Consider the following 57238-nt stretch of genomic DNA (forward strand, 5'->3'; position numbering starts at 1 on the left):
CAGGCTGAGGCTGGTCTTTGACCAGCTCGCCGGCAGCGGCAGCCGCTCCATGATGGCTTCTGCGGTCGATACGAGGAAGACCGGCTTCCTTGCCTTGGCAAGGCGCCGCAACACCGAGCTCCGCCTGCCTGCGATCTCGCGCGACGGCTCCAGACCATCGAATGGCAGATTGTTCAGTCGCGGGAACACCAGCACCTCGACCGAAGGGTCGAGCGCGTGGATCACGCCGCCCAGCCGCTCCGCCCTGTTCTCATTGTCGCAGAGGAAGACGAGGCCGTCGCGGCCAGACTTCTCCCATTGCTCGCGCAGATGCAGCGCCAGCATGCCGAGAGGCGATGAGGACGAGACCGTAGAACGCGACGAGCTATTGCCTTTCGAGCCTTTGCTCTCTGTGCTCTTCGAACCCTTGCTCTTTGAACCCTTGCTCTTCGAGCTCTTGGTCTTCGGGCTCTCGCCTTTCGAGCTTTTGGCCTTGGTCTTTTTCGCGCCGGTCGCGGCCCGGGCTTTTTTGGTGGACGCCAATGTGTATCCAACTTTGTTTCAGAAATAGAGTCGCGCGCCGACGAGCCCTGCCGTAGAGCTCGGTCGACAACGCGGACTGGGCCCAAGCGCCCAAGCACGTCATTACAATTTCACGATTGCGTTGGAAAGCACGGATGCAAGCCCGGACGACCGGCCTGCACGCCAAAATAAGGCCTATTGCAGGACCTTCGGCAGCACCACGACCACGTCGACGCTCTGCCCGAGGATTTGCGTCGCGACCACGGCGAGGTGATGCGAGAACTCGTCCTCGATCTCGCTCGCGCAGTCTTCGTCCCTGGCAATGGCGAACAGCAGATTGCCGTCGATCTCGTCGAATCGGATACCGGCAAAAAGACGATCAAACGTCTCGGCGCCCGCGATGCCCGCGATTCGCGCCTGGATGGCTTGGTCTTCGATGAGGGACAGTTTCATCATAATCGGGAACATGGGGGCGCACCTCCCAAATGCAAGAGCAGAAGCGTGCTGGCGCGACCCGCCGGGCGAACTATATTAATCGTGTTGTCCCGCCTGCCCCCGTCTGCCCTTGAGGAAACTCTTGATTCTCTTCCTGCTGCTGGTCTCCGTGCCGATAGGACTGTCGGCCGGACGCTATTATCTGTTCGGCGATGGCCGGGGCAATTGGCAGACGGCGGATCGCTCGAGCGCCGGCCTGTTGCCGCCGGCATCGGCCAATCCGGACGCGCTGATCCGGGTCTTTGCCGCGCGCACGGTGCGGTGGCGCAGCATTTTCGCCGTCCACAGCTGGATCGTCGTCAAGGAGAAAGGTGCCAGCACCTACAGCCGATACGACTACACGGCGTGGGGCGACCCGATCCGGAGCAACGGATTTGCACCCGACGGCCGCTGGTTCGGCGCCATGCCCGAAACCGTCGTGGCGGTCGACGGCGCGCGGGCCGAAGCGCTGATCCCCAAGATCCGCCACGTCGTCGAGACCTACAAGTTCCGCGCCTACGGCGATTACAGCGCCTGGCCCGGACCGAATTCCAACACCTTCGTGCAGGCGGCGCTGGACGCCGTTCCCGAGCTTCGTGCCGTCCTTCCACCCACCGCGGTCGGCAAGGACTATCCGTACAGCGGACGCTGGGCCGGCATCACCCCTTCCCGCACCGGCGCCTACGCCTCGCTGTCGGGTTACCTCGGCATGACGGTCGGCTGGGTCGAAGGGTTCGAGATCAATTTCTTCGGCGCGGTGCTGGGCATCGACATCCGGCGGCCGGCGCTCAAGCTCCCCGGCATCGGCCGCCTGGGCGTCGCCGCCGGCCTGTAGAGCGCCTGCCGACGCCTCGCCAAACAAAAAACTGAAAAACAACCCCATGCACAGTAGAACCGCCCCTGGCCGGTTGGTCGCGGTGGCGCGGCTTAAGTCGAGATGAGGCTTGGTGAATTGCCTTGCGCGCGCAGAACGAGAGGCCTCTCTCCTGCAACGCACGTTGAGGTGCTCGACGAGCCCGATGTCTTCAGACGCCGGTCATTTGACTCGTCGGGCAAAACACCGGCAAAATTGCATCGTGCCAATCAGGCCATGGATGCGCTCGACCAGGCCGACCATGGGTCCAGCAAGCCGCCTCCCTGGATCCTAGCCCCCAAGCGCCGGAATATTTTCGCGAAAGATGATCTCGCTGCGCGGCGCCTCGATGCCGTGCATGGCGCTGCGGCCGGCGCGCAAATTGTCGAAGATGCCGACACAGCTCATCATCGTGTTGAGCTGATTTTGAGTGATGACGGCATCCATCGTCCCATCGAGCAGAAAGCTACGCGTATCCGAGGTCAGACCATGGCCAATGAAGACCACGTCACGCGCCCGGTTCATTTCGTTCAGGGCGCGAGCGACACCATCGGCGGCGCCGCCGATGTTGTAGATTCCGGCAAGATCCGGATGCTGGCCCAGCAGCATGCGCGTCTGGCGATAGTTGCGGTCGGCGTCATCATGGCCTTCGCGCAGGCCCACGACCTTGATGGCCGGGAATAGTTCTTCGAAGACGTGCAGAAAGCCCATTTCGCGTTCTTCGTGCGCGCGGTAGCTGCGGCTGCCCGCGATCATCGCGACCTTGGCCGGACGCTCGCCCAGAAAGCGCGCGATCAGATAGCCGGCAGTGCGTCCGATCGAGCGATTGTCCAGTCCGATATAGGCCGCGCGGCGCGCGTTCAGGATATCCGAGATCAGCGTCACCGTCGGCACGCCGTGCTCCGCTAATCGGTCGACCGCTTCCCTCACGACGGGATGCTCGAGCGCCATGAAGGCGATGCCGTCGGCCTTGTCGCGGGCCCGCCAGAGCTGACGTGCCAGCAGGTCGGGATTGAAGCCCTTGATGGTGTCGACCTGACAATGGACGTTGAAGGGCGCGAGCCGGCCGTCGGAATGCGCGATCAGCTGCCCGAGCGTGGACAGGAAGCGGTTGGTGCCGGCCGGCAGCAGGAACAGCAGCCGCATCGGCTTGGGCCGCATCGCCGCCAGGATGTTCTCGGCCGGCATGTAGTCGAGCTCGGACGCGGCGGCGAGCACCCGCTGCTGCGTAATCGCCCGCACACCGGGCCGACGATTCAGCACGCGGTCGACCGTCGCCGTGGAGACGCCGGCCCGGCGCGCCACGTCAACGATGCGGCTCAGCGAAGGAGCCACTGGTTTATTCATTCCGGGGCCCAATCGTCGAATACCTCAAAAACCATCATCTTTATCGTTTGACATGCTAGCTCAAAGTCGCAATTTTCGCATCAATATCGTTGCAGAAACATCAAATAACATCAAATCGCTGTTGGAGGAGAAGCCCATGTCCCTGACCCGTCGGCGCGCCCTGCAAGCCCTGTCCGTCCTCCCCGCCGCGGGCCTGATCGGCGGTCTCTCGCGCCCGGCCCGGGCGGCCGAGTTCTCGCTGAAATACGGCAACAACCTGCCGCTGACGCACCCCCTCAACATCCGCGCCCAGGAAGCCGCCGACCGCGTCGCCAAGGAGAGCAATGGCCGGGTCGAGATCGCCATCTTCCCGAACAACCAGCTCGGCGGCGACACCGACATGCTCGCCCAGGTGCGCAACGGCGCGCTGAACTTCTTCACGCCCTCCGCGCTCGTGGTCGCGACCCTGGTGCCGATCGCCGCGATCAACGCGGTCGGCTTTGCCTTTGCCGATTACGATCAGGTCTGGAAAGCGATGGACGGCGGGCTCGGCGCGCATATCCGTGCCGCCATGGCCAAGGTCGGCCTCCATACCTTCGAGAAGATGTGGGACAACGGCTTCCGCCAGATCACCAGCGGCGCCAAGCCGATCGAGAGCGCCAAGGACATGGACGGCCTCAAGATCCGCGTGCCCGTGTCTCCGCTCGGCATCTCCATGTTCAAGGCGCTGTCGTCCTCGCCGACCAGCCTGCAATTCAGCGAGGTCTATTCGTCGCTGCAGACACGCATTGTCGACGCGCAGGAAAATCCGCTGCCGATCATCCAGGTAGCGAAGCTCTACGAGGTGCAGAAGTACTGCGCGATCAGCAACCACATCTGGGACGGCTTCTGGTTCATCGCCAACGCCCGCGCCTTCAACGCCCTTCCCGCCGATCTCAGGACCATCGTCAGCAACGCCATCAACGATGCCGGCTTGAAGCAGCGCGAGGACATCAAGACGTTCAATGCGACCGTGCAGGCCGATCTCCAGCGCAATGGGATGAAATTCACCACGCCTTCACCGGACTCGTTCCGCGCAAAACTGCGCGACTCCGGCTTCTACGGCGAATGGAAGGGCCGCTTCGGCGACGAAGCCTGGGCGCTGCTCGAAGGCGCCGTCGGCAAGCTGGCCTGAGCGCGATGACGATCGCAGAGCATCAGATGACGGACTATCTGGCGGCGGCCGCGCACCCTGCTTCCGCTGCGGGCACGCGCAAGCTTGCGAGCGCCTTTGGCACCGTCGACCGCTGGCTCGGTGCGGTGGTCGAGACCGCCGCGGCCGGTGTCGTGCTGGTCGAGATCGGCATCATGCTCGCCGGCGTCATCATGCGATACGCCTTCCACAGCCCGCTGATCTGGTCGGACGAACTGGCCTCGATCCTGTTTCTCTGGCTCTCGATGCTGGGCGCGGTGATCGCGCTGCGCCGGGGCGAGCACATGCGCATGACAGGGCTCGTCAGCCATGTCGGCCCGGGCGCGCGCGCCTTTCTCGACACGATCGCTGCGGTGGCGCCGCTAGCCCTGCTGGCGTTGATCCTGCATCCCGCCTTCGACTATGCGAGCGAGGAACAGGTCATCGTCACCCCGGCGCTGGAGATCAGTAACGCCTGGCGCGCAGCCGCAATTCCCGTCGGGATGACCCTGATGGCCGTCGTCGCCGCGATCCGGCTCGCGACGCATCACCGCCCCGCGTTGATCGTCGCGGCCCTCATCACCGCCGCCGTCCTGATTGCCGCATTCTGGCTTGCCGGACCGCTGCTCGCCCCGCTCGGACGCTACAATCTCATCATTTTCTTCGTCGGCGTGGTCGCAGCCAACGTGTTCGCCGGCGTACCGATCGCCTTCTCCTTTGCGCTCGCGACCTTCGGTTATCTGGCGCTGACAACCAGCGTCCCGATGATGGTGATGGTCGGCCGTCTCGATGAGGGCATGTCGCACCTGATCCTGCTCGCGGTGCCGCTCTTCATTTTCCTCGGCGCGTTGATCGAAATGACCGGCATGGCGCGGGCCATGATCCAGTTTCTGGCAAGCCTGCTCGGACATGTCAGGGGCGGACTGTCCTATGTGCTGATCGGGGCCATGTATCTGGTTTCCGGCATCTCCGGCTCGAAGATCGCCGACATGGCCGCGATTGCGCCGGTGCTGCTGCCGGAGATGCAGCGGCGCGGCGCCAAGCCCGGCGACCTCGTCGCGCTGCTGTCGGCCACCGGCGCGCAGACCGAAACCATTCCGCCGAGCATCGTGCTGATCACCATCGGCTCGGTGACCGGTGTCTCGATCGCGGCGCTGTTCACGGGCGGGCTGCTGCCGGCCCTGGTCGTGGGCACCGCGCTCTGCGTGGTGGTGTGGCGGCGCTACCGGAACGAGGATCTGAGCCATGTGCGGCGGGCCTCGAAGCGCGAGATCGCAAAACTCACAATGGTCGCTCTGCCCGCCATCCTGCTGCCCTTCGTGATCCGCACTGCCGTCGTCGAAGGTGTTGCCACTGCCACGGAGGTCTCGACCATCGGCATCGCCTACGCCGTGCTGATGGGCCTTGTGGTCTACCGCCAGTTTCCCTGGCGGCGGCTGAAATCCATGCTGGTCGAGACGGCCTCGCTGACGGGCGCAATCATCTTCATCATCGGCTGCGCCACGGCGATGGCCTGGGGACTGACGCAATCCGGCTTCTCGCAACAGCTGGCGAAGGCGATGGCGGCGATCCCCGGCGGCGCCTACGGTTTCCTCGCGATCTCGATTGTGGCCTTCGTCGTGCTCGGCAGCGTGCTCGAAGGCATTCCGGCCATCGTGCTGTTCGGCCCATTGCTGTTTCCGATTGCGAAGCAGGCCGGCGTGCACGAAGTGCACTATGCGATGGTCGTGATCCTCGCGATGGGCATCGGCCTGTTCGCGCCGCCGTTCGGCGTCGGCTATTACGGCGCCTGCGCGATCAGCAAGATATCGCCGGACGAAGGCCTCAAGCACATCTGGGGTTATGTCGCGGCGCTCTTCATCGGCCTCGCCATCGTCGCGGCCGTGCCGTGGCTGTCGATCGGCTTCCTCAAATTCTGAAGATCATGGGAATCATGCAATGAGCCGTTTTTTTGGTGAGATCCGGCAAGCCGGCTACGTCGTTGACGACATCGAGAAGGCCATGGATTATTGGAGCCGCGAGCTCGGCATCGGGCCGTGGTTCTATAATCCGCGGGTTCCAATCGTGAACTACCACTATCGCGGCAAGGCCTATGAGCCGCACAATTCGGTGGCGCTGGCCAATTCCGGTCCGCTGCAGATGGAGCTGATCCAGATCCGCAACGATGCGCCGTCGATGTATGCCGACTTCCTGAAAGCCGGACATAAGGGTCTGCAGCACGTCGCCTATTGGACCGAAGACTACGACGCCGATCTGTCCCGTCTCGAAGCCGAGGGTTTCAAGCCGGTCATGAGCGGCGAAGTCGGCGCGCGCGGTCGTTTCGTCTATTTCGACACGGAGTATCATCCGGGAACGGTGATCGAACTGTCTGAGGTCTCGGGACCCAAGGGCAAGATGTTCGATCTCATCCGCGCAGCCGCCAAAGGCTGGGACGGGCGCGACCCCGTGCGGCCGTTCCCCGATCTGACCAAGCTCTAGACCTGCGCTCCCGTGACGCAAAATCCCGTTCGCATCGAAGCCGACTATCTGATCGAAACGCCAGAAGATCCGCGTCTTGCCGCGGAAACCATGGCGGGCGAGCAGTCGAGCGGCACGTTCGTTGCGGTGCCCGGCGAAACGCCGGAGCTGAAGGCGCGTGCGGCCGCCCGCGTCGAGAGCATCGAGTTGCTTGATGCAATCTCCGCGCCGTCGCTCCCGGTCGCCCGCCCGATCAACCCAGATGGCCCCTGGAATCGCGCGCGCGTGACGTTGTCATGGCCGCTCGACAATATCGGCGCATCACTGCCCAATCTGGTCACGGCGATCGCCGGCAATCTCTGGGAGTTGCGCCAGCTGACCGGCCTGCGCCTGCTCGACCTGCGCCTGCCGCTCGCGTTTGCCGCCGCCTATCCCGGACCGAAGTTCGGCGTCGCCGGCACGCGCGAGCTGACCGGTGTCAGCGGCCGCCCGCTGATCGGCACCATCATCAAGCCGAGCATCGGACTCAGTCCGGCCGAGACGGCCTCTCTCGTCGCCACGCTGTGCGAGGCCGGCATCGACTTCATCAAGGATGACGAGCTGCAATCGGACGGCGCCTATTGTCCGTTCGACGCGCGCGTGCGCGCCGTGATGCGCGTCGTCAACGACCACGCTGATCGAACCGGCAAGAAGGTCATGATCGCCTTCAACCTGACCGGCGAGATCGACCAGATGCGCCGCCGGCACGATCTGGTGCTCAGCGAGGGTGGCACCTGCGTGATGGCGAGCATCAACTCGGTCGGGCTCGCCGGCATGGTCGAGATCGGCCGCCATACGCAGCTTCCCGTTCATGCGCATCGCAACGGCTGGGGCGCGCTGAACCGTCATCCCGCGCTCGGCTGGGATTATACGGCGTGGCACAAGATCTGGCGGCTGGCCGGCGCCGACCACATGCACGTCAACGGCATCGGCAACAAGTTCAGCGAGACCGATGACAGCGTGGTCACATCCGCAAAGGCGGCGCTGACGCCGATGTTCGCGCACAAACCATGCATCGCGATGCCCGTGTTCTCCTCGGGCCAGACGCCGGCTCAGGCCGCGCCGACCTGGCGCGCACTCGGTTCGACAGATCTGATCTTCGCAGCAGGCGGCGGCATTCTCGCCCATCCCGCTGGACCGGCCGCCGGCGTTGCCGATTTGCGCGCAGCATGGGACGCCGCGATGGCGAGCCCGCAGCCGTGAGCGGCGCATCCACCCTGCCCGACGGTCCACTCGTTGCCTTCTACGGCGACGATTACACCGGCTCGTCCGCGGCGATGGAGGCCCTCACCTTCGCAGGCTTGCCGACAATCCTGTTCCTCGAACCTCCGACGCCCGAACGTCTCGTTTCTATCGGGCAGTACCGCGGCATCGGCATCGCCGGCACGGCGCGCGCGAAGGATCCGGCCTGGATGGAGCAAAACCTGCCGCCGGCTTTCGCGGTGCTCGCAGGTATCGGCGCGCCGATCGCACACTACAAGGTGTGCTCGACCTTCGACTCCTCGCCGCAGATCGGCTCGATCGGGCGTGCGATCGATCTCGCCGTGCCGCAGCTCGGCGGCGCCTGGCATCCGCTCCTCGTGGGATCGCCGGCGATGGGGCGCTATCAGATGTTCGGCCATCTGTTCGCGGCCGTGAATGGCGTCGGCCATCGTCTCGACCGGCACCCGACCATGTCGCGTCATCCGGTGACGCCGATGGACGAGTCCGATCTCGGCCGACATCTTGCAAAACAGACGGCGCGATCGATCGGACTGATCGACTTCGTCACCATGGCCAATGGCGGCGCGGATCTGGCGCTGATGCGCGCGAGGGGCGCCGGCACCGAGATCATCTCGCTCGACGTGCTCGATCAGCCATCCCTGATCGAAGCCGGCCGCCTGATCTGGGAATATCGCGGCGAACGGCTCTTTGTCGCCGGCTCGCAAGGTGTCGAGCAGGCCCTGGTCGCCTATTGGCGGTCGGCGGGCCTGATTGCCGACAGCAAGCCTGATCTGCGCCTTGCCGGCGTCGAGCGCATCGCCTGCGTCTCAGGCTCCTGCTCGCCCGTCACCGCCGCGCAGATCGCGCATGCCGCGGACAATGGCTTCGATATCGAACGGCTCGATGCGACCCGCGCCGTCGACGCGGTTGAATGGACCAGGGAGATCGGCCGCGCTGCCGAACGTGCGCTCGCCGCACTCGCGTCGGGGCGCGATGCGCTCCTGATCACCGCAAGTGGGCCCGACGATCCCGCCATCGGTGCGCTCAACGCGGCCATCGAGGCGAGCGGCGCAACAGCGAGTGGGGTGAACGAGCGCATCGGCGCGGGGCTCGGCCAGGCACTGGACTCCATTCTGGAAACCGCGCGGCTCCCTCGCGCCGTGGTCGCCGGCGGCGACACGTCCGGACATGCGCTGCAGGCGATGGGCATCTATGCGCTGACCGCGATCGCCCCTCTCGCGGAAGGCGCGCCACTCAACCGCGCATCATCGGATCGCGCGCATGCGAACATCGAGATCGCGCTCAAGGGCGGACAGGTCGGCGGGATCGATCTGTTCTGCCGCGCCAGAGACGGCGGTTAGCCGTCACCGCTAGGCGATCGTGATCTGGCCGATACTGGCCGTGAACCGCGGCCTCAACGGGCCGGCGGGATCAGGGCGCGCAGGATGTCGGGCTTCCAGGCCTGACGGGCGCTGTCAAAGGCCGCGAAATCATGGTCGAACTGCCAATAGGCCCATGCCCAGCCACGTCTGTCGGCGCTTCGCGCCACGAACGACAGGTATCTCTGGAGACTCTCGGATGGAGCTCGTTCGTAGACCCCGAACTCGCCGAGATAAATCGGGCGCTTCTCTCGCTCCGACCACCGGCTGACCTTCTCGAAATCAGCGGCCGCCTTGGCTTCGTCGTCCGGACTGCCCCAATCCAGCGGCCCGATGCGCGCGAACGTCTCGGACCATGGCGCACCCTGATGCGTGAAGCGTATCGGCGCGTAATAATGAAAGGTGACGATGAGGTTCCTGTCGTCGGCGGGGAGAGCCAGATCGTCGATGGGAATCTCGTCCGTGTTGAGAACCGCAGCAATGACCCGCCGCTCGGGGTTGGTGCGGCGGATGATGCCGATACAGTCGTTGAGGAGCGAATTCCAGCTGGCGGACGTCATCTGTCCCCCCGGCTCGTTCAAGACCTCGAAGACGAGCCTGGGATATCTTCCGGCATAGCGCTCCGCGATCTGCCGCCAGAATGCCCTGAGCTTCTCGCCGCATTCGGATACATCACGCTGACAGACATGCGTGTCGTGCTCGTCGACGATGGGAACGAGGTTCCTGGCGAGGATTTCCTCGATGACGGCATCAAGCCTTCTCAGCACGGCCTCATCCAGCACATTCCCGCGATCCATGAACTTGAAGCCGAAGAAATTGATCCTGACGTGCGCGAATCCGGCCTTTCTGATCGCCGTCAAATTGTCCAGACGGAACGGCGCGTTCTGACCGCCCTCCCAGATTCCGTCGTAACCGAGAATGTTGATCCCGCGTCCCAACCTTGCCGCATCGCGAGGCACGACCTGCCCGGCGCCATGGGCGTCGGAGCAGAGCGATGCGAAGACGAAAGCCGCTGCGGCAAGATTGAAGCTTCTCGACCAGCGAGCGCGGTGGGCGGTCATCCTGCTTCCATTCCGTAAGGGTTAGAAATCGGTCTCCGGCACCGGCCTGCACGTTGCAAGGAGGAACGCCACGAGGAGCACCGACGTGAACATGGTCGAGCGAAGGAACGTCGTCTCGGTGAAATTGGTCTGAAAGCTGAGGGCGACAAACCCGATAATGAGGGCACAGTGCGCCCGGTGGATCGATCGTGCAGAAATCAAATAGAGAACCTTGTTCGAGAACAGAAGAACACTCGCTGCGAAAAGCACGTAGCCCAGGAACCCCGTTTCCATCAGAATCGCGATATAGCCGCTATGATAGTTGTCGAGCACCCAACCGTGGTTCTGCTCGAAATAATCGTAGATCGACGGGATCGTCCAGAAACCGTTGATTCCGAAGCCGAGCAGCGGCGCATGGTCGAAATGGCTTATCGCGTAGTGCCAGATGAAGGTCCGCTCGGTGAAATTGACGGTCGCATCGCCAATGTGGATGGCGTCGTATCCCGTCGCGTAAAAATAGACGATCAGGAGGCCGGCCATAACGCACATGACGAACGGCAGGATCGCATAGAGCCTCATGCAGCCGACCGACCACATCGACGTCACGAGCAGCGCACAAGCCGCCAGGGCGACGGCACCGGCGCCGCGCGATTCCGACGCGAGGACGCAGGTCGACGCCAACAGGAACGCGACGAGGAACGCCAGCCACCCCTGCCCCGTCATCTTCCGGTAGCAGGAGAAGAACATCAGATACGCACCGACAAAGCCGAGCGTCTGCTTCGATTCATAGACGCCCTGCCATTGACCATTGTGCATCCAGCTATGATCTATCCCGATATCGGGCACGGCGAGTGCGCAAAGCGCCGATGCGGCGACCAATATGAAGAGCCCGGAGGATGTCGCCTTCACGACATCGTCGATATCGATCCGCGTGATCATGCAGAACGCGCCAAACGTCGTCATTGCAAGAGCGGCGCTCTTCATGATGGCTGCGGCGTTCAGGGTGGTCCACAACACCGAGACGACCGCCAACGCGTAGAATGCGAGGAGCGCGATCAGATCGGGGTTGAACGCCAGCTGCAGGCGCGGGCGTACGAACGCGCTTGCGTAGATCAGGACGCTCCACATCAGCAGAGCGACCGCCTGTTGCAGATAAGTCAGTCCCGCCGGCAGTATCGCCGTATTGAATGTCCCCATCGACGCGACGACATTGACGGTGATCGAGACGCAGATGACGAGCCTGGCGATCTTCTCCACGCCGGCACTGCGCGTCTTCCAGATCGCGCTCGTGAGTGCCTCGGAGGCTCTCTCGGTCTGCAGGATGGCCATGAGGTGACTTTCCCTTAAGCTTGGTTAATTATCTACTACTGCGGGTTGATCTCCCGAGCCCCGACACCGCGAAATCTCGAAACTTCGGGGATTGATAACGATACGGCCCTGCTCGATGCGTTAATGCAAATCGCACCCCGCTGGTGCCTCGGCCGTCACGACCCTGCTATACAAGCGCGGGATCCGGCCCGATCGACTTCTCCGGGTTATCTGGTTTCCGTGGTCACGCATGAATAAGCCAAGCAATACATTCGATATCGCCATCGAGCAGGCGTTCGACTTCCTGTCTCCGGAATACGGAGCGCTGTTCGACAGCTCTGCCGCGACCGCGTTTCAGCATCCGCTCTGGCTGGACAGCCTCTACGCCAGGCTCGCATCCCATGCAGGCGCGACGCCGCTGGTCGTCGTGGTCCGTCGCCGTACGACGGGGGCGCTGGCGATGGTGCTGCCCCTGCTCCGAATCCGCCGCGGCCCGATCCGGACCATCGAATTCGCCGATCTGCGCGTATCCGACTATCTGGCGCCGGTCTGCAGTCCCGAGGTGTTTTCCAGCCTGCTGGAGGATGAAGCGGCCTGCGCAGAGATCAGGCGCCTCGCCCGCCCGTTCGATCTGCTCCGCTTGACCAAGCTGCCCGACGGACGGCTTCCGATCGAGAGCTTACTCGGCGCGCCACGCCGCGTCTCGATGGAGACGAACGCCTACGCGACCGTTCTCGTCGCCCCGTTCGAGCAATGGCGTGCCAGCGCACTGGATCGCTCCTATCAGAAGGAGCTCGCCAAGAAATATCGCCAGCTCCAGAAGAAGGGAGCATTGAGCTTCTCATGCTGCGACGACAGCGCCTCGATCTCCGAGGCGATGGACGCGATGAAGCAATATCGCGGCCCGCGCTTTCACGCCCAGGGCGACGGCGACCTGCTCCAGCGCCCCGAATATTACAGCTTCTATTCTGACGTGGCGGCCCGCGGTCTCGGCTCGTTCGTCCGACTCTACGCCATGAAGATGGACGGCGGCGTGATCGCCGCCGTGCTCGGACTGCGCCATCGCGGCAGCTTCCTCGTCATCATGAGCGCCTTCGATATCGACGGGTACAAGAGCCAATCCCTGGGCTCTCTGATGTTCGAGCAAGTGGCGAGGGATTGCATCGAGCGCGGCGATCAGATGCTCGACTTCACGATTGGCGACGAGCCGTACAAGAAATTGTTCGGCGGCCAGCCTTCGCCGATGTGGATGGTCACGCAGGCCGGCAGCACCGCGGGCGCCATCAGCCTGTTCGCGCTGAGGCAGGCTCCCTGGCTCAAGCTGGCGGCCAAGCGGCTATCGGATTTCAGGCTCCTGCCGGCCCGCACCCCGACGCCCACGCGCTAACCAAAACGCAAGCGAGCGGGCGCAGAGCTCAGGCGCGGAGCGCGCCGCGGACGCGTCCGAGCCAGCCCGGATGCATCTGATCGACACGATGCGTGAGACTGCGCCGCAGGAAGTGCAACCGCCGCCGCACATCCCATTCGATATCGTTGCGGGACGTCAGGGCCTGACGGAAGCGCGCCATTTTCAGCGACCGCTGGTCTGCCGCGAGCTTGTCGGGATCGGAGTAGAACTGCGAGATCTTCTTCGTGCCCATGCCGGCGCTTGCGAGCCAGCGCGGCGCGTGCTCCGTGCAAAGGCGATCGACGTCCACCAAGAGGCGGGCGACGCCCGTGCCGGCGGCGGGACAATTGGTCTGGAACGCATCGCCGATGAGGACGATTCCGGGCTGAAGGTGTCCCTCCACCACGGTCAGATCCATCACCCAGTTCTGCACCTTGTCGGTCACGTGGAAGTCGCCGAGGTAAGGCCGCAGTCCCGGCAGCAGCCGCAGGACGGTCGCTTCCGGTTGGCGGCGCAGCTCGCGCATGATCGGATCGGTCGGGTCACGGAACATGAACAGATTGGCCCGCATGCCCGATGGCACCGGGAACAGGCTGAGATAGTCGATGCCGTCAGCGGTGCGCTCGCCGTAACAGGTCAGCGCCTCGAAATCGAATGGCGTGCCATCGCGGCGGGCGATCGAAAAGCCGAACGACACCGAATGGCGCTCGGCCAGCACGCGCCGCTTGATGCCGAGCTTGTAGCCGAGGGCTCCCGCCATGCCTGTGGCGAGCACGACGAGCCGCGCCTCAAGGCGTCGTCCGGACGCAAGCTCGATATGCTGGACATCATTGCTGGGGCTGATTGCGGTGACTTCGTCGACGATCAGATTGGACGGATCAGGCAGCTGGCTGCGCGCCATCGCAACGAGGCCGGCATAGGAAAACCCGTAAGCCTGGCCGACGCCGACATCGACGACCTTGCCCTCCCGGATATTGAGCACCCGGTCATACCGGCAGGCGACGTTCTCGAGCGCATGGAGGAAGCCCAGCCTGCGGAACATCTCGAGCTGCTGGCCACCGAGCTTCTCGACCCGGAATTCGTCCGGATGCACCGCGCGCTTGTCGACGAGTGCGACGCGATGCCCCGCCCGCGCAAGCACGGACGCGGCGAGCGATCCCGCGAGGCCGCCACCGACGATCGCGATGTCTGCGACGATCGCCGCAGTCGCAGCTGCAGCGCTCGGCTCGGTCACGGGTCTATCCGTCGTCATGGTTTAGGGCTCCACGGTTAACGGTGGTTCCATGTGCAATTCCCTCGCCTGATGTCGTATCGCAGAGCCAAACGCGATCATTTCCGGCGATTGAGGTTAACGGGTCGCCGGACACATCCGTCCCGGCACGCGCCTTGCTCAGAACGACCTCGAAATACTGCTGTCTCGTCAGACAAAGCGTCCGAATTCGTTCCAGAGAGGCCATTCCAATGCTCGAACAGCCGCAGGCCGGCCGGCTTCGCCCCGCATCTTGCACCGGCACGACATCGCGCCGCTTTTCGACCGAGCCGGTGCCCGCTCAATCTGGCACATCACGGACGCGGCTGTTCCGCAGTGAAGCAGCGGCGTACGACCTTCGTCGACGACAGACGGCGGGACCTGAAGACCGCGCATTAACACTCGCATTTTTCCGGCATGCTAGGCTCTCGCCGTCCTTGCAACGCCCATCTTCGGGGAACGCTTCGCATCTTCGATGATCGATTCCATTGTTCAATTTCTGCGGCGTGACGTCACGCGCGGTGTCGTCGGGACCATCCTCCTGAAGGTTGGCAGCGGCGCGCTCGCGTTTGCGTTGTTCTCGCTGGCCGCGCGAACGATGACACCCGACGGATTCGGCATCTTTGCGACCTGGCTTTCGGTTGCCCAGATCGCCGCAGTCGTAGGCCTGGTCGGTCAGGAAGCATTGCTGGTGCGGTTCCTGAACGAGTATGAGGTCGGCGACAGGCCCGACCTCACCAAGGGCCTCCTGCTCTCCAGCTTCAGGATTTCCGCCGTCGCGATGCTGATCGCGATCGCCGCAGTTGCGGCGGTTGCGCATTTCAGAGGGGATTTGTGGCTGCTGATCCTCGCCGTCTCGGCCTACACCGCCGTGAGTGCCGGATTGATGCTCGGCAGCCAGATCGCGCGCTCGCTGGTCAGCATTATCATGGGCGAAGGCAACCGCGAGTTCTTCTGGCGGGTTTTCGTCGTGCTGTTTCTGCTCGCCATGCTGTTCGGGCATCGGCAGCTCGATCCCGCCGAGCTGATCGCCGCAATGACGATTGCGATGTCGGTGGGCCTCGTCGCACAGATCATTGCGATTGTACGGGCGCTGCCGGATTTGCGCGCCACAGCAGCGAATTCCGAAGCAACGCGCTGGCGATCGAGCGCATTGCATTTCTGGCTTGCGTCCATCCTTGAAGTCGCGAACCAGTATTTCGACGTCATTCTGGTCTACTGGATGCTGGATCCGGCGACCGCCGGCATCTACTTCGCGGCGTCACGCCTCGCCAACATCTTCGCCATGCTTTCCGCCGCGCTGTACTCGTTCGGCGCGCGCCGGCTTCCTTCGCTCTACTTCAGCAAAAATCACCGGGAATTCGAGCGGACGCTGCAGCTCATGGCGGAAGTGACCGCACTTTGCGTGGTCGCAGGCCTCGCCATGATCTGGATCGGCGGCCCCTATCTCCTCAACCTGTTCGGGCCTCATTTCACCGAGCAGCACTCGGTGCTGATCGTGCTCGCGATCGGAACGGCCATCCAGGCCGCGGGCGGTCCGTCGGCGGCGATCCTGCAGTTGACCGGCCATGAACGCATCTACGTCCCCGTCGTCGCCGCAAATGTCGCATTGAGACTGGTCGGATTCCTCGTCCTGATCCCCTGGCTCGGCGTGCTTGGCGCGGCGATTGCGGCCACCGTGTCGCTGGCGCTCACGACCATCGCGCTCAATATCTTGTGCCGGCGGCGAACTGGGGTCGATCCTTCGGTTCTCGTGCTGTTGCGCTTCTCGGCGTGGCGACGCGGCCGCTATGCGGTTCGCGGCGGCGACTCCGCCGAATAGGCGTCAGCCGTACGATCGGCCTGGTTGATCCGCGACGGCGCGTGCAGGTCCCGTTGGTTAACGCGCTCGCGGCGCACCATCCGGGAATCGGCAGAATTCCCGCGAGAACGCGGCAATCGGCGGCTCGCGCATTAACTCCGTTTGTTGCTAGTCGGTGTCTGCCCGATGCCTGCATGATAGGTACGGGGTTAAGAAGGTGAAGATTTCGTTTCTTTAGCGGTCGGGATCCGTGCTCCACTACCAGCCGAACAAGGAATTGGGCGAGACGACCGCGACAGAACTCGCGCGGCTGAACGGCAGCGAACGAAAGCTGCACGTCCTTCTCGTACAGACCCAGGCCGAAAACGCGGGCGCGCAGGAGATCTCCAGGCTTCTCGGCGCCGGCCTCTCCGCGCGCGGCCATCGCGTCTCCAACCTGTTTTTCTTCCGCAAATCGGATTCGTTCGATGAGCCGCCCGAGACGTTCTATTGCGCATCGAGCCGGCCGGGCAATCCGGTTGCGCTGTTGCGGATGCTGTGGACGCTTGGCGGTCATATCAGGGCCACGCGGCCCGACGCCGTCCTGACCTTCCAGCATTTCGGCAACGTCATCGGCGCGGGCGTGACGCGCCTCGTCAGCCGCGCTCCTGTCGTCGCCAATCAGGTTTCATCCGCGCTGTCGATGAGCTGGCCGATCCGCACGGCCGACATCGTCATGGGCAGCGTCGGCTTCTTCGACCGCATCACGCTGAACTCAAAGGATATGGAGCGCGAGTATTCGCGCTACCCGCAGGCCTACCGGTCGCGCATGGTGCATGTCCCGCACGGCTTCGAGGACAAGGCCCTCATCCTGCCGAAGGGCGCCGCACGACAGAAATTCAACCTGCCGCCGGACCGCGTCCTGCTCGGCTGCGCGGCGAGGCTGCATCCGCACAAGCGGCTCGATGCAGCGATACGCCTCCTGCCGGATGAACCGTCGTGGCACCTTGCACTCGCCGGCCAGGGTGCCGACGAAGCGCGACTGCGGCAGCTTGCGGACGAGCTGAACGTCTCGGACCGATTGCATCTGCTCGGCGAAATCGCGCCACGCCAGATCGCGGATTTTCTCGCCTGTCTCGACATATTCGTGTTTCCGACGCAGGCCGAGACCTTTGGCCTCGCCGCCGTCGAGGCCGCCAACGCCGGCGTTCCCTCGGTCGTCACCGATCTTCCCGTGCTGCGCGAGGTGCTGTCCTTCGAAGGAAAGCCCACTGCCCTCTTTGTCGATGCTTCAGATCAAGCGAAGCTGTCGGCTGCCGTCTCCAGACTTCTGACCGACCAAGCACTGAGCGACGAACTGCAAAAGAATGCCAAAGGCCTGAGGTTGCGCTATTCGGTCGATGCGATGGTTGAGGAATACGTTCAAATCCTCAATCGGGTCGTCTGAGCCGATGCGTTGGAATAGGTTGGCTCGACATGATCATCGAGTTTCGCTGCGAACGTGACCATGCGCGGCGGTGGATGCACCGCCAGACGCTGTCGATCGACGGCCGGGACGTTCCGGTTCAAATCGCGTTGACTGCAACGGCGGAGCCACGGCCCACGGGGCTCGACGCCCTGTTCGAGCTCGAGCGCGTGGTGCTGCGTAAAGGCAGGCACAGCGGCGCCGACGGGCTGAAGATCGATCCGGAACAGACGCAGGCCCGCACCGGCACGGCCGATGTGATCGTCGATTTCACGAGCGCCGCGCGCGATCCGGACTGTGCGGCCCGGCTGTATCTCCGCCCGTTGTTCAACGGAACTGCAGGTGAAAACGCGGCACTCGCGGCGATTCTCGCCGGCGACCTGCCCGTCATCGAGATCGTCAACGAGGTTGACGGTGCGGTGCTCGATCGCGGCCATCCCTCCGCAGAGATCGCGGCCGGTTTGAGCGGTGGGCTCGAAACGGTCATGGCGCGAACCCTGACCATGGTGGCGGCCATCCTGTCGGGACGGCCGCGTATCGTGCCTCAGCTGGCACGCCAGGCCCGAGCCGGCAGCGGCCGGCCGCCGGCGGCCTATGTCGTGCGCGGCCTCGCCGTGTCGATCGCCAAGGAGATCTACCGCCTCTGCTGCTATGCCCCGCATTGGCATGTCGGATGGCGCTTCAATGATGGCGCGGGTGTCTGGCAGACGGGAGATCTCTCCGGGCCTGGCTGGAACGTCCTCGCCGATCCCGGAAATCATTTCTACGCCGATCCCTTCCCGATCACATGGCAGGGACGAACATTCGTCTACTTCGAAGATCTCGATCATCGGGTTGGAAAAGGCATCATTTCGGCAGTCGAGTTCGGCGACGCCGGCCCGGTCGGCGAGGTCGTACCCGTGCTGGAGGAGCCCTGGCACCTGTCCTATCCGTTCCTGATCGAGGACAATGGCGAGTTGTGGATGATCCCGGAGAGCTCGCTCCAGGGGGACGTCGCGCTCTACAGATGCATTCGGTTTCCGGACAAATGGGAGCGACACGCTACGCTGCTCTCGGGCCTCGAACTGGCCGATGTGACCATCACGCAGCACAACGGTCTGAACTACCTGTTCGGAGCCTGGCGAGACGGAACCGGCGGCTATTCGGATTCGCTTGCGATCTATCACGCCGAGCACCTGCTCGGCCCCTGGTTGCCCCATGCCAGCAACCCGGTCCTGATCGATCGCGCAAGTACGCGACCCGCGGGGAATTTCGTCACCATCGATGGCAAATTGTGGCGGCCGGTGCAGGATTGCGCCGACGGATATGGCGCCGCACTCGGCCTCGCGGAAGTGGTCGAACTGTCTCCGACGACGTTCAAGCAGGTCGTCCGCCACTCCCTCAGACCCGGACCGGCATGGCCCGGCAGAAAGCTGCACACGCTGAACCGCTGTGGCCGGCTCGAGGTGATCGACGGATCGCGTGTTCAACCCAAGACCCGGGCCTTCGCAAGCAAATTTCCATCGCTCGTCTTGTCCCCGCGAACCAGTCCCCACACCGCCTGTTAGCGCGTGGCACGACGGACGGCGTGGATCACAACGCCGCCCGTCATCTCGCGTTTCGACCGCTCCCGCGGGAGGCGGCGTCCTACTGAGAACGATCCGAGGTCCAGCCCTTGTAGTCGGCGACGTTGTCCCGGGTCACGAGCTTCGAGGGCAGGAGTTCGACGGTCGAGGCCGGCTTCTGGCCATTGAGAATGCCGACGCCCACCTGCACCGCGCGCCGCGCCATGAAGAACGGGTCCTGCGAAGCGGAAGCCTGGACCTGCGGCGCCGCCGGATCCTTCAGTGCCGCCTCGATGTCGGGCGCGCCATCGACCGCGGTGATGACGATGCCGCTGCGGCTTTGCTGGCGCGCCGCGAGATCGGTGCCGATCGCCTGCGGATCGTTGATGGCGAAGATGGCGTCGATCTTGGAAAAGCGCGTCAGATAGCCCTGCGCGATGGTGAGACCGCCTTCACGCGAGCCTTTGCCGTCCTGGTCGCTGGACAACACCTTGATCCCGGGATTCTTCGAGAGAACGTTCTTGCAGCCGACGACGCGGTCGATCACGGCCGAGACCTGCGGCCCGTTCTCGATGATGACGTCGCCCTTGCCCCCCAGCTTGTCGACGATGTACTGGCATGAGATCTCGCCGGCCTGCACGTTGTTCGTGGTTATGGTGGCGTCGGCGCCTTCGGCCGCGGTGTCGACCGCGACGACCACGATGCCCGCCGCCTGCGCCTTCTTGATCGCCGGCCCGATCGCCTTGGGATCGCCGGGGTTCAACAGGATCAGGTCGACGCCGGCGGCAATGAAATTGTCGATCTGGGTGACCTGCTTGCCGAGGTCGTATTCGAAGCCGACCGTCGTGATCTTCACATTGGGGTTGGTCTTCCTGGCCTCGAACTCGGCGCCCTTCGACAGCGCGACGAAGAACGGATTACCCATCGAACCCAGCGAGACGCCGATCGACTTGAGTTCCTTGGCGAAGGATGGCGCGGTGCTTAGGGCAAGCGCCATCGCGGCGCCGGCGAGCGTGATCGTCTTCAACATTGGCTTCCTCCCTGGTCTGTATTCTTATCCGGCACGGCAGACCAGTTGCCGCAACGGAACCTCGCATCACACCATGTGCACTCAGGTGCGCGCCGAACCCTTTCAGGTTCTGGCGGAGCCCTGCAGCCGGTAGCGGTCCAGCGCCACGGCGCCGATGATCACCAGGCCCTTGATCACATATTGCCAGATGTCCGAGACGCCGACGAGGATCAGGCCGTTCGACAGGACGGCGATGATCAGCGCGCCGATCAGCGTGCCCCAGATCGAGCCGATGCCGCCGACGAACGAGGTGCCGCCCAGGATCACGGCGGTGATCGCATCGAGCTCGTAGGACTGACCGAGCTGGAGACCGTTGGCCGCATAGAGCCGCGCCGCCTGCATGGCGCCGCCGAGCCCGGCGAAGAGTCCCGAGATGCCGTAGACGAAGATCAGCACGGCCCAGACCTTGATGCCGGCAAGCCGCGCCGCGCTTTCATTGCCGCCCACCGCATAGATGTGCACGCCGAGGACGGTCCGGCGCAGCACCAGCCACGAGACGAGGATGACGAGCAAGGCGATCACCGAGAGCCACGGGATCGACGCGACGCCGGGAATGAGAGTCAACGAGCCGTTGCCGATGAAGGCATACGGAATGGAAGGATTGAAGACGGTGGTGTCGGCCCCGAGCAGTCGCGCCAGGCCGCGTACGGCGGTGAGAGAGCCGAGCGTGACGATGAAAGGCGGCAGGCGGAGGAGTGCAATGAGCGCGCCGTTGATGACGCCGAAGCCGAGGCCGGTGAGCAGCGCGGCCGGCAGCCACAGCATCCCGAGCTCCGGCAGCTTGGAGAGCGTCAACCCGGCCATCGCGGACGCCGCCAGGATCGAGCCGACCGAGAGGTCGATGCCGCCGGTGAGGATGACGAAGGTCATGCCTGCGGCGAGCACGGTGTTCACTGCGGCCTGCTGCAACACGATGCCGAGATTTTGCCCGGTGAAGAAGCGGCCCTCCGACAGAAAATGGAAGCCGCCGCACAAGATGAGCAGCACCGGCAGCATGCCGGCGGCGCGGATCAGAAGCCTTACGCGCTGACGCTTCGTCTCCTGCGCGGCCGCGAGGCCCGCGGCGGCGGTGTCCATCTTTGGAGAGCCGTCATGCATCGAGTTGCTCCATCCCCGTGGCGAGCGCCATGATGTCTTCCTGGTTCAGGGGCGACGTCGCGCCACGCTCGATTTCACCGGCGATATGCCCCGCCCGCATGACGACGACGCGGTCGCAGATGCCGATGATCTCGGGCAGATCGGACGAGATGACGAGGATCGCGGTGCCGGATTTGGCAAGATTGTCGATGATCGAATAGATCTCGGACTTGGCGCCGACATCCACGCCGCGCGTCGGCTCATCGAGGATCAGGACCTTTGGCGTGGTCGCAAGCAGGCGCGACAGCAGCACCTTCTGCTGGTTGCCGCCGGACAGCGCGCCGACGGTGACGTTGATATCGGCGGCGCGAATGCCGAGCGCGGCGAACGCCCTGTTGGCGCGATCACGGCCCTTGTCGCGGTCGAGGATGTAACCGATCCGGGCATCCCGGCCGAGCACCGCGAGGTTGATGTTGTCCAGGCATGACATGTCCAGGAACAGGCCGAGCGCCTTGCGGTCCTCGGTCAGATAGGCGACGCCGATGTCGAGCGCCTCACCCGGCGTGCGGATGTCGACCGGGCGTCCCTCCAGCTCGACACGGCCGGAGGTCCTGGGCGCCGCACCAATGATGAGATGCGCAAGCTCGGTGCGACCCGCGCCGATCAGGCCGGCGAGGCCGACCACCTCGCCCGCATGCACGGTCAGCGAGCACCCCTTGACGCGCCGGCCATCGGCCATGTCGATCGCCGCGAGCACGGGATGCCCCCGCCCCGCCTCCGGATCATGATCCTTCTTGTAGAACGAGGAGACGTCGCGCCCGACCATCAGCCGAACGATGGTGTCGGCGCGGATGTCCTGCTTGTCGAGCGCCCCGACCAGCCGGCCGTCGCGCAGCACAGTGACGCGGTCGCCGAGCGCGTAGACCTCGTCCATGCGATGCGAGATGTAGATGATGGCAAGCCCCTCGGCGCGAAGCTGGCGGATCAGCGCGAACAGCCGCGCGCTCTCGCCGGCCGACAGCGCGGTGGTCGGCTCATCCATGATCAGGATTTTTGACCTGACGTGCAGCGCACGCGCGATCTCGACCAGTTGCCGCTGGCCCATGGAGAGGTGCGCCACCAGCGTCGACGGCAGGAAGTCCGCGCCCAGCCGTTTCAGGATGGGGCCGACGCCCTCGCGCATGGCGCCGCGTGCCAGCAAGCCTGCTCGCGACAGCTCCCGGCCGAGATAGATATTCTCGGCGACACTGAGATTGGGAGCCAACGACAGCTCCTGGTAGATGATGGAGATGCCCGCCGCGCGGCCGCCGAGCGGACCTTCGATCCGTACCGGGCTTCCTTCGATCCGGATATCGCCGCCGGGATCGGGCCTGTAGGCGCCGGACAAGATCTTCATCAGCGTCGACTTTCCGGCGCCGTTCTCACCCATCAGGGCATGAATTTCGCCGGCATAGACGGTGAGATCGACGGAACGCAGCGCCTTGATGCCAAAGAAGGATTTTGAGACCCCACGCATCTCGAGGATCGGATCGTTCATCGTGCCTCCCGACGCACAATGCGTTTCCTACCCGCGTCTCAATGATTTTGTCAGCGCGGTTCACGCATTAAACAAAAGGCCGCGGCACAGAGCAATACCGAACACACGGGAATGCAACGTCGAGGCGATGCTAGTGGCGCGGCCGATACAGTGCACGCCACGCGGGAAGCCGCTCGGCATAGGCATCGACCAGTCTTGCGTCGGGTTCGAACGTCTCGATGCGCCGCGGCCGTGTGCATACGGCGGCGATCGCCTCACCGGTGACAGCAAGCCGCCCCAATCTCGCCGCACCGAACGCCGCGCCGGTCTCGCCTCCGGCAAAACGATGGACCGGAACATTCAGCACGTTTGCCAGCACCGAGAGCCAGAACCCGGACCGTGAACCACCGCCAATGGCGTCGGCTTCCGTCATCGCAATGCCGGCGTCCGCGAGCGCGTCGCGGCAATCGGCAAGCGCGAAGGCAACACCCTCGAGCACCGCCTGCACGATCGACCCGCGATCGGTGCCGTGGCTCAAACCATCCAGCATGCCGCGCACGGCGGGGTCGTCGTGCGGTGTCCGCTCACCCGCCAGATACGGCAGGAAGCTCACGGGCGACGGCGCCTGCGGGCGCGATCCAAGCGGCGCCAGCAACTCGGCCTCGGTGGCGCCGAACAGGCGCGCGATCCAGGCCAGGCAGGAGGCGGCCGAGAGGATCGCGCCGGCCTGAATCCACATGTCGGGGATGGCGTGGCAGAACGTGTGCACCGCGCGGTCCGGGTTGGCGGCGATTCTGCTGGTCGGTGCCAACAAGGCACCCGAGGTTCCCAGCGACACGAACGCGGTTCCCGGCCGGATCGCGCCGATGCCGACGGCGCCTGCCGGATTGTCGCCGGCACCGCCCGCGATCACCGGCTGTCCGGTCATGCCCCAGCGCCGTGCCAGCTCGCCGCGCAGCGTGGTCGCTGGCGCGCATCCCTCGACCAGTCGCGGCATGTGATCGCGCGACAGGCCGGTCGCTGCCAGTGCTGCGTCCGACCAGTCCCGGCGCGCGGCGTCGAGCCACAGTGATCCCGATGCATCCGAGACGTCCTCGATGGCCTCGCCGCTCAGCACCAGGCGCAGATAGGCCTTTGGCAGCAGCACGAGTTTTGTCGCCGCAAAGATGTCAGGCTCATGCGTCGCGATCCAGAGCAGCTTCGGCGCGGTGAATCCCGGCATCGCCTTGTTGCCCGAGATCGCGCGCAAGGCGGGCCAGCGTCGTTCCAGGACACGACACTCGGCGGCGGAGCGTCCGTCGTTCCAGAGGATGCAGGGCCGCAACGGTCTCGAGCTCGCGTCGAGCAGCGTGGCGCCATGCATCTGGCCTGACAGTCCGATGCCTTCGACAGCCGCCAGCTCGCCGGCATGCGTCGCCTTCAAGGCATCGAGCGTGGCGAAGGTTGCATCGATCCACTGCGCGGGGTCCTGCTCGAAATAGCCTGATAGCGGCGAGGCGGTCGTCAACGGCCGGCTCTCGCTTGCAATCACGCGCTGGGCACCGTCGACGAGAACGGTCTTGACCGCCGAGGTGCCGAGATCGATGCCGAGATACATGGCTGCTACCCGCTCACTTGGTCGCGTCCATCCAGATGCCCGGCTCCGAATGCTCGCGGATGTGGGTGACGAGGAAGTCGGAAAAGGCCCTGATCTTGGCGGGCAGCCCGGCGCGATTCTGGTATGCGATGTTCATGGTGAGCAGTGGCAGCTCCCAATCCACCAGGACCGGGACGAGACGGCCCGCCGCGATGTCGCTCTGGACGATGTAGAGCGGCTGGATGAGGATGCCGAGCCCTGCCAGCGCCGCGCCGCGAATGACCTGGCCGTCATTGCTGTCGAGCGTCGGCGTGATGCGGACGGTCTGCGCGCCATGGCTTTTGCGCAGGCGCAGCGAATAGGGATCGTTCGCGAGATTGTAGACCAGCATGTTGTGGCGCGCGAGATCGGCGGGCTGCTCCGGCTCGCCGGCGCTTGCGAGATAGGAAGGCGCGGCGGCAAGCACGCGCCGCATCTGGCCGATGCGGCGGACGATGATGTTCGAATCCGGCTCCTGCTCGCGCGTCCGGATCGCCACGTCGATGCCGGCCTCGATGAAATCGGGATAGCGGTTGGCGGTCGTGATCTGCATGTTGAGCTTCGGATAGCGCGCGCGGAAGGCCGGCAACATCGGCGCCAGATAGATCACCGCAAAGGACAGCGAGCTCGTGACCCGCAGCGTACCCTGCGGCGACAGCGCGCGATCGCTGACGATGTCCTCGGCCTCCGCCAGCTCGCTCAGCACCCGGCTGGAGCGCTCCAGCAGCTCCTGCCCCGCCTCCGTCAACCACAGCCTGCGTGTGTTGCGCTCGATCAGCCTGACCGCGAGGCGCTCCTCGAGCGCGCTGAGATGGCGGCTCGCCGCCGCATTCGACATGCGCAAGGCCTCGGCGGCCTTTGACAGGCTGCCAAGCTCGGCCGTCTTGGAGAACACCTCCAACTGCAGCAGACGATCCATTTTTCCACTTTTAGAAAAAGAGACTTACAAATATTGACCTTTATTTCCGTATCCCGCAAGTCAAAATGGCCAGAACACAAGCAAGATAGCAGGCGAGGAAACAGGGAAATGTCGGGCCCGATCAGGCACATCGTGATGTGGCGGCTGCGCGGGGAGACGCCCGCGGAGCGCTCCGCGGCCCGTTCCAAGGTCAAGACCCTGTTCGAGGGACTGCGGGGCCGGATTGAGGGCCTCACCCATATCGAGGTCGGCGTTGACGTCAGTGAGGTCGATTACGCCTGCGACGTCGTTCTCTTCTCCGAATTCGCCGACCAGGCCGCACTCGCCGCCTATGCCACCCATCCGGAACATTTGCGCGTCCGCGAGGCGCTGGGCGACTTGCGGATCGGGCGCTTCCAGGTCGATTATCCCATCAAAGAGACCGGCGCATGATCGGTTCGTTCACCTTTGAAAATCTGCCCTGCCGCGTCGTGTTCGGCAGCGGAACGCTGGCCTCGGCCAAAGCCGAGGTCGAGCGGCTCGGCGGCAAGCGCGCGCTGGTGCTGACGACGCCGCAGCAGGAGGCGCAAGGCAAGAGCTTGGGGGCCGCACTCGGTTCGCTTTTTGCCGGCATCTTTCCCGGCGCGACCATGCATACGCCGGTCGAGGTCACGGAGCGCGCGCTCGCGGCGATGAAGGCATGCGAGGCCGATTGCGTCGTCTCGCTCGGCGGCGGATCGACCACCGGCCTTGGCAAGGCGCTGGCCTTGCGCACCGGCGTCAACCAGCTCTGCATTCCCACCACCTATGCCGGCTCGGAGATGACGCCGATCGTCGGCCAGACCGAGAACGGCCTGAAGACCACGGTGCGCGACGCAGCCGTGCTGCCGGAGACCGTGATCTACGATGTCGACCTCACCCTGACGCTGCCGGCGAGCCTCGCCGCAACATCCGGCATCAACGCGATCGCACATGCCGTGGAGGCGCTCTATGCGCGCGACACCAATCCCGTGACATCGCTGATGGCGGAAGAAGGCATCCGCGCGATCGCGCGCGCCCTCCCCGCCATTGCGGCCAAAAGCGATGACCGCGAGGCTCGCACCGAAGCACTCTACGGCGCCTGGCTCTGCGGCGTCTGCCTCGGCACGGTCGGCATGGCGCTGCATCACAAGCTCTGCCACACGCTCGGCGGCACCTTCGATCTGCCGCACGCAGAGACCCACACCATCGTGCTGCCGCATGCGCTGGCCTACAACGCACCGGCGGTGCCCGATGCCATGGCGCGGATATCGCGCGCGATCGGCGCGGCCGACGCGTCCCTGGGGCTCTACGACCTCGCGAAGCGGCTGGGTGCGAAGCTGGCATTGCGCGACATCGGCATGCCCGAAAGCGGCATCGACAAGGCCGCCGATCTCGCCGTCACCAACGCCTACTGGAACCCGCGCCCGCTCGAGCGCAACGCCATCCGCGAGCTGATCGCCCGCGCCTGGGCCGGCGAGCCGCCTGTTACCATCAAAGCGGCGGCCTGAAGCGATGCGGCGCACGCTGATCAAATCAGCTGTCATCATCAGCATGGATGACGCGATTGGCGACCTCAACACCGGCGATGTGCTGGTCGAGGGCAGCCGCATCGTCGACGTGCGCCCATCGATCGACCTCGGCAGCGCTGCAGCCGAGACCGAGATCGTGGACGGCAACGGCCGGATCGTCATCCCCGGCCTGATCAACGCGCACATGCACACCTGGCAAACCGCGTTGCGCGGCTATGCCGCGAACTGGACGCTGCTGGAATATTTCCGCCGCATGCATGCCGGGCTCGCGACCGTATTCCGGCCCGACGACATCTACATTGCGACCCTCGTCGGTGCGCTGAACCAGATCAATTGCGGCACCACCACGCTGGTCGATTGGTGCCACAACAATCCAACGCCTGATCATACCGATGCCGCCGTGCGCGGCCTGATCGAGAGCGGCATCCGCGCCGCCTTCTTCCATGGCTCGCCGAAGCCCGAGCCGAAACCGGGCGAGCCGCATTTCTCCGAGATCCCGCATCCGCGCCGCGAGGTCGAGCGGCTGCTGGCGGGTCCCCTCGCCGACCGCGACGGCCTCGTCACGCTCGGGCTTGCCATTCTCGGCCCGCATTATTCGACGCTCGATGTCGCCATGCACGACTTCCGCCTGGCGCGCGAGCTCAACCTGATCGCATCCATGCATCAAGGCGGCGGTCCGGCCAAGACGCCCGGCGGCTGGGAGAAGCTGGTCGAGGCCGGCCTCGTCGGCGCCGGCATCAACATCGTCCATGGCAACGATCTGCCCGACGATCTCCTCGACAAGATGGTCGACCTCGGCGTGTCCTTCTCGGTGACGCCGGAGAACGAGATGATCCAGGGCCACGGCTTCCCGATCACCGGACGGCTGCTCAAGCGCGGCGTGCGCCCGACCATCGGGATCGACCTGGAATCCGTGCTGGCCGGCGATCTCTTCTCCGTCGCCCGCGTCGCGCTGTCGATGCAGCGGGCGCTGGACAATGCGGAGTCGCGTCAAGTGAGCGGCACCATTCCGGCGACCACCACGATCCCCGTCCGCGAGGCGCTGCGCTGGATCACGACCGAAGGCGCCCGCATGCTCGGCCGCGAAGGCCAGATCGGCTCGCTGACGCCGGGCAAGCTCGCTGACCTCGTCATCATCAACGCATCCGATCTCAACCTTGTCCCGGTGCACGATCCCGTCGCGACCGTCGTGATGCAGACGAGCCTCGCCAATATCGAGGCTGTGATGATCGGCGGCGCCTGGAAGAAGCGGGATGGCCGGCTTTTGGTTGACGGGTTGGACGCGAAGAAAGAATTGCTGGCCCAATCCGGCCGGCGGCTGGTGCAGGACATCGAACGACAGGGACGCGCCGCCTGAAGGCGCCAATGGATGAGATCAATGACCGACGCTTCAAGGAATGTCGCTTTCATCGGGATCGGCAAGATGGGCCTGCCGATGTCGGCGCTCGTCGCCAAGGCCGGCTACGCCGTGACCGCATTCGATCAGAGCGCAGCCCGGATCAACGAGGCGCGTGCACAAGGCATCTCGATTGCCGCTTCGCCGGCCGAGGCCGTGAGCGGCAAGGCCGCGATCATCACGTCCCTGCCCGATGACGCAGCCTTGCGCGGCGCGCTGCTCGGCCCCGCTGGTCTGATCGCCGCGATGGCGGCTGGATCTGTTCTGATCGAGACCAGCACCGTGAGCGTCGAGGCCTCAACTGAAGTTGCGACCGCCGCACAGGCGCGCGGCATTGCCTATCTGCGTTCGCCGGTTTCCGGCAATGCCAGCATCGTTCATACGGGTGCGCTGACCTGCTTCGTCTCCGGGCCGAAGGATGCCTTCGACAACGCCAAGCCTCTGTTCGCCGCCTTCACCCGCGCCCAGACCTATCTCGGGCCGGCCGAGGAAGCCCGCTACGCAAAGCTCTCGGTCAATCTGATGATCGCAGTCTCGGCGGCAATGATGGCCGAGAGCCTGGCCCTGGCGCGCAAGGGCGGCATCGCCTGGCAGGACATTTTGAAGGTGCTCGACGATAGCGCGGCGGCCTCGCCGATGGTGAAGTACAAGACCGCGCCGCTGCGGACGCGCGATTTCGAGTCCACCTTCTCCTGCAAGCAGATGGCCAAGGATCTCGATCTCATCCTCGGCGCCGGCCACGCCGTGGGCGTGCCGCTGCAGCTCGCGGCGCAGGTGCGCGAGACCTATGGCTCGCTGATCGCGCAGGGCGACGGCGACACCGACTTCATCGCGACCGTCAAGCACCTGGAACGTCTGTCCGGGCTTGGCGAACCCAAACTCTGATCGCGGAGACACCTATGCGCAACTTCAACGAGACTACGATCACGGACGCGGTGCTGGAGCGGATCAAGGACGCAACCGATCCACGCATCAAGGAGGTCAGCGAAGCGCTGGTGCACCACCTCCACGCCTTCGTCCGCGAGGTCCGGCCGACCCAGAAGGAATGGGAATACGGCATAGATTTCCTGACCCGCACCGGGCACATGTGCGACGACAAGCGCCAGGAGTTCATCCTGCTGTCCGACACGCTCGGCGTCTCCATGCTGGTCGACGCGATCAACCATCCCGTGCCGGAAGGCGCGACCGAGACGACGGTGCTCGGCCCGTTCTTCGTCCAGGCCGCGCCGGAGAAGGACAGCGGCGCCGATATCTCCGGCCCGATGGAAGGCGATCCGATGCTGGTCACAGGCTCGGTCTCGACCGTCGACGGACAACCGCTTGCGGGCGCCATCGTGGATGTCTGGCATTCCGACGATGACGGCTATTACGACGTGCAGCAGCTCGACGACATCGGCGATCTCGCGATGCGCGCGCGCTTCCATACCGACGCCAATGGCCGTTTCCATTTCTGGTCGATCAAGCCGGCGGCGTATCCGATCCCGCATGACGGCCCTGTCGGCGAGATGCTGGAGGTGCAGGGCCGCCATCCCTGGCGTCCGGCGCATGTGCATTTCATGATCTCGGCGCCCGGTTTCGAGCAGCTCGTAACCCATGTGTTCGTCGCCGGTGACAAATATCTCGACTCTGACGTGGTGTTCGGCGTCAAGGACAGCCTGATCCGCGAATTCACTGGCCACCCTGCCGGCCGTGCGCCGGATGGTCGCATGGTGGAGCGCGACTATTTCCACCTCAATTACGATTTCGGCCTGAAGCAGGTCGCGAGCAACGCGCGAGCCGCCTAGGCTTGAGCGACGGCGGACCAACAAGAGTCCGGCAACAGGGAGCAGACGGGAGCTGAGGATGGGACCGCGGGTCAGCACGAGCATATTGGCCGATCGCCTCACCGGCATGATCGGCCCGCGCGCGAGCGTCGCGCGCGGCGTGCTCGATCAGCACGGGCAGAGCGAATCGCATTATCGCAATTTGCCGCCGGACATCGTCGTCTTCCCTGAAACCACGCAGGAAGTCGCGGAGATCGTCAAGCTGTGCGCTAGCGCGGGCATGCCGATGGTCCCGTTCGGCGCCGGCACCTCGCTCGAAGGCAACGCGGCCGCGGTCGCCGGCGGCGTCTGCTTCGACTTCGCCCGGATGAACAAGGTGCTGACCGTGCACGACAGCGACATGGATGTCGTGGTGCAGCCCGGCATCACGCGCAAACAGCTCAATGCGGAGCTGCGCGGCACCGGACTTTTCTTTCCGATCGACCCCGGCGCCGACGCCTCGATCGGCGGCATGACCTCCACACGCGCGTCCGGCACCATGGCGGTGCGCTACGGCACCATGAAGGACAATGTCATGGCGCTCGAGGTGGTGCTGGCCGACGGGCGCGTGATCCGCACCGCAAGGCGCGCACGCAAATCGGCCGCCGGTTATGACCTGACGCGGATGTTCGTCGGCGCCGAAGGCACGCTTGGCGTCATCACCGAAGTCACATTGAAGGTGCACCCGGTGCCGCAGGCGATCTCGGCCGCTGTCTGCAGCTTCGACACCCTGCACGATGCCGTCGACACCGCGATCTCCGTGATCCAGTCCGCGATCCCCGTGGCACGCATCGAGCTGCTCGACGACGTCATGATGCGCGGCATCAACGCCTACGCGAAGCTCGGCTATCGCGAGGCCCCCACCTTGTTCTTCGAATTCCACGGCTCCGAGACCTCCGTTGCCGAGCAGGCCGAAGCCGCGCAGGCGATCGCCGCCGACCATGGCGGCCATGGTTTTGCCTGGGCCAAAGCGCAGGAAGACCGCAGCCGGCTCTGGCACGCCCGCGACAACACGCTTTATGCGGGCCTGGGCTTGCGGCCCGGCGCGCGCGCCGTGATCACCGATGTCTGCGTGCCGATCTCGCGGCTGGCGGAATGCCTGACCGAAACCAGGCGCGACGCGGACGAGCACGGTTTCACCGCCCCGATCGTCGGCCATGTTGGCGACGGCAATTTCCATATGCTGATCCTGATCGACCCGGCAAAGCCGGACGAGGCCGAAGGCGCCAAGGCGCTTCAGGCCCGCATGGTCGCCCGCGCGATCGCGATGGACGGCACCTGCACCGGCGAGCACGGCATCGGGCTCGGCAAGATCGATTATCTCGCCGATGAACTCGGCGAGGCCGTCGATGTGATGCGGTCGATCAAGACCGCGCTCGATCCTGATGGACTGATGAATCCCGGAAAGATCTTCGCGAGCGGAGTGCACGCATGAGCAGCGCCGCATTGGCTATCGAGCCCGCCTCACCCGCGCCTCTGCTGGAGCTGCGCGGCATCAGCAAGGAGTTTCCCGGCGTCAAGGCGCTGGATGATGTTTCCTTTGCCGTCTTCCCCGGCGAAGTCCATATGCTGTTGGGGGAGAACGGCGCCGGCAAGTCGAGCCTGATGAAGGTACTGTGCGGCGCCTACCGCGCCGATGCCGGCGAGTTCTACTACAAGGGCGACAAGGTCGCGATCTCCTCGACCGCGGATGCGCAGAGGCTCGGCATTGCCGTGATCTTCCAGGAATTCTCGCTGGTCCCCCATCTCGATATCGCCCAGAACATCTTCCTCGGCCGCGAGCCGAAGGGCCGCATTCCCGGCACCATCGACCGCCGCAAGATCCTGGCCGACGCCAGGCGCGTGCTCGGCACGATCGGGTTCGAGATCGATCCCTCCACCACCGTCGACAAGTTAGGGGTGGCGCAGCAGCAGATGGTCGAGATCGCGAAAGCGATCAGCCAGAACGCGCGCATCCTGGTCATGGACGAGCCGACGGCGGCGCTGTCCGACCGCGAGACCGAGCTGCTGTTCGCGCTTATCGCGCGGCTGAAGGCCGACGGCGTCTCCATCGTCTACATCTCCCACCGCATGGCCGAGGTGTTCGCGCTCGGAGACCGCATCACGGTGCTGCGCGACGGCCGCCGCATCGACGGCGTTCGCCCCGCAGACGTCACGCCGGACCAGCTCGTCCGCATGATGGTCGGCCGCAACGTGGACATGACCTATCCGCGCAACTTTGCCGACAAGCCCGGCGAGCTGCTGCTCGAGGTCAAGGGCTTGAGCTCGTCGACCGGCATCTCCGATATCAACATCGAGGTACGCCGGGGCGAGATCGTCGGCCTGTGCGGCCTGGTCGGTTCCGGCCGCAGCGAGGTCGCCCGCGCCATCTTCGGCGCCGATGCCGTGACGTCAGGCGAGATTATTTTCGACGGCAAGGCCATCTCCGGCGAGCCTGACCTTGCCGCCCGCCGCGGCATCGCGCTGATCCCGGAGAGCCGCAAGAGCGAGGGCCTCGCGCTGCTGCGGTCGGTGAGCGACAATCTGGTGGTGTCGGCGCTGCGAAAGCTGTTCCCGAGCGGCCTGTTCGACCAGCGTAGCGCCCAGCGGACGTCCGACGGCTTGATCCGGCAGCTGCGCATCGCAACCCCGAGCGCGCGCCAGATTGTCGGCCTGCTCTCGGGCGGCAACCAGCAGAAGGTCGTGATCGGCAAGTGGCTGGCGGCCGGCTCGAAGCTCTTCATCTTCGACGAGCCGACGCGCGGCATCGACATCGGCGCCAAGTCCGAGATCTTTGCGCTGATCGACCGGCTGGTCGCCGAAGGCGCGGCGGCCTTGATGATCTCGTCCGAGCAGGTCGAGATCTGCCATGTCTGCGACCGCGCCTATGTGATGCGCGAGGGCCGCATCGCCGGACACCTGACCCGCAGCGAACTGACCGAGGAGAACATCGTGCGACTGGGGATGCATCATGCGTGAAGCCGCGGTCGTCTCTCAACCCAATCCGCTGCAACGCATTCCCGGCGTTGCCATCGTCTTGGTGCTGCTGATCGCCCTGTTCAGCGCGATCGCGCCCGGCTTCCTGTCGGTCGCCAACCTCTCCAACGTGCTGGTGCAGTCGACCATCCTGACCATGCTGGCGCTGCCGATGACCTTGATCATCATGACCGAGGGGCTGGACCTGTCGATGGGCGCGGTGCTGACGCTGACCTCGCTCTGCGTCGCCATCGTGTCGCTCGCGACCAAGTCGATGCTGCTGGGCCTCGGCGCCGGGCTTCTCGTCGGCGCAGCCTTCGGCTTCGCCAACGGCTGGCTGGTCGCCATCGTCGGCATTCCGCCCTTCGTCGCGACGCTGGGCACGCTCGGCATGGCGCAGGGCCTGTCGCTGATCGTCAGCGACGGCCAGAGCGTGGTCGGCATCCCCCACAGCGTGCGCGACATCTATTCGGCGACGCTTCTGGGCGTGCCCGTGCCGATCGTGATGGCGCTGGTGACCTATGCGGCCTTCCACGGACTGCTCTACCACACCCGCTTCGGCACCTACATCTTCGCACTCGGCGGCAACCGCGAGGCGCTGCGCTATGCCGGCCTCTCGCCGAACAAGCTGCTGATCGCGGTCTACGCGATCGGCGGCGCCATGGCCGGCATTGCCGGCCTGCTGATGACCGCGCGCATGAATTCCGGCCACCCGACCGCGGGCCTCGGCCTGGAATTCGACGCCATCGCCGCGGTCGCGGTCGGCGGTACCTCGTTCGAGCGCGGCAATGGCTGGCTGCTCGGCACGTTGCTCGGCGTGATCGCGGTCGGCGTGCTTCGCAATGGGCTCAACCTGATCTCGATGCCCTCCTCGGTGCAGGTCGCAAGCGTCGGCGTCCTCGTCATCGTCGCTCTCTTCCTCGACGGCCTCCGGAGCCGCGCATGACCGACATCTCCAAAGAGGCCCTCTCGCCGCCCCGCTCGTTCCTGTCGCAGGACGCGATCCAGGTGTTCTATCGCCTGCTCGCAGCGCTGCTGATCTGCGCGGTGCTCGCCGTGCTCAGCGACTCCTTCCTGAGCCTCGGCAACATCCTCAACGTGCTGAGACAAGCGAGCCTGACCTTCTTCATCGCCTCCGGCCTGACGCTGGTGGTGCTCACCGCCGGCCTCGATCTCTCCGTCGGCGCCAATGTCGCGCTGTCGGCCTGCATCGCCGGCACCGTGATCCACAAGACCGGCTCGCCGGCGCTCGGCATCCTCACCGGGCTCGCCTGCGGCGGCATCGTTGGCCTGCTCAACGGCATCATGGTCACCGCGCTCCGCATCCCCTCCTTCATCGCCACCTACGGCATGCTCTGGGTGCTGAACGGCCTCACCTACTGGTACATGGCGGGCGAAACCCTTCACGGCTTCCCGGCAGGCTTCCGCCAGATCGGCAGCGGCTATCTGTTCGGCCTGCCGATCCCGGTCTATCTGCTGCTGGTGTTCCTCGGGATCGGAACGCTGTTTGCGCAGCGCACGATCTGGGGCCAGGAGATCTATGCGATCGGCGCCAATCCGGTCGCCGCCCGCCTCTCCGGCATTCCGGTCGCGCGGCGCCTGCTGCTGGTCTACGCGGTGTCAGGCACCATGGCGGGACTGGCCTCGATCATCTTCCTGTCGCGGCTCAATTCGGCCGAAGCCGACATCGGCGAAAGCCTGACGCTGCCCGCGATCGCAGCCGTGCTGATCGGCGGCACCTCGCTGTTCGGCGGTGTCGGCACCGTGTTCGGCACCTTCATCGGCGCGCTGATCCTGACGCTAGTGCTGAACGGCATGAACCTGTTGTCGGTCAGCGCCAACTGGCAGCCGCTCGTCACCGGCATCATCGTCATTCTCGCGGTCTGGCTCGACATGAAGACCCGCCGCCGCGCGCAATGAGCTCTTAGAAATCCAACAAGCAAAATGAGGGATGGAGGCTACATGAAACAGAAAATGGGTTATTTGGCGCTGCCGCTGCTGATGGCGGCCGCGTTCACGACACAGGCGCGCGCCGACGGCGAGACCATCGCCGTGTTCACCAAGAACCAGACCAATCCGTTCTTCCAGACGGTGCGGGTCGGTGCCGACAACATGGCGAAAGCGCTGAATGCGAAGACGCTGCAGTACATCCCGACCAAGCCGGACTCGATCCCCGAGCAGCTCAGCCAGATCGAGGACGTCGTGGTGAAGAAGCCGAGCGCGATCGTCTTCACGCCGGTCGACTACAAGGCGATGGTGCCGGGCGTCGAGAAGATCAACGAGGCGAAAATCCCCGTCGTCAACATCACCGACCGCTCCGCCGGCGGCAAGTTCCTCTCCTTCGTCGGCGCCGACGATTACAGCCTCGGACTGGAAACCGCGCGTTTCCTGCTCAAGACTTTGGGCGGCAAGGGCAACATCGTCATCATCGAGGGCGTCAAGGGCTCGCTGACCAATGTCGATCGCGTCCGCGGCTTCAACGACGCGCTGAAGGAGAATTCGGGCGCCAAGCTGCTGGCCTCGCAGCCCGGCAACTACCAGCGGCTGCAGGCGCTCCAGGTCATGGAAAACCTGATGCAGTCGAACGCGCAGATCGACGGCGTGCTGGCGGCCAACGACGCCATGGCGGTCGGCGCGATCGAGGCGCTCGACGGCGCCAACCGCAAGGCCCAGGTGATCGGCATCAACGGCACCAAGGAGGCGATCGACGCGATCAAGTCCGGCAAGCTGCTCGCCAGCGGCGACTACAACGGATTTGCGCAAGGGTGTCTCGGCGCCATGATGGCGATCCGCAGCTTGCGCAACCAGCCTGTCATTTCCGAGATCGTGCTGAAGCCGACCGTCATCACCAAGGACAATTACCAGCCGTTCGACGTGCCGCTGGAGCAACGGACCTGCCCGACCTTCGAGGACGCCGGCAAGCTCGGCGCCAAGTAGCCCAACCGATCATCACAAGCATGGACGGCCGCCTCCGCGGCCGTCCAAGAACACCGACACGTCAACGGAGACATCATGCTGTTCGCCATTCACGCCCTCGACCGCGCCAGCGCGCTGCCGACCCGGCTCGCCAATTACGACGCCCACAAGGCCTTCCTGAGCGACACATCGCGCTTCGGCGTCAAGATCGTGATGTCTGGGCCGCTGGTCTCCGACGACGGCGCGAGCATGATCGGCAGCCTGTTCCTGATCGAGGCGCCCGGCCGCGCCGAGGTCGAAGCCTTCAACCGCGCCGATCCGTTTGCGGCAGCCGGCATCTGGGAGAAAGTCACCATCACGGGCTTCCTGCGCCGCCAGGGCTGAAGGCCTACGGCGCCTCTTCGAGGTGACAGGCCACCCATTGCTCGGGTCCGGTCGAACGCAGCATCGGCTCCTCCGTCCGGCAACGGTCGAAGACGTATGGGCAACGGGTGTGGAAGCGGCACCCGCTCGGCGGGTTGATCGGGCTCGGCACGTCCCCCTTGAGGATGATGGGATTGCGCTGGGCGCCGGGCTCGGGCAGCGGCACCGCGGAGAGCAGCGCCTTGGTATAGGGATGCCTTGGCGCGGCAAAGATCTCGCGGCGCGGCGCCACCTCGACGATCTTGCCGAGATACATCACCGCGACGCGGTGAGTCATGTGCTCGACGATGGCGAGGTCATGGCTGATGAACAGCAGCGCCAGGCCGAACTCGCGCTGGAGATCCTGCAAGAGATTGACGATCTGCGCCTTGACCGAGACGTCGAGCGCGGAGACCGCCTCGTCGCAGACGATCAGCTCGGGCTCGGCTGCGAGCGCCCGCGCAATGCCGATGCGCTGACGCTGGCCGCCGGAGAATTCGTGCGGCCGGCGGTTGAGCGCCTCGCGCGGCAGCCGCACGGTATCCATCAGCGCCGTCACGCGGGTTTCGAGATCGGTGGCGGATTTGGCGAGGCCGAAATTTCGGATCGGCTCGGCCAGGATGTCGCGCACGCGCATGCGCGGATTGAGGCTCGAGAACGGATCCTGGAACACCACCTGCACGCGGCGGCGCATCTGGCGCATCGTGCTCGGATGTGCGTCGTCGATGCGCTGGCCGTCGAGGATCACCTGGCCCGCCGTGATGTCGAACAGCCGCAGGATGGCACGGCCGACCGTGGACTTGCCGCAGCCGGACTCGCCGACCAGCGACAGCGTCTCGCCCTTCGCGATTTCGAACGAGACACCGTCGACGGCATAGACATATTCGGACTTGCGGCCGAACAGGCCCTTTTTGACCGGAAAATGCTTCTTGAGGTCGTTGACCTGGAGCAGCGGAGGACTCATGCCGCGATGGCCCCCTTGGCGGAATAGTGGCAGGCGGCGACGTGGCGAGGCGCCTTCTCTTCGAGCCCAGGCGCATATTGGCGGCAGAGATCGGTCGCGAGCGCGCAGCGGCCGGCGAAGACGCAGCCGATGATAGGCTTGCGCAGATCAGGCACCTGCCCCGGGATTTCGGCGAGACGCCGCGCGGTGCCTGTTAGTGACGAGCCGAGCCGCGGCACGGCGCCGAGCAGGCCCTGCGTATAGGGATGACGCGGCGAGCGGAACAGCTCGGCCACCGGCGCCTCCTCGACCTTGCGGCCGGCATACATGACCATGACGCGTTCGGCGATCTCGGCGACGACACCGAGGTCGTGAGTGATCAGGATGATCGCCGCGCCGACCCGGCGCTTGAGATCGAGCATCAATTTCAGGATCTGCGCCTGGATCGTCACGTCGAGCGCGGTGGTCGGCTCGTCGGCGATCAGGAGCTTTGGATTGCAGGCCAGCGCAATCGCGATCATCACGCGCTGGCGCATGCCGCCGGAAAGCTGGTGCGGGTATTCGCGCACGCGCCGCTTCGGCTCGGGAATGCCGACCAGCGTCAGCATCTCGATCGCATGCGCCTCGGCCGCCTGCTTGTCCAGGCCCTGATGGATCATCAGCGTCTCGCGGATCTGGCGGCCGACCGTCAGAACCGGGTTGAGGCTCGTCATCGGCTCCTGAAAGATCATCGAGATATCGTTGCCGCGGATGGCGCGCATCTCGCGATCGGACAGTTGCAGCAGGTCCCTGCCCGCGAAGCGGACGGCGCCTGCGATCCTGCCCGGCGGCTCTGGAATGAGCCGCATCAGCGACATCGAGGTCACCGACTTGCCGCAGCCGGATTCGCCGACGATGGCGAGCGTCTCGCCTTCGTTGACATGAAAGGAGACGCCGTCGACCGCACGGTTGATGCCGCCGGGCGTGCGAAAGTGGGTCTGGAGGTTCTCGACTTCGAGCAAGGCCATCGCGATCAACCCCTCGACATCAGAGGCTCTTGGCCATGCGCGGATCGAGCGCATCGCGAAGGCCGTCGCCGAGCAGGTTCACGGCGAGGACGGTGACGGAGAGGAACGCCGCCGGGAAGAACACGATGTAGGGCTTGACCTGCCACAGCGCGCGGCCCTCGGCCATGATGTTGCCCCAGGACGGAATGGTCGGCGGCGTGCCCGCCCCGATGAAGGACAGGATCGCCTCGGTGATCATGGCGCTGGCGCAGATGTAAGTCGCCTGGACCAGCATCGGCGCCAGCGTATTGGGCAGGATGTGGCGCAGGATGATCATCGGCGTGCGCGTGCCGCAGGCGACCGCGGCGTCCACATAGGGCTGCTCGCGCAGCGACAGCACCACACTACGGACAAGACGGGAAACCCGCGGGATCTCGGCGATGGTGATGGCCAGGATGACGTTGCCGACACTGCCGCGCGTCAGCGCCATCAGCGCGATTGCGAGCAGAATTGGCGGGATCGACATCAAACCGTCCATGAAGCGCATCAAAATGCCGTCGGCCCAGCGGACGAAACCGGAGACCATGCCGATGGCGAGACCCGCCACGGAGGCGAAGATCGCAACTGACAGGCCGACCGTGAGCGAGACCCGCGCACCGAATAGCACGCGCGAATAGATGTCGCGGCCAAGCACATCGGTGCCGAACCAGTAGAGTGCCGACGGAGCCCGCGTGCGCTTGGCGGGCGCGAGCGCAGTCGGGTCGACTGTCCAGAGGTACGGCGCGAAGATCGCGATGAAGACGAGTGCCAGCAGCAGTGCGCCGCCGATCGCGACGGTCGGATGGCCGCGCAAGAATCCCAGGAAGCCGCGCCGGATCGTGACCGGCCGCAGGATTTCAGGCAGTTGCGGCGCGAGAACGAAGCCGGCCGGCAGCGCTTGCGGATTGACGGTCGTATCGGTCAATAGCGGATCCTCGGGTCAACGAGCGTATAGATGACGTCGATCATCAGATTGACGAGGACGTAGACGAAGCTGAAGAGAAGCACGATGCCCTGGATGACGGGATAGTCGCGGCGCAGGATCGCGTCGATCGTGAGTCGGCCGAGGCCGGGGATCGCGAACACGCTTTCCGTGACGACCGCCCCGCCGATCAGGAGCGCGATGCCGATCCCGATCACGGTCACGATCGGGACCGCGGCATTCTTCAGCGCGTGAACGAAGAGGATGCCGCCCTGCCCGAGGCCCTTGGCGCGCGCGGTGCGGATATAGTCCTGCTGCAAGACTTCAAGCATGGTGGCACGCGTGATGCGCGCGATCAGCGCGATGTAGACGCAGCCCAGCGCGATCGACGGCAGGATCAGGTTTTGCAGCCACGGCCAGAAGCCTTCCGTGAGCGGCGTATAGCCCTGCACCGGAAGCCATTCGAGCTCGAGTGCGAAGACATAGGCGAGGATATAGCCGACGACGAAGACGGGCAGCGAGAAGCCGAACACGGCGAATGCCATGATGACGCGGTCGATCAGGCTCCCCGCCTTCCACGCGGCCACGACGCCAAGCGGCACCGCGACCACGATGGTGAGTAGCAGCGTGACCATCATCAGCGACAGTGTCGGCCCGAGACGCTGTCCGATCATCGTCGAGACCGGAAGGTTGGTGAAGATCGAGGTGCCGAGATCGCCGTGCAGAATGCGCCAGACCCAGCTTCCGAACTGGATCAGGAAAGGACGGTCGAGACCCAGACTCTGGCGAATGCGCTCCACATCCTCCGGGCTCGCCTGGTCGCCCGCGATCACCACGGCGGGGTCACCCGGCGCGATGTAGAGCAGGCTGAACACGAACAGCGCGACGATTGCCATCACCGGCAAGGTCGAGACGATGCGACGGAGGATGTAAGAGAGCATCTGGCTTCAGCGTACCATCATGCGGATTTCGACACGTTCCAGAAGAACGGCAGCGGCCCCTTGGTGATGCCGGAGACGTTCTTGCGCCATGCCGTGTAGGTCAGGAAGAAGCCGGTCGGCGCGTAGACGACATCCTCGAGCGCCGCCTTGTTGACCTGCCCGATCGCGGCCTTCTCTTCCTCGAGATTCTTGGCGTCGAACCAGGCCGTGATCTCCTTCTCGGTATTCGGGCTGTTGGGCCAGCCGAACCAGGCCTTGTCGCCATTGGCGCGGATGGCGGTGTAGGCGGCCGGATTGATGCAATCGGCGCCGGCGTGCCAGCTGTGGAACATATTCCAGCCGCCCTGCCCCGGCGGTGTCTTCATCGCGCGGCGCGCGCCCACCGTGCCCCAATCGGTCGCGACGAAATCGACATTCATGCCGAGCTTCTTGAGCAGATCCGCGGTGACGTCGCCCTGCGCCTTCGTGATCGACTGGTCCTGCGCGACCACGCATGTGACCGGCTGGCCGGAATAGCCGCTCTCGGCGAGCAGCTTCTTGGCCGCATCCAAATCGCGCTTTCCTTTCAGGATCTCGCCGCCCAACTCGGTGTAGAGCGGTGTGTCCGGCGTAAAAAAGCCGGGCAGCGGCTTCCACAACGTATCGTCGTCGCCGACCAGCGCACGCATATAGTCTTCCTGGCTCAACGCCATCAGCACCGCGCGCCGCGCCTTCACATTGTTGAAGGGTGGGTGCAGATGGTTCATCCGGAAGGAGCCGATATTGCCGAGGGGATCGCCGATATCGACGCTGATGTTCTTGTTCTTCTTCAGCACGGGCACGAGATCGGAGATCGGGTTCTCCCACCAGTCGACCTCACCGTTCTGCAAGGCGGCGGCAGCGGTGGCCGGATCCGGCATCACCAGCCACTCGACGCGATCGACCAGGATGTTCTTGCCGCCGGCAAGCCACGACGCCTTCTCCTGCCGCGGCACGTAATCGGTGAACTTCTCGAACACCGACTTGGCGCCGGGCACCCATTCGCTCTTGGCGAACTTCATCGGACCCGAGCCGACATATTCGGTGATCTGCTTGAACGGATCCGTCTTCGCGATGCGCTCGGGCATGATGAAGGAGCACGGCGCGTTGTTCTTGGCCAGCGCGTACAGCATTTTCGGGAAAGGCTGCTTCAGGACCCATTTGAAGGTGCGGTCGTCGACCGGAGTCAATTCCTGCTGGATCGCGAGGATCATCAGACCCATTGGATCGCGCGCGGCCCAGCGCGACAGGCTCGCGACGACGTCCTTGCTCAGCACCGGCTCGCCGTCATGGAACTTGAGACCCGGGCGCAGCTTGAAGGTCCAGGTCTTGCCGTCGTCGGTGGTCTCCTCGGACTCGACCATCTGACGCTGCGGCTGAAGCTTGGCATCGACGCCGTAGAGCGTGTCCCAGACCAGCGCCGCCGCGTTGCGCACGACATATTGCGTGCCCCAGATGGGATCGAAATTGGCGAGGTTGGCTTGCGGCACGAAGCGCAGGGTGCGCGCAGAGGCGCCTTGTGCGATCGCCGGGGCCGAGAGGCCGGTCAATGCCAGACCGCCCGCGCCGGCCAGTCCCTTCAAAACGGTCCTGCGATCCATGAAATCCTCCCAGTAGTGCCGTGATGCCGGCCATCGTTGGCCAAAGGCAGGTGAAACCAGAACCCATTGGCGTGCAAATGGTATGCCACTAACCAGGCCTTCGCCAGCGGGATCTCATCGGGATTACGACCGGTTCAGGCGTCAAAGCGCGGCCGCCAGTGCCGGTCCGGTCTCGATATGCGGAATCGCCTCGACCAGCTTGCGCGTGTAGTCGGTCTTGGGATTGTCGAACAGCGCCCGGCTCTCCCCCTGCTCCACGATGCCGCCATTGCGCAGCACGATGGTGCGGTCGCAGAGCATACGCACGACATTGAGATCGTGGCTGACGAACAGCAGCGCGATGTCGTTCTCGCGCCTGAGACGGTCGAGCAGTTGCAGCACCACCGCCTGCACCGAAACGTCGAGCGCGGCGGTCGGCTCGTCCAGCACCAGCAGCCGCGGCCGGCAGGCGATGGCGCGGGCAATGCCGACGCGGGCCTTCTGGCCGCCGGAGAGCTGGTGCGGAAAGCGCGGCAGCAGATCGAGCGGCAAGCCCACCCGCTCCGCACACTCTTCCACCCGCTTGCGCAGTGCATCACCCGCACGCATGCCGTCGAGCCGCATCAGGGGATGGGCAACGCAGTCGAACGCCGTGAAGCGTGGGTTGAGGCTCTCGTTCGGGTCCTGAAAGACCATCTGGATGTCTTTGCGCAGCGGCGAGCGATGGAAGTCACGCGAGGCGACATGGCCGATCGACTGGCCGTCGAACACGATATCGCCTTCGCTCGGGTCGATCAGGCGGCAGATCATCCGCGACGTCGTGCTCTTGCCGGAGCCGGACTCGCCAACGAGCCCGACGCTCTCGCCGCCGGCCATCGTCATCGAGAAATCCGCGACCGCAGCGGAGCCCTGGTCAAAACGCTTGGCGAGCTTGCGCACCTCGAGGAGCGGTGGCGTCCCGTGCGGGAGCTCCTGCCTTGGCTTGCTGACGATCGTCGCATGCCGTTCCCGCTCCTCCTCCGTCACGAGATCCTCGATCCGCGACGTCGCGGTCGGCGATGCCGCAACGAGGCGGCGAGTATAGGCGTGCTGCGGTGCGCTGAAGAGCTTTTTGGGGCTCGCTTCCTCGACGATGCGGCCGCGCTCCATCACGGCGATGCGGCGGCAATAGCGCGCCGCGAGACCGAGGTCGTGCGTGATCAGGATCGTCGCCATGCCACGCGCGGCGGCAATGTCTGCGAGCAGATCCATCACCACCTTCTGGGTCGTGACGTCGAGGCCGGTGGTCGGCTCGTCGGCGATCAGCAGTGCAGGATTGCAGGAAATCGCGATCGCGATCATCACGCGCTGGCACATGCCGCCGGAGAGCTCGTGCGGATAGGCGTTCATCCGCGTCTCGGGGTCGCGGATCTGGACCGCGCGCAGCAGCTCCAGCGCCTCGGCGCGCGCGGCGTCCTTCGATATCTTCTTATGCGTGAGGATCGCATCCGCGATCTGCAGGCCGATCGCGCGGATCGGGTTGAGCGCCGCGCGCGGATTCTGGAAGATCATGGACATCGCGGCGCCCTGGAGCTGACGGAGGTCTTCGCCTCTGAGTTTTGTGACGTCCTGCCCGCGAAACAGGATCTTGCCGCCGGTGACGCGCCCGGCCGCATCGAGCAGCCGCGTCGTTGCAAAGCCGGTGACCGACTTGCCCGAGCCGCTCTCGCCGACGAGGCCGAGCATCTCGCCCTTCTCGACCGTGAGCGTCACGCCGCGCACGGCCTCGACCATGCCACGCCGCGTCGAGAACGAGACGTGGAGGTCGTTGATCCCTAGCAGCTCCTCGCTCATGTGCGCATCCGCGGGTCGAGAATGTCCCGCATCCCGTCACCGAGGAGATTGAAGCACAGCACCGCCATCATCAGCGCGAGGCCCGGAAAGGCCACCAGCCACCATCGCCCGGTCGAGATGAAGCGCGCGCCCTCCGCGACCATGATGCCCCATTCCGGCGTCGGCGGCTTGACGCCGAGGCCGATGAAGGACAGGCCGGCCGCGTTGAGAATGGCCCAGCCGAGATTGAGCGAGATCTGCACCGCCATCGCCGGCAGGATATTCGGCAGCAGGAAGCGCAGCACCACCGAGAAATGGCTCTCCCCGCAGGCACGCGCGGCCTCCACCCAGCCGACATTGCGGCGAACGTTGACCTCGGCGCGCGCGAAGCGGATGTAGAACGGAAGATTGATGATCGCGGTCGCGATCACGATGTTCTCGATCCGGTTGCCCAAGGCGGCAACCATCGCCATCGCCAGCACGAACAGCGGAAAGGCCATCATCACATCGACGAAGCGGCCGACACCGCGATCGAGCTTACCGCCGGCATAGCCGCAGAACGCGCCGACGACGGCGCCGATCACGAAGGAGATGCCGACGGCGGAGACGGCAATGGCGAGATCGAGGCGCGCGGCGATGATGAGGCGGCTGAACACATCGCGTCCGAGCTGGTCGGTGCCGGCCAGATGGGCCGCGCTCGGCGGCAAAAGAGCCTCCGAGACATTGGAGACCACGGGATCATAGGGCACGATCCAGGGCCCGAAGATCGCAATCAGGACGAACAGCGCAACGCCGGCCGCGGCAACGGCGGTGAGCGGGTTGCCGCGCAGGATCCAGACCGAATGGCGGAGAGTTGCGCTGGTCATTCGATCGACACCCTGGGATCGGCGATGCCGTAGCAGATGTCGACCACGAGATTGACCAGCACGAACAGGCTGGCCATCAGCAGCACGAAACCCTGCACGGGCGCATAGTCGGAGGATAGGAGCGCATCGAGCGCGTAGGAAGCGACGCCCGGCCAGGAGAACACTTTCTCCACCAGGACATTGGCGCCCAGCATGGTCGAGAACACGATGCCGGCGATGGTGATGACGGGCAGGATCGCGTTCCGCAGCGCATAAGTGACGACCACCTTGTGCCAGGACAATCCGACCGAGCGCGCAGTGCGGACGAAATCGCTGCCGAGCGAGACCAGCATCGAGGCCCGCGTGATCCGCGCCAGCGGCGCGATCACGAACAGGGCCATGCTCACCGCCGGCAGGATCAGCTGCTTGCAGGCGGCCCACCAGCCCTCGATATCACCCGCGAGCAGGAAATCGATCGACAGGAAGCCGGTGCGCTGCGGCGGCAGCGAGGTGAAGACGTCGATCCGCCCGGTCGGATCAGGCGCCAGCCCGAGCAGGTAGTAGAAGACGTAGATCAGCAGCAGGCCCGAGACGAAGGTCGGCACGCAGACGCCGAGCGCGCAGAACAGCCGCACGCCGTGATCGACGATCGAGCCAGGCTTCAAGGCCGCGACCACGCCGAGCGGCACCGCCGCGATCAGCGCGATCAGCAGCGCCGTGAAGGTGAGCTCCAGCGAAGCCGGCAGCCGTTCGCGCAGGTCCTTCAGCACCGGCTGTCCCGTCATCATGGAGCGGCCGAGATTGCCGTGGCCGATGTCGGAGAGATAGAACACGAGCTGCTCCGGCACCGACCTGTCGAGCCCCATCTGCTTGCGGATCTGCTCGATCTCCTCCTTGCCGGCATTGGGCCCCGAGGCGAAGAACACCGCGGGGTCGCCGGGCAACACGCGCATCAGCAGAAAGGTGAAGACCAGCACACCGAACAGCGCCGGCAGTGATGACAGAAGCCGCCTGCCCGCCCGTACCATGGTTGCACCAAGACCGGTCGTCACCTCTGAGAGCTCCTCTCGTTGTCCGACGTCACTTGCGGCTGACGTCGCGATAGTCGACCTGGCGGTGGAACTCGTAGGTGTAGCCTTCGACCGACGACGCCATTACCGCATCCTGGTTCGGCTGCCACAGCATGATCTGCGGCATCAGATCGACATGCATCGCGTTGAGCTTGCGGCCGGCTTCCTCATACTTGGCCTTGTCCGGCTCGAAACGCGCCTCCTGCGCGATTGCGGCAAGATCCGGGTTGTTGATCGAGCTGTAATTCCAGCGCTGATTGCCGGTGTAGAAGTTGCGGTAGAAGTAATCAGTCGACGGCAACCACGCTACGATGCCCTCGGTGTAGAAGGGAAGCTTCTTCTCGTTGATCTGCGTGGACATCTGTGCGTCCGGCAGCTTCTGGATGTCGACCTTGATCCCGATCTTGCCGAGTGACTCCTTCACCAGCGCGGCCATCGGCTCCGCGGTCGAGGACTGGCCGACGTTGAAGCTGAAGGTAGTCGAGAAACCCTCGGGGAGCCCGGCGGCCTTGAGGTATTCCCTGGCCTTGTCGAGGTCGACCTTCACGGGCTGCTGGAACGGATAGATGCCGTTCAGCGGCTTGCCGTCCGGCCAGGTCGCGCCGAACAGCGGCGCGCCGCGGCCGAACAGGGCGGCCTTGAACATGTCGTCGTAGGGCAGCGCGTAAGCGATGGCACGGCGGACATTGACGTTGTCGAAGGGCGGCATCTGGTTGTTCATCGAGACATAGGTGATCGCATTGTACTGCGGGGTCGAGACCACCTTGAGCTTGCCCTTGGCCTCGAGCGACTGCACGTCGCTGGCCTGGAGATCGACGACGAGGTCGGCATCGCCGCGCTCGACCAGGTTGGCGCGGGTCGCCGGCTCCGGCACGGACTGAATGATCACGCGCTTGAAGAATGCGGGCTTGTTGGCCGAACCGCGGTTCCAGGTCTCGTCGCGCTTGAGGATGACCTGCTCGCCCGGCTTGAAGGTCTCGACCACATAAGCACCGCTGCCGGCGGTGTGCTCCTTCAGCCATGCGGTGGCCCAGGGATCATCCGGCGTCGCGTGCTCTTTTGCCACCTTCGAGTTGATGATCAGGGGATAGACGGTGGCGAGATTGGGCAGCGCGAGCTTGTCGGGTTTCGGCAGCGTCACCTCGATGGTGAGGGGATCGATCACCTTGAACTGGTCCGCCGACGTCAACGAACCCGTCAGCAACTGGGCCTTGCCGAGGATCGGCGCGGTGACGCAGCGATCGAGCGACCATTTCACGTCGTCGGCCGTGACAGGCGAACCGTCCTGGAACTTGGCGTCCTTGCGCAGGCGGAAGGTCAGCTTCAGGCCATCGGAGCTGACGTCGTAGGATTCAGCGAGCTCGCCGGTGATCGTGTCGAGATCGAACACCCATTTGCCGTTGAGCTGCTTGCGGCCGAACGCCACCAGCCGGTCATACGTGCTCATGCTCAGCGCGAAGGACTCGCGCGTCGAGCCGGGGATGTTGGGATCGAGCGTGTTCACCGCTGATCCCGTGACATAGCGCAACGTCTCCGCCCTGGTCTGTGCCTGCGACGGCGCGGTGGCAATGAGCAACAGCGCAGTGGTAGCGAGGACTGAGGCCGCGGGCCTGAAAGACACAAAACGCATTCGTTTTCCCCAAAATTTCGGCAAGAACGCCAGCAAGGCAGGTCAAGAAAGAAGCAAGTTGCGCGCCAATCCCGCAGAGGCGCTTCGTCGCGGCGGTGCATGGATGATCATCGCGATTCCTCCATTGTTCGCGCGGGCCGCGCAACCACGGCCTGCGGCACGTCGTAGGCGCTGAGCGAAGCCCAGTGACGTTCGACATCGCCGCGAAACAGGCCGCGCGTCAGGCCATTGACCAGCTTGGGAATGGCCGTCGTCATCGCGTTGATCGACGATCCCGACGGACCAAAACTCATGGTGGAGGCGATGGCGAAAAGATGGATGTCGGAGATCCACGGCGTCTCGCCAGACACACGCTCGGTGAAGGCGTAATCGTCAGCGAGATAGGGAAAGCGGCCGAGCCGCGCGTTGCGCTCGCTCGCAGGCGGCTGGTAGCGATCGGCCCAGGTCGCGATATTGCCGGCGAAGCGGCGCAGCTCGCCGCGGCCGGCAAAGTTCATGTCGATGCCGGTGCCGCAAATGACGAAATCCGCCGTGATCGTGCTGCGTGGCGTGTGCAATTCGACACCGCCATCGGTCTGCCTGGTGCCCTCGACCGGCGCACCCTCGTGCAGCGTGAAATTGGCGTGACGCGCGCAGCGATCATAAGTCGGCTGCGGAAAGCCTTCGCGCATCTCGAGGATCTTGCGCATGAAGCGCCAGCGCCAGGCATCGTCGAGATCGCTGAGATGGCGCAGAAAGCCGCGGAAGGTCAGCCAGCGATAGGGCTGGATCACCTGGATCTGAGCGCGGCGGCAGAGCAGATGCACCTCCGCCGCGCCTGCCTCCAGCGCGGTCGCCGCATTGTCGAAGGCGGACGCGCCGGCGCCGATCACCGCGACGCGCTTGCCGCGCAGGCTTTCGAAGTCGATGTCGTCGGCAACAGTTGCGACCGAACTCGCTGACAACTGACGAAGCGGCTCCGGAATGACCCAGTCGCCCATGCCCTCCTGCCCCGTCGCCAACACGATCTTGCGGGCATGGAGCGTCTCGACGCCATCGGCGCGTCTCACGCGCGCGGCGAGCAGACTGTCTGATGCAGGCGCAATCTCCAGAAGCTCGCAGCCGTTGCGCACGGGCAGACCGATCGTGCGTCGCAGCCAGAGCAGATAGTCCGCCCAATGCCCGCGCGGGATCAGGTCGAGTGTCTGCCAGCTCTCCTTGCCGAAGCGGGCCTCGTGCCAGGACTGATAGGTGAGGCTCGGGATATCGAGGTCAGGTCCCGTATAGTCCTTCGGGCTGCGCAGCGTCGGCATGCGGGCATAGCTGAGCCACGGGCCCTCCTTCCCCTCCTCGGCCTTGTCGAGCAGCAGGATGTTGCTGACGCGCGAGCGCATCAGGCCGAAGCCGATGGCGATACCGGACTGGCCGGCGCCGATAATGAGAACATCGAGCGCGGGCTTGCCATCCGGCCCCGTCTTCGGCTCGAGCCAGGCGGCGCCGGGATGCGCGATCATCGCGAGATCGGCGCGCACGGTCGCTTCAAGCTTTGCCAGCGCGTCGCTCATGCCGCGAGCCAGCCTCCGTCAACCACCATCACGGTGCCGGTCGTGAACGAAGACGCATCACTGGCGAGATGCAGCGCGGTCTGAGCGATTTCTTCCGCCTGACCGAAGCGCTTCATGGCGTGGCGGTTGCGGGAGGCTTCGCGCACCTCGTCCGAATTGGCGTGGCGGGCAAAGCTGCGGCGAAGCATCGGCGTGTCGATTGCGCCGGGCGCAATCGCGTTGACACGGATGCCGTCGGTCGCGAAATCGACCGCCATGGTGCGCGTCAGGCTGACGATCGCACCCTTGGCGGCGATATAGGCACTGTTGCCCTTGCCGCCGGCGATGGCGAGCTGCGACGCCAGCGTGATGATCGAACCGCTCTTCTGCTGCTGCATCTGCGGCACCGCCGCCCGCGCCCACAACCAGGTGCCGCCGACATTGGCGCGGAACACCGCGTCCCAGTCTTCCAGCCTCGTCGTCAGCACCGTGCCGCCGCAGGAGAAGCCCGCAGCGGTCATCAGAATATCGAGACGGCCGTGGCGCACGATGACGTCGTTCACAACGGTCTCGGCGAAATCGGCATCGCCGACATCGCCGACATGCGTCGTCGCCTCTCCGATCAGGCTCAACGTCTCCTGAAGGGCCGCGGCATCGCGATCGACAAGGGCGAGATGCGCACCTTCCTCCGCAAACAGCTTTGCGCTGGCGCGGCCAATGCCCGAAGCTGCTCCCGTGATGATGGCCGTGCGCGCCTGCAGCCGCATCTCAGATCCACTCCTTGTGCTGCTTCAGCCAGCCGCTCATCGCGGCGGCGGACTCGGCACAGCCGAACCGCGCACGCCAGCCGAACTCATCCGCCATCCGCGCGACCGAGAGCGGTGCGCGATGGCGCCCATGCAGCTTGATGGCGGTCGTCTCTCCGGCCGCCGCGAGCCTGCATTGCAGGCCGGGATTTAGCGCCGCAAAGGTCTTGCCCCATTCCAACGCCGGCCATAGCCCGCCGCTGGAGATGTTGTAGAGCCGATGGCGCGGCCGCTCGGCTTCGATCAGCATTGCCACGGCTTCGGCGGCATCCGGAGCGTAGATCCAGTCCTTCATGCCCGTGTCGGGCATGATCGCCGGCTCGCCACGGGCAAACGCAGCTAGGATCTGGTACTGGAGGCTCGGCGTGTCGCGTACCGAGCTGGGTCGCTCCCACGGACCGAACAAGGCGCTTAAGCGCACACTGAGGAAGTCGCCGCCAAAGAGCTCGGCATGGCGCGCCACCGATCGCTCGGAGGTGAACTTGCTGATGGCGTAAAACGAGACCGGATCGCAAGGCGTTTCCTCGTCCAGAACCTCGACCCGCGCGCCCGCGGCGCCATAGGCCGAGGCCGACGACAGATTGACGACACGGCGAACGCCATGTCGGATCGCCGCGAGCAGGATCGGGATTTGCGCCATCACATTGATCTCGAGAACGCGCGCGGTCGACGCTCGCTCGAGTTCATCGCCGGCCGTCACCGCGGCGCCCAGCACGATCGCATCGCAGCCCGCGGCAATGAGGGCGTCGATGGCGTCTGCGTCGGTGATATCGCCCTGCACGGCTTTGAGCCGTGCGCCGTAGTCAGCAAGCGATCGCCGCGCGGATGGCGGCAACTCTGCGCGGTCATACAGCGTGACGTCATGCCCGCGCGCGAGCAGCACCTCGGCAAGATTGAGGCCGACAAAGCCCGTGCCGCCGAAGATGACGATCTTCATCGCGCGCGATCCACCATCACAGCAGCTTTGCCCCAAAATTCCGCTCGGGATCCATGTCGGCGACGAGCCGCCCCGTCGGCTTTGCCGCCTCGCCGCCGCTGCGCGCCAGGAATTTGCCGCTGCCGGCCTCCGCGAGGCACTTGTTGCCGTCGATGATCACCCGGCCGCGCGAGAGAACGCTAACCGGCCAGCCCTTCAGCTTGCGGCCCGCGAACGGCGTGTAGCCGGCGAGGTCGTGCATCATCTCGTCGGCGATCACAGTCTCGCGATTGGGGTCCCAGATCGCGATATCGGCATCGGCGCCGACCGCGATCGAGCCCTTGCGCGGATGCAGATTGTAGATTTTTGCCGGCGCGGTCGAAGTCAATTCGACGAACTTTTCAAGGCCGAGCCGCCCCTTCGACACCATCGCGTCGAACAGCAGCGGCAGCCGCAGTTCCAGGCCCGGCAGGCCGTTGGCCACCTGCTTGAAGTTCGGATTGGGTCCGGCGCGCAGCTTGCCGGTCTCGTCGTAGCGATAGGGCGCATGATCCGACGAGATGGTCTGGAGATCGCCAAGCGACAGCGCCTGCCACAACGCCTCCTGGTCGGAATGCGTACGTGGCGGCGGGCTGCACATCCACTTGGCGCCTTCCGCGCCAGGCTTGTCGAGATCGTTTGCGGTGAGGAACAGATATTGCGGACATGTCTCGGCGAAGACCTTCAACCCCTGCCCGCGCGAATCGCGGATGACCTTCGCGCCTTCGGCGGTCGAGACATGGAAGATCATGATGGGCTGGTCGATCAGGGCGGCCATGCCGATCAGCCGGGTGAAGGCTTCCGCCTCCGACACGCGGGCGTGGCTGACGGCGTGATATTTCGGCATCGTGTAGCCGCGCGCGAGCAGGCGCTTCACCATCCAGGCGATGATGCCGTGATTTTCGGCATGGGCGCACAACATCGCGCCGGACTGGCGTGCGGCCAAGAGGATGTCGAGCAACGGCTCGTCATCGACCTTGAGCCGGTCATAGGTCATGAAGATCTTGATCGAGCCATGGCCCTGCTTCACCAACGCCGGAATGTGCTCCTCGACGGTCTCCTTGGTCGCATCCGCAATGATCATGTGAAAGGCGTAGTCGATCACGGCGCCCTTCTTGGCCAGCGCGTGATAATCCTCGACCACCTGCGGCAGCTTCATGCCGACATGCTGGGCGGCGAACGGAATTACCGTGGTCGTGCCGCCGAAAGCGGCAGAGACGGTCGCGCTCTCGAACGTGTCGGCATTCATGATGCCGGCCGCGGACAACTGCTCGATATGCGCATGGCTGTCGACGCCGCCGGGCAGCACCAGCTTGCCGCGCGCATCGATCTCGCGTTTCGCCGCCGGAAGCCCGCGGCCGATTGCTGCGATGGCCTCGCCGGAGATCGCGACATCGGCCTCGAACACGTCGGTCGTGGTGGCGACGCGGCCGCCGCGGATGATCAGGTCGTATGTGGGTTCAGTCATGAGGCACTCCATGATATGCCTGAGCTACGTGATCGCCATCTCAAGGGAAGACCAACATGCCCCGGCCGCGCATTCTCGTCATCAATCCGAATTCCAACCCTGCGGTCACGCAAGGGCTGGAGGAGGCGCTGAAGCCGCTCGGTTTCGAGGGTGGCCCGGAACTGGTCTGCCAGTCGCTGGCCGAGGGTCCGTTCGGCATTGAAAGCCAGGCCGATGTCGACGGCGTTGCGATGCCGCTGCGCCGGCTGGTCGAAGGCGACAACAGCTCGGCTGCGTTTGTCATCGCCTGCTACAGCGATCCCGGGCTTCAGGTCTGCCGCGAAGGCACCGACCGTCCCGTGTTCGGCATCGCTGAGTGCGGCGTGCTGACGGCGCTGGCCCGCGCCGAAACCTTCGGCGTCATCGCGATCGCCCAGCGCTCGATCCCGCGCCACATGCGCTATCTCCGGCAGATGGGATTGACCGATCGCCTCGCCGGCGAGCGGCCGCTCAACATGAGCGTCGCCGAAACCGCCTCGGGCGAAGGCACGCTGGCGAAGATGATCGAAATCGGCCGCGCGCTGCGCGACGAGGACGGCGCCCGCGCCATTGTGATGGGCTGCGCCGGAATGGCGCGCCATCGCCGTCCGCTGGAAGAAGCGCTTGGCATTCCCGTGATCGACCCGACACAGGCGGCCGTCACCATGGCACTGGGTACGGTGCAGTTCTCGGCTCACTAGGCGTCCTTCAGCTCGTTGGCGTCCTGCCGCGCGAGCCATTGCGCGTGGCTCTCGCGCGCAAGCGCAAACGTATCCCGCTGCGTGGTATAGAGATTGCCGAACATGCGGCCGATCGGCCGGTAGGCCTCGAGATCGACATACATGTTGGCCTCGTCGACGAGGCCCTCTCGGGCGTGAACCCTGAGCACCTCGCCGACCAACAGCTCGCGATCGGGCGAGAAATTCAGCACGACATGACGCCGGCATTCCAGCGCAAAGGGTGCCGCGGCCAAGCGCGGAACTTTCACATCGACCGAGGGAAGCGTGGCAAGCCCGGTCGCCGCGACCTCGCTGTCGCCAGAGGGAAAATCGACCGCGCAATCATTCATCGCGGCAGACAGCGCCTCGTCCACCATGTGAACCACGAACTCGCCATCGCGATGGATGTTGCGGGTGGTGTCCTTCGGGCCGTGATCCGGCTTGTGCTGGAGCCCGAGCACGATCAGTGCAGGGCTTTCGGAGAAGACATTGAAGAAGCTGAAGGGCGCGGCATTCACCGCTCCGTTCGCGTCCAGCGTCGTCACCAGCGCGATCGGCCGCGGCACGACCACGCCGCAGAGCAGCTTGTAGCGGTCGCGCGGATCGAGCTCGCGCAAGGAAATGCCGGATGTGCTGTTGCCTGCCATCGGCGTCACTTCTCCGGCGGCGGCACCGCGCCGGTCTGGCTGGTAATCAGGCCGTAATGCTCGATGCGGCGATGCTGGGCAAAATTGAAGATCGTGGTCTTGCCGAACGTCGTGGCGTCGAGGTCGCAGGCGTGAACCAGGACCTCGTCGCCCTCCGTCTTGGCCTCAGCGACGATCTCGCCATCGGGATCGACGATCAGGCTGCCGCCGAACAGCGGATGGCCGTCCTCGACACCCGCCTTGGCCACCGCGACCACCCAGGTCGCGTTCTGATAGGCGCCGGCCTGCACCGAGAGACGGTTGTGGAACAGCCGCTTCTCGATGCCCTCCTCGCTCTTCTCCGCATTCACCGACGGCGTGTTGTAGCCGATCAGAACCATCTCGACGCCCTGCAGGCCCATGACGCGATAGGTCTCGGGCCAGCGCCGGTCGTTGCAGATGGCCATGCCGATGATGCCGCCCAGCTCGCGCCAGACGTTGAAGCCGAGATCGCCCGGCTCGAAATAACGCTTCTCCAGATGCTGGTGCGACCGCTTGGTGTCGTAGTCCACATGGCCCGGCAAATGGACCTTGCGATATTTGCCGACGATCTTGCCGGACTTGTCGGTCAGGATCGCGGTGTTGAAGTGATGCCCGTCCGGCGTCAGCTCGGCGTAGCCGAAGTTCATCGCCATCTGATGCTGCGCCGCACGCTCGAACAGCGGCTTGGTCGCCGCATTCGGCATCTCACGCTCGAACCAGGTATCGAACTCGGCCCGGTCCTCCGCATACCAGCGCGGGAAGAACGTCGTCAGCGCCAGTTCCGGATAGACGATCAGATCGGCGCCTTTTGCTTTCGCCTCATCCATCAGCGCGATCATGCGCTTGACCACGGCCTCGCGGCTGTCGACCTTCTGGATCGGGCCCATCTGGGCGGCGGCAACGGTGACGATACGCATCAGCGAGTTCCTGATTTCCTGGTGAGGCTGGGGATCGTAGCTTGAGGGGCGTGCCGGCGCGCGCAGCATAACGCGGTCTTGCGCCGTTTTTCCAGCCAAGCAGCTTTCATGCCGTCCGCCCCCATTCTGCATCCTGCAAAAGCCGCCAGTTGATCTTGTTGCTGGCGGTGCGCGGCAGCTCATCGACGAAGACGACGGCGCGCGGCGCCTTGTAGCTGGCCATCGCACCACGGGCCCAACCGACGATGTCGTGCGCAGACGTCGTCGCGCGCGCGGCTTCGTCGAGCACCACCAGCGCCTTGACGGTCTCACCGCGGTAGTCGTCGGGGGTCGAGACGATGCAGCATTCCCGGATGGCGCGGTTCTGGTACATCGCCGCTTCCACCTCGGCCGGCCACACCTTGAAGCCGCTGACATTGATCATCCGCTTGAGGCGGTCGACCGCGAAGAAATAGCCTTGGGCATCGCGATAGCCGAGATCGCCCGTGCGCAGGAACCGCTTTCCCGAGAGCTCGATGAAGGACTCGGCGTTGGCCTGCGGCCTGTTCCAGTAGCCTTGCAGCACTTGTGGTCCGTGGACGACGATCTCGCCGACGACATTGTCGTCGAGCTCGATCAAGGTCTCGGGATCGACGACCCTCGCATCGGTCTCGTGCACGGCAATGCCGAGACACTGGCGCTTCGGCGCAGTCATCGGATTGAGATGCGTCGGCGACATCGTCTCGGTCATGCCATAGCCTTCGACGAAATCGAGGCCAAAGCGGCCTTTGAGCCGTTCGGCCACCGCGGTCGGCATTGCCGCACCACCTCCGGTCAGCACCTTGAGTTTTGCAAAGCACCGGTCGCGGAACCGGACGCTTGCGAGCACGTCGACGATCATTGTCGGCGCCGCGTTCCAGAACGTGACGCCGTAGGTCTCGAACAGATCCGGCAGCAGATCCTTGTCCCAGCGCGCCATCAACAGCAGCGTGGCGCCTGTCACCACAGCGGCATTCATCGAGCCCTGCATGCCCGCGACATGGAACAGGGGCATGAAGCCGGTCATCACATCGTCGCCGTCGAGCCCATACCAGCGTGCCTGCAAGACGGCCGTGAACAGCGCGCTGCGATGCGTATGCATGCAGGCCTTGGGCTTGCCTGTTGTGCCCGAGGTGTAGGGCAGGATCATGAGATCGTCCGGCCCCGCGGTCATTGCGCCGGGCTGCAAACCTTGCGCGATCGCCTGCGACCAGGAATGCCAGCCTAGCGACGACGGTATCTCCGACGGCGCCTCGGTGATGCATGAAGGCAGCGTATAGGGCGTGGCGGCCGGCACTTCGTCGCGATACTGTGCGACGATCGTATGGGAGATGGCTTCGCCCACCAGCGGCGCGAATATTTCGCTCAATTCGCTTCCGATGATCGCGACCCGGGCCCCACTGTCTTCGGCGAGATACGCGATCTCGGCCGTCTTGTTCATCGGATTGACCGGCACGATCACGGCGTCCGCCCGCATCACCGCGTAGTAGGCGATGACATATTGCGGCGAGTTCTGCAGTGCGATCATGACGCGGTCGCCGCGCTTCACGCCGCAAGCGTTCTGCAGGAATCCGGCTAAGGCATCGACCCGCGCGCGTAGCTCGGCATAGCTCAGGCTCGCACCATAAAACACCGTCGCCGGATGCGATGGGCGATCCGTCGCCGCACGCGCCAGCGCGTCGTAAAGCGTCCCCTCCGGCATCGCGAGATGCCAGGGCTCGTCCGCCGGCCAGGCCGGCGAGCGTTGAGGTGTTGCGGGGTCTGCGCTCACCCGTGCTCCTCGTCTGCGATATCGAGGCCGTGGTCGAGCGCATCCAGCAGCCGCTCGGCTTCCTGCTCCGAGATCACCAGCGGCGGTGCCAGGAACAGCGAAGTCTGCTCACCGCTGGTGCCGATCACGGCACCCGCCTCCAACGCCCGCTCTGCGACACGCGAGGCGATCGGGACCTCGGTGGTGTCGGCATGCCAGGCGCGCCAATCCGGGCCGTGCAGCTCCACCGTCCAGTGCAGCCCCTGCCCCGCCACGCGCTGCACGCTCGGATGCTTCTGCGCGATCGCGAGCAGGCGGCGGGTGAACAGCTTTTCGAGCTTCCGGACGTGCTCCAGAATCTTGTCGTCGCTGACGACTTTCAGGTACGCGCTGACGGCAGCCATGCTGATGGGATGGCCGCGCAGCGTGCCGTAATTCTGCCAGCTCGTGCCCTTGAGCCGCTCGACGATATCTTTCGACACCACGACCGCCGCGACTGCCGCCGCACCGCCGCCGAGCGATTTTCCGAGCGTCACGATATCGGGGTGGCTCTCCGCGCCCTGGAAGGCGAACCAGCGGCCTGCGCGGCCAGCGCCGGTGACGACCTCGTCCGCGATCCAGTACGAGCCAGCCTCCCGCGCGCAGCGCGCCACCTCGTCCTGATAGGCACCATCGTAGTAGATGCCACCCTGGGTGTAGTCGATGATGGTCGCCGCCGTGTCCGAGAGCAGCCGCGTGGCATCAGCCAGATATTCGCTGGGCGGGGTGTTGTTGGCCGGCGCGCCGTAGATGGCGCCATCCGGCGCGGGCAGGACCCTCACCGGTGCCATCGGCGCCGGCAGCTTCGAGCCGCCCGCGTGCACCGCGAGGCCGCCGTGCCATTGCGGCTGCACCGTCATGGCACGGGAGAGGCCAGTGATGCCGTGATAGGCGCGCTCGCGCGTCGCCAGCGCAGACCGCTGTGTCAGCGCCTGGCAGAGCGACAGCGCCATATCGTTGGCCTCGCTGCCGCTGATGCAGAAGCGCACCGCGCCGACCCAGTCGTCTTCGCCTTTAAATGCGGTGGCCATCAGATCGTCGGCCGCCTGCTCACGGCCGACCCAGGTCCAGCCTTCGTTCACGACGGGCGTATCGGCCGCGCGGCGGATCGCCTCCACCATCGCCGGGTGACGATGGCCGAGGCCGCCGCCGGTGTTGCTGCCGTCAATCAGCTTGCGGCCATCGGACAGGTGAAAGTA

Annotated in this window: 50 protein-coding genes (2 of these 50 cut by a window edge); 22 read left to right on the top strand and 28 right to left on the bottom strand. The window is 65.0% G+C overall.

Translation table 11 applies throughout. The features are described from left to right. Together AB7Z56_RS29940 and AB7Z56_RS29945 are read right to left on the bottom strand one after the other, a co-directional pair. A protein-coding gene (locus AB7Z56_RS29940) for a DEAD/DEAH box helicase (RefSeq protein ID WP_063984373.1) crosses the window boundary here: on the bottom strand, positions 1-324 show its 5' portion. Its footprint begins 2781 nt before the window's first position; 324 of the gene's 3105 nt are visible here — the first part of the coding sequence; it begins with the start codon at positions 322-324; the stop codon falls past the left edge of the window. 372 nt (positions 325-696) lie between these two features. After that, positions 697-957: a hypothetical protein gene (locus AB7Z56_RS29945; RefSeq protein ID WP_063986529.1), complete on the bottom strand. Its 261-nt coding sequence runs from the start codon at positions 955-957 to the stop codon at positions 697-699. A gap of 121 nt (positions 958-1078) precedes the next feature. On the opposite strand from AB7Z56_RS29945, the gene AB7Z56_RS29950 reads away from it, so the two are divergent. After that, complete coding sequence (locus AB7Z56_RS29950; protein ID WP_063984375.1) at positions 1079-1810, top strand: DUF3750 domain-containing protein; 732 nt, start codon at positions 1079-1081, stop codon at positions 1808-1810. A 309-nt stretch (positions 1811-2119) separates the two neighbouring features. Here the strand turns inward: AB7Z56_RS29950 and AB7Z56_RS29955 are convergent, their stop codons facing one another. Beyond that, positions 2120-3175, bottom strand: coding sequence for a LacI family DNA-binding transcriptional regulator (locus AB7Z56_RS29955; protein ID WP_071915404.1), 1056 nt, complete (start codon positions 3173-3175; stop codon positions 2120-2122). A gap of 136 nt (positions 3176-3311) precedes the next feature. On the opposite strand from AB7Z56_RS29955, the gene AB7Z56_RS29960 reads away from it, so the two are divergent. Genes AB7Z56_RS29960 through AB7Z56_RS29980 form a run of 5 tightly spaced genes read left to right on the top strand, consistent with a single transcriptional unit; the run spans position 3312 to position 9385 of the window. Continuing rightward, positions 3312-4328 carry a TRAP transporter substrate-binding protein gene (locus AB7Z56_RS29960; protein WP_063986530.1) on the top strand — a complete coding sequence of 339 codons (1017 nt, stop codon included), beginning with the start codon at positions 3312-3314 and terminating at the stop codon, positions 4326-4328. 5 nt (positions 4329-4333) lie between these two features. After that, positions 4334-6244 (top strand): TRAP transporter large permease, encoded by a 1911-nt coding sequence (locus tag AB7Z56_RS29965; RefSeq protein ID WP_187387761.1) that lies wholly within the window; start codon positions 4334-4336, stop codon positions 6242-6244. A 19-nt stretch (positions 6245-6263) separates the two neighbouring features. Then, on the top strand, positions 6264-6803 hold the full coding sequence (locus tag AB7Z56_RS29970) for a VOC family protein (protein ID WP_014496479.1): 540 nt from the start codon (positions 6264-6266) through the stop codon (positions 6801-6803). Positions 6804-6815: 12 nt separating this feature from the next. Further along, positions 6816-8024, top strand: a complete 1209-nt coding sequence (locus tag AB7Z56_RS29975) for a ribulose-bisphosphate carboxylase large subunit family protein (RefSeq protein WP_063984377.1) — start codon at positions 6816-6818, stop codon at positions 8022-8024. Continuing rightward, positions 8021-9385 (top strand): four-carbon acid sugar kinase family protein, encoded by a 1365-nt coding sequence (locus tag AB7Z56_RS29980; RefSeq protein ID WP_283018582.1) that lies wholly within the window; start codon positions 8021-8023, stop codon positions 9383-9385. Before AB7Z56_RS29975 ends, AB7Z56_RS29980 begins: the two co-directional genes overlap by 4 nt. A 53-nt stretch (positions 9386-9438) precedes the next feature. Here the strand turns inward: AB7Z56_RS29980 and AB7Z56_RS29985 are convergent, their stop codons facing one another. Beyond that, complete coding sequence (locus tag AB7Z56_RS29985) at positions 9439-10464, bottom strand: glycoside hydrolase family 5 protein (RefSeq protein WP_063984379.1); 1026 nt, start codon at positions 10462-10464, stop codon at positions 9439-9441. A gap of 21 nt (positions 10465-10485) precedes the next feature. Continuing rightward, a complete protein-coding gene (locus AB7Z56_RS29990; RefSeq protein ID WP_063984380.1) occupies positions 10486-11772 on the bottom strand; it encodes an O-antigen ligase family protein in 1287 nt (428 codons plus the stop codon). A 229-nt stretch (positions 11773-12001) separates the two neighbouring features. Here AB7Z56_RS29990 and AB7Z56_RS29995 point away from each other — a divergent pair, with 229 nt between their 5' ends. Continuing rightward, positions 12002-13138, top strand: coding sequence for a GNAT family N-acetyltransferase (locus tag AB7Z56_RS29995; protein ID WP_231144496.1), 1137 nt, complete (start codon positions 12002-12004; stop codon positions 13136-13138). A gap of 28 nt (positions 13139-13166) precedes the next feature. On the opposite strand, the gene AB7Z56_RS30000 is transcribed toward AB7Z56_RS29995, so the two are convergent. Next, entirely contained in the window at positions 13167-14390 is a 1224-nt protein-coding gene (locus AB7Z56_RS30000; RefSeq protein ID WP_063984382.1) for an FAD-dependent oxidoreductase, read from the bottom strand. A gap of 472 nt (positions 14391-14862) precedes the next feature. On the opposite strand from AB7Z56_RS30000, the gene AB7Z56_RS30005 reads away from it, so the two are divergent. From AB7Z56_RS30005 to AB7Z56_RS30015, 3 genes are all read left to right on the top strand, one after another. Then, positions 14863-16209, top strand: coding sequence for a lipopolysaccharide biosynthesis protein (locus tag AB7Z56_RS30005; protein WP_063984383.1), 1347 nt, complete (start codon positions 14863-14865; stop codon positions 16207-16209). Between the two features lie 229 nt (positions 16210-16438). Next, complete coding sequence (locus AB7Z56_RS30010; RefSeq protein WP_063984384.1) at positions 16439-17614, top strand: glycosyltransferase family 4 protein; 1176 nt, start codon at positions 16439-16441, stop codon at positions 17612-17614. A gap of 29 nt (positions 17615-17643) precedes the next feature. Continuing rightward, a complete protein-coding gene (locus AB7Z56_RS30015) occupies positions 17644-19179 on the top strand; it encodes a glucosamine inositolphosphorylceramide transferase family protein (protein ID WP_063984385.1) in 1536 nt (511 codons plus the stop codon). Positions 19180-19258: 79 nt separating this feature from the next. On the opposite strand, the gene AB7Z56_RS30020 is transcribed toward AB7Z56_RS30015, so the two are convergent. From AB7Z56_RS30020 to AB7Z56_RS30040, 5 genes are all read right to left on the bottom strand, one after another. Then, on the bottom strand, positions 19259-20206 hold the full coding sequence (locus tag AB7Z56_RS30020) for an ABC transporter substrate-binding protein (protein ID WP_063984386.1): 948 nt from the start codon (positions 20204-20206) through the stop codon (positions 19259-19261). 102 nt (positions 20207-20308) lie between these two features. Continuing rightward, entirely contained in the window at positions 20309-21322 is a 1014-nt protein-coding gene (locus AB7Z56_RS30025; protein ID WP_371498212.1) for an ABC transporter permease subunit, read from the bottom strand. Between the two features lie 13 nt (positions 21323-21335). Further along, positions 21336-22859, bottom strand: a complete 1524-nt coding sequence (locus AB7Z56_RS30030; RefSeq protein ID WP_063984388.1) for a sugar ABC transporter ATP-binding protein — start codon at positions 22857-22859, stop codon at positions 21336-21338. 130 nt (positions 22860-22989) lie between these two features. Next, positions 22990-24435, bottom strand: a complete 1446-nt coding sequence (gene xylB / locus AB7Z56_RS30035; protein WP_063984389.1) for a xylulokinase — start codon at positions 24433-24435, stop codon at positions 22990-22992. Between the two features lie 13 nt (positions 24436-24448). After that, positions 24449-25372, bottom strand: a complete 924-nt coding sequence (locus AB7Z56_RS30040; RefSeq protein ID WP_028147172.1) for a LysR family transcriptional regulator — start codon at positions 25370-25372, stop codon at positions 24449-24451. Positions 25373-25480: 108 nt separating this feature from the next. On the opposite strand from AB7Z56_RS30040, the gene AB7Z56_RS30045 reads away from it, so the two are divergent. The 11 genes from AB7Z56_RS30045 (at position 25481) to AB7Z56_RS30095 (ending at position 36354) form a co-directional block, all read left to right on the top strand. Then, complete coding sequence (locus tag AB7Z56_RS30045; RefSeq protein WP_063984390.1) at positions 25481-25804, top strand: Dabb family protein; 324 nt, start codon at positions 25481-25483, stop codon at positions 25802-25804. Beyond that, complete coding sequence (locus tag AB7Z56_RS30050) at positions 25801-26880, top strand: maleylacetate reductase (protein WP_063984391.1); 1080 nt, start codon at positions 25801-25803, stop codon at positions 26878-26880. Before AB7Z56_RS30045 ends, AB7Z56_RS30050 begins: the two co-directional genes overlap by 4 nt. Before the next feature lie 4 nt (positions 26881-26884). Continuing rightward, positions 26885-28258: an amidohydrolase family protein gene (locus AB7Z56_RS30055; RefSeq protein WP_063984392.1), complete on the top strand. Its 1374-nt coding sequence runs from the start codon at positions 26885-26887 to the stop codon at positions 28256-28258. Between the two features lie 21 nt (positions 28259-28279). Beyond that, positions 28280-29182, top strand: coding sequence for an NAD(P)-dependent oxidoreductase (locus tag AB7Z56_RS30060; RefSeq protein WP_063984393.1), 903 nt, complete (start codon positions 28280-28282; stop codon positions 29180-29182). A gap of 14 nt (positions 29183-29196) precedes the next feature. Then, complete coding sequence (locus AB7Z56_RS30065; RefSeq protein ID WP_063984394.1) at positions 29197-30081, top strand: intradiol ring-cleavage dioxygenase; 885 nt, start codon at positions 29197-29199, stop codon at positions 30079-30081. Positions 30082-30139: 58 nt separating this feature from the next. Next, a complete protein-coding gene (locus AB7Z56_RS30070) occupies positions 30140-31534 on the top strand; it encodes an FAD-linked oxidase C-terminal domain-containing protein (RefSeq protein ID WP_063984395.1) in 1395 nt (464 codons plus the stop codon). Beyond that, a complete protein-coding gene (locus AB7Z56_RS30075) occupies positions 31531-33057 on the top strand; it encodes a sugar ABC transporter ATP-binding protein (RefSeq protein ID WP_063984396.1) in 1527 nt (508 codons plus the stop codon). The genes AB7Z56_RS30070 and AB7Z56_RS30075 overlap by 4 nt, the downstream gene beginning before the upstream one ends. Continuing rightward, a complete protein-coding gene (locus tag AB7Z56_RS30080; protein WP_063984397.1) occupies positions 33050-34000 on the top strand; it encodes an ABC transporter permease in 951 nt (316 codons plus the stop codon). The genes AB7Z56_RS30075 and AB7Z56_RS30080 overlap by 8 nt, the downstream gene beginning before the upstream one ends. Further along, on the top strand, positions 33997-34974 hold the full coding sequence (locus AB7Z56_RS30085; protein WP_014496503.1) for an ABC transporter permease: 978 nt from the start codon (positions 33997-33999) through the stop codon (positions 34972-34974). Before AB7Z56_RS30080 ends, AB7Z56_RS30085 begins: the two co-directional genes overlap by 4 nt. 42 nt (positions 34975-35016) lie before the next feature. Further along, the gene (locus AB7Z56_RS30090) at positions 35017-35991 is read left to right on the top strand and encodes a sugar ABC transporter substrate-binding protein (RefSeq protein WP_063984398.1); all 975 of its coding nucleotides are present in this window, start codon (positions 35017-35019) and stop codon (positions 35989-35991) included. A 75-nt stretch (positions 35992-36066) separates the two neighbouring features. Next, on the top strand, positions 36067-36354 hold the full coding sequence (locus AB7Z56_RS30095) for a YciI family protein (protein ID WP_063984399.1): 288 nt from the start codon (positions 36067-36069) through the stop codon (positions 36352-36354). A gap of 4 nt (positions 36355-36358) precedes the next feature. Here AB7Z56_RS30095 and AB7Z56_RS30100 read toward each other — a convergent pair whose 3' ends face one another. The 13 genes from AB7Z56_RS30100 to hydA form a co-directional block, all read right to left on the bottom strand. Continuing rightward, on the bottom strand, positions 36359-37336 hold the full coding sequence (locus AB7Z56_RS30100) for an ABC transporter ATP-binding protein (protein ID WP_063984400.1): 978 nt from the start codon (positions 37334-37336) through the stop codon (positions 36359-36361). Then, positions 37333-38322, bottom strand: coding sequence for an ABC transporter ATP-binding protein (locus tag AB7Z56_RS30105; RefSeq protein WP_063984401.1), 990 nt, complete (start codon positions 38320-38322; stop codon positions 37333-37335). Before AB7Z56_RS30105 ends, AB7Z56_RS30100 begins: the two co-directional genes overlap by 4 nt. A gap of 19 nt (positions 38323-38341) precedes the next feature. Further along, positions 38342-39265 carry an ABC transporter permease gene (locus AB7Z56_RS30110; protein ID WP_063984402.1) on the bottom strand — a complete coding sequence of 308 codons (924 nt, stop codon included), beginning with the start codon at positions 39263-39265 and terminating at the stop codon, positions 38342-38344. Next, a complete protein-coding gene (locus AB7Z56_RS30115) occupies positions 39262-40203 on the bottom strand; it encodes an ABC transporter permease (RefSeq protein WP_063984403.1) in 942 nt (313 codons plus the stop codon). Before AB7Z56_RS30115 ends, AB7Z56_RS30110 begins: the two co-directional genes overlap by 4 nt. A gap of 17 nt (positions 40204-40220) precedes the next feature. Then, positions 40221-41822: an ABC transporter substrate-binding protein gene (locus AB7Z56_RS30120; RefSeq protein ID WP_231144494.1), complete on the bottom strand. Its 1602-nt coding sequence runs from the start codon at positions 41820-41822 to the stop codon at positions 40221-40223. Positions 41823-41963: 141 nt separating this feature from the next. Continuing rightward, the gene (gene nikE / locus AB7Z56_RS30125; RefSeq protein WP_063984405.1) at positions 41964-43634 is read right to left on the bottom strand and encodes a nickel ABC transporter ATP-binding protein NikE; all 1671 of its coding nucleotides are present in this window, start codon (positions 43632-43634) and stop codon (positions 41964-41966) included. Beyond that, the gene (locus AB7Z56_RS30130; protein WP_008131147.1) at positions 43631-44479 is read right to left on the bottom strand and encodes an ABC transporter permease; all 849 of its coding nucleotides are present in this window, start codon (positions 44477-44479) and stop codon (positions 43631-43633) included. Before AB7Z56_RS30130 ends, nikE begins: the two co-directional genes overlap by 4 nt. Beyond that, on the bottom strand, positions 44476-45510 hold the full coding sequence (locus tag AB7Z56_RS30135; protein ID WP_063984406.1) for an ABC transporter permease: 1035 nt from the start codon (positions 45508-45510) through the stop codon (positions 44476-44478). Before AB7Z56_RS30135 ends, AB7Z56_RS30130 begins: the two co-directional genes overlap by 4 nt. 28 nt (positions 45511-45538) lie before the next feature. Next, complete coding sequence (locus tag AB7Z56_RS30140) at positions 45539-47158, bottom strand: ABC transporter substrate-binding protein (RefSeq protein WP_283018578.1); 1620 nt, start codon at positions 47156-47158, stop codon at positions 45539-45541. A 107-nt stretch (positions 47159-47265) separates the two neighbouring features. Beyond that, entirely contained in the window at positions 47266-48702 is a 1437-nt protein-coding gene (locus tag AB7Z56_RS30145) for an NAD(P)-binding domain-containing protein (RefSeq protein ID WP_063984408.1), read from the bottom strand. Then, complete coding sequence (locus AB7Z56_RS30150; protein ID WP_231144493.1) at positions 48699-49448, bottom strand: SDR family oxidoreductase; 750 nt, start codon at positions 49446-49448, stop codon at positions 48699-48701. Before AB7Z56_RS30150 ends, AB7Z56_RS30145 begins: the two co-directional genes overlap by 4 nt. 1 nt (position 49449) lies before the next feature. Beyond that, positions 49450-50424: an NAD-dependent epimerase/dehydratase family protein gene (locus AB7Z56_RS30155; RefSeq protein WP_063984409.1), complete on the bottom strand. Its 975-nt coding sequence runs from the start codon at positions 50422-50424 to the stop codon at positions 49450-49452. Between the two features lie 16 nt (positions 50425-50440). Further along, a complete protein-coding gene (hydA, locus tag AB7Z56_RS30160) occupies positions 50441-51910 on the bottom strand; it encodes a dihydropyrimidinase (protein WP_063984410.1) in 1470 nt (489 codons plus the stop codon). A 56-nt stretch (positions 51911-51966) separates the two neighbouring features. Here hydA and AB7Z56_RS30165 point away from each other — a divergent pair, with 56 nt between their 5' ends. After that, positions 51967-52629 carry an aspartate/glutamate racemase family protein gene (locus AB7Z56_RS30165; RefSeq protein ID WP_063984411.1) on the top strand — a complete coding sequence of 221 codons (663 nt, stop codon included), beginning with the start codon at positions 51967-51969 and terminating at the stop codon, positions 52627-52629. Here AB7Z56_RS30165 and AB7Z56_RS30170 read toward each other — a convergent pair. The 4 genes from AB7Z56_RS30170 to AB7Z56_RS30185 all read right to left on the bottom strand — a co-directional run. Continuing rightward, positions 52626-53294, bottom strand: a complete 669-nt coding sequence (locus AB7Z56_RS30170) for a flavin reductase family protein (RefSeq protein ID WP_187387762.1) — start codon at positions 53292-53294, stop codon at positions 52626-52628. The genes AB7Z56_RS30165 and AB7Z56_RS30170 overlap by 4 nt on opposite strands. 5 nt (positions 53295-53299) lie before the next feature. Beyond that, positions 53300-54232: an N-carbamoyl-D-amino-acid hydrolase gene (locus tag AB7Z56_RS30175; RefSeq protein WP_063984413.1), complete on the bottom strand. Its 933-nt coding sequence runs from the start codon at positions 54230-54232 to the stop codon at positions 53300-53302. Between the two features lie 106 nt (positions 54233-54338). Then, positions 54339-56021 (bottom strand): long-chain-fatty-acid--CoA ligase, encoded by a 1683-nt coding sequence (locus AB7Z56_RS30180; protein ID WP_231144492.1) that lies wholly within the window; start codon positions 56019-56021, stop codon positions 54339-54341. Then, positions 56018-57238: the 3' portion of a class-III pyridoxal-phosphate-dependent aminotransferase gene (locus AB7Z56_RS30185; RefSeq protein WP_063986532.1), read on the bottom strand. Its footprint extends 75 nt past the window's final position; 1221 of the gene's 1296 nt are visible here — the last part of the coding sequence; its start codon lies off the right edge, out of view — the gene reads right to left on this strand; it ends in the stop codon at positions 56018-56020. The genes AB7Z56_RS30180 and AB7Z56_RS30185 overlap by 4 nt, the downstream gene beginning before the upstream one ends.

This window comes from Bradyrhizobium sp. 482_C4_N1_8 (assembly GCF_052075965.1).
Taxonomy (GTDB): Bacteria; Pseudomonadota; Alphaproteobacteria; order Rhizobiales; family Xanthobacteraceae; genus Bradyrhizobium; species Bradyrhizobium barranii.

What these genes read in the sequence shown, in the direction of transcription:
- AB7Z56_RS29945 (WP_063986529.1), bottom strand. Translation starts at nt 957, where the DNA reads ATGATGAAACTGTCCCTCATCGAAGACCAAGCCATCCAGGCGCGAATC.
- AB7Z56_RS29955 (WP_071915404.1), bottom strand. Translation starts at nt 3,175, where the DNA reads ATGAATAAACCAGTGGCTCCTTCGCTGAGCCGCATCGTTGACGTGGCG.
- AB7Z56_RS29960 (WP_063986530.1), top strand. Translation starts at nt 3,312, where the DNA reads ATGTCCCTGACCCGTCGGCGCGCCCTGCAAGCCCTGTCCGTCCTCCCC.
- AB7Z56_RS29965 (WP_187387761.1), top strand. Translation starts at nt 4,334, where the DNA reads ATGACGATCGCAGAGCATCAGATGACGGACTATCTGGCGGCGGCCGCG.
- AB7Z56_RS29970 (WP_014496479.1), top strand. Translation starts at nt 6,264, where the DNA reads ATGAGCCGTTTTTTTGGTGAGATCCGGCAAGCCGGCTACGTCGTTGAC.
- AB7Z56_RS29985 (WP_063984379.1), bottom strand. Translation starts at nt 10,464, where the DNA reads ATGACCGCCCACCGCGCTCGCTGGTCGAGAAGCTTCAATCTTGCCGCA.
- AB7Z56_RS29990 (WP_063984380.1), bottom strand. Translation starts at nt 11,772, where the DNA reads ATGGCCATCCTGCAGACCGAGAGAGCCTCCGAGGCACTCACGAGCGCG.
- AB7Z56_RS29995 (WP_231144496.1), top strand. Translation starts at nt 12,002, where the DNA reads ATGAATAAGCCAAGCAATACATTCGATATCGCCATCGAGCAGGCGTTC.
- AB7Z56_RS30000 (WP_063984382.1), bottom strand. Translation starts at nt 14,390, where the DNA reads ATGACGACGGATAGACCCGTGACCGAGCCGAGCGCTGCAGCTGCGACT.
- AB7Z56_RS30005 (WP_063984383.1), top strand. Translation starts at nt 14,863, where the DNA reads ATGATCGATTCCATTGTTCAATTTCTGCGGCGTGACGTCACGCGCGGT.
- AB7Z56_RS30015 (WP_063984385.1), top strand. Translation starts at nt 17,644, where the DNA reads ATGATCATCGAGTTTCGCTGCGAACGTGACCATGCGCGGCGGTGGATG.
- AB7Z56_RS30020 (WP_063984386.1), bottom strand. Translation starts at nt 20,206, where the DNA reads ATGTTGAAGACGATCACGCTCGCCGGCGCCGCGATGGCGCTTGCCCTA.
- AB7Z56_RS30025 (WP_371498212.1), bottom strand. Translation starts at nt 21,322, where the DNA reads ATGGACACCGCCGCCGCGGGCCTCGCGGCCGCGCAGGAGACGAAGCGT.
- AB7Z56_RS30030 (WP_063984388.1), bottom strand. Translation starts at nt 22,859, where the DNA reads ATGAACGATCCGATCCTCGAGATGCGTGGGGTCTCAAAATCCTTCTTT.
- xylB (WP_063984389.1), bottom strand. Translation starts at nt 24,435, where the DNA reads ATGTATCTCGGCATCGATCTCGGCACCTCGGCGGTCAAGACCGTTCTC.
- AB7Z56_RS30040 (WP_028147172.1), bottom strand. Translation starts at nt 25,372, where the DNA reads ATGGATCGTCTGCTGCAGTTGGAGGTGTTCTCCAAGACGGCCGAGCTT.
- AB7Z56_RS30045 (WP_063984390.1), top strand. Translation starts at nt 25,481, where the DNA reads ATGTCGGGCCCGATCAGGCACATCGTGATGTGGCGGCTGCGCGGGGAG.
- AB7Z56_RS30050 (WP_063984391.1), top strand. Translation starts at nt 25,801, where the DNA reads ATGATCGGTTCGTTCACCTTTGAAAATCTGCCCTGCCGCGTCGTGTTC.
- AB7Z56_RS30055 (WP_063984392.1), top strand. Translation starts at nt 26,885, where the DNA reads ATGCGGCGCACGCTGATCAAATCAGCTGTCATCATCAGCATGGATGAC.
- AB7Z56_RS30060 (WP_063984393.1), top strand. Translation starts at nt 28,280, where the DNA reads ATGACCGACGCTTCAAGGAATGTCGCTTTCATCGGGATCGGCAAGATG.
- AB7Z56_RS30065 (WP_063984394.1), top strand. Translation starts at nt 29,197, where the DNA reads ATGCGCAACTTCAACGAGACTACGATCACGGACGCGGTGCTGGAGCGG.
- AB7Z56_RS30070 (WP_063984395.1), top strand. Translation starts at nt 30,140, where the DNA reads ATGGGACCGCGGGTCAGCACGAGCATATTGGCCGATCGCCTCACCGGC.
- AB7Z56_RS30075 (WP_063984396.1), top strand. Translation starts at nt 31,531, where the DNA reads ATGAGCAGCGCCGCATTGGCTATCGAGCCCGCCTCACCCGCGCCTCTG.
- AB7Z56_RS30080 (WP_063984397.1), top strand. Translation starts at nt 33,050, where the DNA reads ATGCGTGAAGCCGCGGTCGTCTCTCAACCCAATCCGCTGCAACGCATT.
- AB7Z56_RS30085 (WP_014496503.1), top strand. Translation starts at nt 33,997, where the DNA reads ATGACCGACATCTCCAAAGAGGCCCTCTCGCCGCCCCGCTCGTTCCTG.
- AB7Z56_RS30090 (WP_063984398.1), top strand. Translation starts at nt 35,017, where the DNA reads ATGAAACAGAAAATGGGTTATTTGGCGCTGCCGCTGCTGATGGCGGCC.
- AB7Z56_RS30095 (WP_063984399.1), top strand. Translation starts at nt 36,067, where the DNA reads ATGCTGTTCGCCATTCACGCCCTCGACCGCGCCAGCGCGCTGCCGACC.
- AB7Z56_RS30100 (WP_063984400.1), bottom strand. Translation starts at nt 37,336, where the DNA reads ATGAGTCCTCCGCTGCTCCAGGTCAACGACCTCAAGAAGCATTTTCCG.
- AB7Z56_RS30105 (WP_063984401.1), bottom strand. Translation starts at nt 38,322, where the DNA reads ATGGCCTTGCTCGAAGTCGAGAACCTCCAGACCCACTTTCGCACGCCC.
- AB7Z56_RS30115 (WP_063984403.1), bottom strand. Translation starts at nt 40,203, where the DNA reads ATGCTCTCTTACATCCTCCGTCGCATCGTCTCGACCTTGCCGGTGATG.
- AB7Z56_RS30120 (WP_231144494.1), bottom strand. Translation starts at nt 41,822, where the DNA reads ATGGATCGCAGGACCGTTTTGAAGGGACTGGCCGGCGCGGGCGGTCTG.
- nikE (WP_063984405.1), bottom strand. Translation starts at nt 43,634, where the DNA reads ATGAGCGAGGAGCTGCTAGGGATCAACGACCTCCACGTCTCGTTCTCG.
- AB7Z56_RS30130 (WP_008131147.1), bottom strand. Translation starts at nt 44,479, where the DNA reads ATGACCAGCGCAACTCTCCGCCATTCGGTCTGGATCCTGCGCGGCAAC.
- AB7Z56_RS30140 (WP_283018578.1), bottom strand. Translation starts at nt 47,158, where the DNA reads ATGCGTTTTGTGTCTTTCAGGCCCGCGGCCTCAGTCCTCGCTACCACT.
- AB7Z56_RS30145 (WP_063984408.1), bottom strand. Translation starts at nt 48,702, where the DNA reads ATGAGCGACGCGCTGGCAAAGCTTGAAGCGACCGTGCGCGCCGATCTC.
- AB7Z56_RS30150 (WP_231144493.1), bottom strand. Translation starts at nt 49,448, where the DNA reads ATGCGGCTGCAGGCGCGCACGGCCATCATCACGGGAGCAGCTTCGGGC.
- AB7Z56_RS30155 (WP_063984409.1), bottom strand. Translation starts at nt 50,424, where the DNA reads ATGAAGATCGTCATCTTCGGCGGCACGGGCTTTGTCGGCCTCAATCTT.
- hydA (WP_063984410.1), bottom strand. Translation starts at nt 51,910, where the DNA reads ATGACTGAACCCACATACGACCTGATCATCCGCGGCGGCCGCGTCGCC.
- AB7Z56_RS30165 (WP_063984411.1), top strand. Translation starts at nt 51,967, where the DNA reads ATGCCCCGGCCGCGCATTCTCGTCATCAATCCGAATTCCAACCCTGCG.
- AB7Z56_RS30170 (WP_187387762.1), bottom strand. Translation starts at nt 53,294, where the DNA reads ATGGCAGGCAACAGCACATCCGGCATTTCCTTGCGCGAGCTCGATCCG.
- AB7Z56_RS30175 (WP_063984413.1), bottom strand. Translation starts at nt 54,232, where the DNA reads ATGCGTATCGTCACCGTTGCCGCCGCCCAGATGGGCCCGATCCAGAAG.